Source organism: Gilliamella sp. B3127 (assembly GCF_026536935.1).
In the GTDB taxonomy this organism is placed as follows: domain Bacteria; phylum Pseudomonadota; class Gammaproteobacteria; order Enterobacterales; family Orbaceae; genus Gilliamella; species Gilliamella apicola_E.
On record NZ_JAFNNI010000001.1, the window covers coordinates 461371 to 519041 of the forward strand.

General features: G+C 35.7%; 47 protein-coding genes, 1 pseudogene and 1 riboswitch (2 of these 49 only partly in view). Of the genes and pseudogenes, 30 read left to right on the forward strand and 18 right to left on the reverse strand.

Features of this window, described 5'->3' with window-relative positions; all coding sequences use genetic code 11:
• Both J3U00_RS02060 and fdhD read right to left on the reverse strand, forming a co-directional pair.
• On the reverse strand, positions 1-196 hold the 5' portion of the coding sequence (locus tag J3U00_RS02060) for a purine-nucleoside phosphorylase (RefSeq protein ID WP_267331355.1). Its footprint begins 623 nt before the window's first position; only the first 196 of its 819 coding nucleotides appear in the window; its start codon is at positions 194-196; the stop codon falls past the left edge of the window.
• Positions 197-448: 252 nt separating this feature from the next.
• Entirely contained in the window at positions 449-1258 is an 810-nt protein-coding gene (gene fdhD, locus J3U00_RS02065) for a formate dehydrogenase accessory sulfurtransferase FdhD (RefSeq protein ID WP_267331356.1), read from the reverse strand.
• Between the two features lie 177 nt (positions 1259-1435).
• Here fdhD and J3U00_RS02070 point away from each other — a divergent pair, with 177 nt between their 5' ends.
• The gene (locus J3U00_RS02070; RefSeq protein WP_065734591.1) at positions 1436-1966 is read left to right on the forward strand and encodes a DedA family protein; all 531 of its coding nucleotides are present in this window, start codon (positions 1436-1438) and stop codon (positions 1964-1966) included.
• Here J3U00_RS02070 and mscM read toward each other — a convergent pair.
• On the reverse strand, positions 1963-4581 hold the full coding sequence (gene mscM / locus J3U00_RS02075) for a miniconductance mechanosensitive channel MscM (protein WP_267331357.1): 2619 nt from the start codon (positions 4579-4581) through the stop codon (positions 1963-1965). The two genes, J3U00_RS02070 and mscM, sit on opposite strands and share 4 nt — an antisense overlap.
• Positions 4582-4588: 7 nt before the next feature.
• A pseudogene (gene asd / locus J3U00_RS02080) lies at positions 4589-5434 on the reverse strand (archaetidylserine decarboxylase); the annotation flags it as partial.
• 210 nt (positions 5435-5644) lie between these two features.
• On the opposite strand from asd, the gene rhaB reads away from it, so the two are divergent.
• The 6 genes from rhaB to rhaM all read left to right on the forward strand — a co-directional run bounded on the left by rhaB (position 5645) and on the right by rhaM (position 11816).
• Positions 5645-7045, forward strand: a complete 1401-nt coding sequence (gene rhaB / locus J3U00_RS02085) for a rhamnulokinase (RefSeq protein ID WP_267331359.1) — start codon at positions 5645-5647, stop codon at positions 7043-7045.
• Positions 7046-7085: 40 nt separating this feature from the next.
• Positions 7086-8339: an L-rhamnose isomerase gene (locus J3U00_RS02090; protein WP_267331360.1), complete on the forward strand. Its 1254-nt coding sequence runs from the start codon at positions 7086-7088 to the stop codon at positions 8337-8339.
• 10 nt (positions 8340-8349) lie between these two features.
• Positions 8350-9174, forward strand: a complete 825-nt coding sequence (gene rhaD, locus J3U00_RS02095) for a rhamnulose-1-phosphate aldolase (protein WP_065562550.1) — start codon at positions 8350-8352, stop codon at positions 9172-9174.
• Positions 9175-9227: 53 nt separating this feature from the next.
• Entirely contained in the window at positions 9228-10262 is a 1035-nt protein-coding gene (rhaT, locus tag J3U00_RS02100; RefSeq protein WP_065562549.1) for an L-rhamnose/proton symporter RhaT, read from the forward strand.
• A gap of 12 nt (positions 10263-10274) precedes the next feature.
• Positions 10275-11429, forward strand: coding sequence for a lactaldehyde reductase (gene fucO / locus J3U00_RS02105; protein ID WP_267331361.1), 1155 nt, complete (start codon positions 10275-10277; stop codon positions 11427-11429).
• Between the two features lie 72 nt (positions 11430-11501).
• Positions 11502-11816 carry an L-rhamnose mutarotase gene (gene rhaM, locus J3U00_RS02110; RefSeq protein WP_267331362.1) on the forward strand — a complete coding sequence of 105 codons (315 nt, stop codon included), beginning with the start codon at positions 11502-11504 and terminating at the stop codon, positions 11814-11816.
• Positions 11817-11879: 63 nt separating this feature from the next.
• Here the strand turns inward: rhaM and J3U00_RS02115 are convergent, their stop codons facing one another.
• Both J3U00_RS02115 and rhaS read right to left on the reverse strand, forming a co-directional pair.
• The gene (locus J3U00_RS02115) at positions 11880-12728 is read right to left on the reverse strand and encodes a helix-turn-helix domain-containing protein (RefSeq protein WP_267331363.1); all 849 of its coding nucleotides are present in this window, start codon (positions 12726-12728) and stop codon (positions 11880-11882) included.
• Positions 12729-12757: 29 nt separating this feature from the next.
• The gene (rhaS, locus tag J3U00_RS02120) at positions 12758-13576 is read right to left on the reverse strand and encodes an HTH-type transcriptional activator RhaS (protein ID WP_081303373.1); all 819 of its coding nucleotides are present in this window, start codon (positions 13574-13576) and stop codon (positions 12758-12760) included.
• A 306-nt stretch (positions 13577-13882) separates the two neighbouring features.
• Here rhaS and J3U00_RS02125 point away from each other — a divergent pair, with 306 nt between their 5' ends.
• The gene (locus J3U00_RS02125) at positions 13883-14683 is read left to right on the forward strand and encodes a DUF1266 domain-containing protein (RefSeq protein ID WP_267331364.1); all 801 of its coding nucleotides are present in this window, start codon (positions 13883-13885) and stop codon (positions 14681-14683) included.
• 78 nt (positions 14684-14761) lie between these two features.
• Here J3U00_RS02125 and J3U00_RS02130 read toward each other — a convergent pair whose 3' ends face one another.
• Positions 14762-15568: a helix-turn-helix domain-containing protein gene (locus tag J3U00_RS02130; RefSeq protein WP_267331365.1), complete on the reverse strand. Its 807-nt coding sequence runs from the start codon at positions 15566-15568 to the stop codon at positions 14762-14764.
• A 249-nt stretch (positions 15569-15817) separates the two neighbouring features.
• Here J3U00_RS02130 and J3U00_RS02135 point away from each other — a divergent pair, with 249 nt between their 5' ends.
• The 3 genes from J3U00_RS02135 to J3U00_RS02145 are packed head-to-tail and all read left to right on the forward strand — an operon-like array spanning position 15818 to position 19975.
• Positions 15818-17386 carry a hypothetical protein gene (locus J3U00_RS02135; protein WP_267331366.1) on the forward strand — a complete coding sequence of 523 codons (1569 nt, stop codon included), beginning with the start codon at positions 15818-15820 and terminating at the stop codon, positions 17384-17386.
• Between the two features lie 25 nt (positions 17387-17411).
• The gene (locus J3U00_RS02140) at positions 17412-18767 is read left to right on the forward strand and encodes an MFS transporter (RefSeq protein ID WP_267331367.1); all 1356 of its coding nucleotides are present in this window, start codon (positions 17412-17414) and stop codon (positions 18765-18767) included.
• Positions 18768-18793: 26 nt separating this feature from the next.
• Positions 18794-19975 (forward strand): carbohydrate porin, encoded by a 1182-nt coding sequence (locus J3U00_RS02145; RefSeq protein WP_267331368.1) that lies wholly within the window; start codon positions 18794-18796, stop codon positions 19973-19975.
• Positions 19976-20050: 75 nt separating this feature from the next.
• Here J3U00_RS02145 and J3U00_RS02150 read toward each other — a convergent pair whose 3' ends face one another.
• Positions 20051-21418, reverse strand: coding sequence for a sodium:proton antiporter (locus J3U00_RS02150; RefSeq protein ID WP_267331369.1), 1368 nt, complete (start codon positions 21416-21418; stop codon positions 20051-20053).
• A gap of 247 nt (positions 21419-21665) precedes the next feature.
• On the opposite strand from J3U00_RS02150, the gene rlmF reads away from it, so the two are divergent.
• Positions 21666-22601 carry a 23S rRNA (adenine(1618)-N(6))-methyltransferase RlmF gene (gene rlmF, locus J3U00_RS02155; protein ID WP_267331370.1) on the forward strand — a complete coding sequence of 312 codons (936 nt, stop codon included), beginning with the start codon at positions 21666-21668 and terminating at the stop codon, positions 22599-22601.
• 232 nt (positions 22602-22833) lie between these two features.
• Here rlmF and argS read toward each other — a convergent pair whose 3' ends face one another.
• The gene (gene argS, locus J3U00_RS02160; protein WP_065562857.1) at positions 22834-24567 is read right to left on the reverse strand and encodes an arginine--tRNA ligase; all 1734 of its coding nucleotides are present in this window, start codon (positions 24565-24567) and stop codon (positions 22834-22836) included.
• A 517-nt stretch (positions 24568-25084) separates the two neighbouring features.
• Positions 25085-25193, forward strand: a riboswitch (TPP riboswitch).
• 40 nt (positions 25194-25233) lie between these two features.
• Between argS and thiB the strand changes: the two genes are divergently transcribed.
• The 7 genes from thiB (at position 25234) to dinB (ending at position 34245) form a co-directional block, all read left to right on the forward strand.
• Complete coding sequence (thiB, locus tag J3U00_RS02165) at positions 25234-26232, forward strand: thiamine ABC transporter substrate binding subunit (RefSeq protein ID WP_267331371.1); 999 nt, start codon at positions 25234-25236, stop codon at positions 26230-26232.
• Between the two features lie 13 nt (positions 26233-26245).
• Positions 26246-27826, forward strand: coding sequence for a thiamine/thiamine pyrophosphate ABC transporter permease (thiP, locus tag J3U00_RS02170; protein WP_267330908.1), 1581 nt, complete (start codon positions 26246-26248; stop codon positions 27824-27826).
• On the forward strand, positions 27804-28505 hold the full coding sequence (thiQ, locus tag J3U00_RS02175; RefSeq protein ID WP_065562860.1) for a thiamine ABC transporter ATP-binding protein ThiQ: 702 nt from the start codon (positions 27804-27806) through the stop codon (positions 28503-28505). Before thiP ends, thiQ begins: the two co-directional genes overlap by 23 nt.
• A 629-nt stretch (positions 28506-29134) precedes the next feature.
• Positions 29135-30415 (forward strand): hypothetical protein, encoded by a 1281-nt coding sequence (locus J3U00_RS02180; RefSeq protein WP_267331372.1) that lies wholly within the window; start codon positions 29135-29137, stop codon positions 30413-30415.
• 192 nt (positions 30416-30607) lie between these two features.
• Complete coding sequence (locus J3U00_RS02185; RefSeq protein WP_267331373.1) at positions 30608-31108, forward strand: hypothetical protein; 501 nt, start codon at positions 30608-30610, stop codon at positions 31106-31108.
• A gap of 313 nt (positions 31109-31421) precedes the next feature.
• A complete protein-coding gene (gene cptA / locus J3U00_RS02190) occupies positions 31422-33116 on the forward strand; it encodes a phosphoethanolamine transferase CptA (protein WP_267331374.1) in 1695 nt (564 codons plus the stop codon).
• A 73-nt stretch (positions 33117-33189) separates the two neighbouring features.
• Positions 33190-34245 (forward strand): DNA polymerase IV, encoded by a 1056-nt coding sequence (dinB, locus tag J3U00_RS02195; protein WP_267331375.1) that lies wholly within the window; start codon positions 33190-33192, stop codon positions 34243-34245.
• Between the two features lie 81 nt (positions 34246-34326).
• Here dinB and J3U00_RS02200 read toward each other — a convergent pair whose 3' ends face one another.
• A complete protein-coding gene (locus J3U00_RS02200; RefSeq protein ID WP_065734534.1) occupies positions 34327-35763 on the reverse strand; it encodes a 6-phospho-beta-glucosidase in 1437 nt (478 codons plus the stop codon).
• 13 nt (positions 35764-35776) lie between these two features.
• Positions 35777-37648 carry a beta-glucoside-specific PTS transporter subunit IIABC gene (locus J3U00_RS02205; protein ID WP_267331376.1) on the reverse strand — a complete coding sequence of 624 codons (1872 nt, stop codon included), beginning with the start codon at positions 37646-37648 and terminating at the stop codon, positions 35777-35779.
• A gap of 173 nt (positions 37649-37821) precedes the next feature.
• On the opposite strand from J3U00_RS02205, the gene J3U00_RS02210 reads away from it, so the two are divergent.
• Positions 37822-38526, forward strand: a complete 705-nt coding sequence (locus J3U00_RS02210) for a GntR family transcriptional regulator (protein ID WP_065734532.1) — start codon at positions 37822-37824, stop codon at positions 38524-38526.
• Positions 38527-38595: 69 nt separating this feature from the next.
• On the opposite strand, the gene J3U00_RS02215 is transcribed toward J3U00_RS02210, so the two are convergent.
• The 3 genes from J3U00_RS02215 to rph all read right to left on the reverse strand — a co-directional run bounded on the left by J3U00_RS02215 (position 38596) and on the right by rph (position 41232).
• A complete protein-coding gene (locus tag J3U00_RS02215; RefSeq protein WP_267331377.1) occupies positions 38596-39708 on the reverse strand; it encodes an SIMPL domain-containing protein in 1113 nt (370 codons plus the stop codon).
• Between the two features lie 146 nt (positions 39709-39854).
• Entirely contained in the window at positions 39855-40502 is a 648-nt protein-coding gene (gene pyrE / locus J3U00_RS02220) for an orotate phosphoribosyltransferase (protein ID WP_065561745.1), read from the reverse strand.
• A 13-nt stretch (positions 40503-40515) separates the two neighbouring features.
• A complete protein-coding gene (gene rph / locus J3U00_RS02225; protein WP_065561744.1) occupies positions 40516-41232 on the reverse strand; it encodes a ribonuclease PH in 717 nt (238 codons plus the stop codon).
• A gap of 150 nt (positions 41233-41382) precedes the next feature.
• Here rph and J3U00_RS02230 point away from each other — a divergent pair, with 150 nt between their 5' ends.
• From J3U00_RS02230 to J3U00_RS02240, 3 genes are all read left to right on the forward strand, one after another.
• On the forward strand, positions 41383-42249 hold the full coding sequence (locus J3U00_RS02230) for a YicC/YloC family endoribonuclease (RefSeq protein WP_065734530.1): 867 nt from the start codon (positions 41383-41385) through the stop codon (positions 42247-42249).
• A gap of 391 nt (positions 42250-42640) precedes the next feature.
• Positions 42641-43534: a hypothetical protein gene (locus J3U00_RS02235; RefSeq protein WP_267331378.1), complete on the forward strand. Its 894-nt coding sequence runs from the start codon at positions 42641-42643 to the stop codon at positions 43532-43534.
• A gap of 720 nt (positions 43535-44254) precedes the next feature.
• Positions 44255-46855, forward strand: a complete 2601-nt coding sequence (locus J3U00_RS02240; protein WP_267331379.1) for an autotransporter outer membrane beta-barrel domain-containing protein — start codon at positions 44255-44257, stop codon at positions 46853-46855.
• Positions 46856-47054: 199 nt separating this feature from the next.
• Here the strand turns inward: J3U00_RS02240 and J3U00_RS02245 are convergent, their stop codons facing one another.
• Positions 47055-48440 (reverse strand): MATE family efflux transporter, encoded by a 1386-nt coding sequence (locus J3U00_RS02245; RefSeq protein ID WP_267331380.1) that lies wholly within the window; start codon positions 48438-48440, stop codon positions 47055-47057.
• 178 nt (positions 48441-48618) lie between these two features.
• Here J3U00_RS02245 and yejK point away from each other — a divergent pair, with 178 nt between their 5' ends.
• The 4 genes from yejK to J3U00_RS02265 are packed head-to-tail and all read left to right on the forward strand — an operon-like array spanning position 48619 to position 52062.
• Positions 48619-49617: a nucleoid-associated protein YejK gene (gene yejK / locus J3U00_RS02250; protein WP_065734527.1), complete on the forward strand. Its 999-nt coding sequence runs from the start codon at positions 48619-48621 to the stop codon at positions 49615-49617.
• Positions 49618-49626: 9 nt separating this feature from the next.
• Positions 49627-50469: a deoxyribonuclease IV gene (gene nfo / locus J3U00_RS02255; protein ID WP_065561737.1), complete on the forward strand. Its 843-nt coding sequence runs from the start codon at positions 49627-49629 to the stop codon at positions 50467-50469.
• A gap of 5 nt (positions 50470-50474) precedes the next feature.
• Complete coding sequence (locus tag J3U00_RS02260) at positions 50475-51446, forward strand: hypothetical protein (protein WP_267331381.1); 972 nt, start codon at positions 50475-50477, stop codon at positions 51444-51446.
• 58 nt (positions 51447-51504) lie between these two features.
• Positions 51505-52062, forward strand: coding sequence for a hypothetical protein (locus J3U00_RS02265; RefSeq protein ID WP_267331382.1), 558 nt, complete (start codon positions 51505-51507; stop codon positions 52060-52062).
• Positions 52063-52088: 26 nt separating this feature from the next.
• Here J3U00_RS02265 and yccS read toward each other — a convergent pair whose 3' ends face one another.
• Positions 52089-54179, reverse strand: a complete 2091-nt coding sequence (gene yccS / locus J3U00_RS02270) for a YccS family putative transporter (RefSeq protein WP_267331383.1) — start codon at positions 54177-54179, stop codon at positions 52089-52091.
• A 335-nt stretch (positions 54180-54514) separates the two neighbouring features.
• Between yccS and J3U00_RS02275 the strand changes: the two genes are divergently transcribed.
• Genes J3U00_RS02275 through hisM form a run of 3 tightly spaced genes read left to right on the forward strand, consistent with a single transcriptional unit; the run spans position 54515 to position 56724 of the window.
• Positions 54515-55303, forward strand: a complete 789-nt coding sequence (locus tag J3U00_RS02275) for a lysine/arginine/ornithine ABC transporter substrate-binding protein (protein WP_267331384.1) — start codon at positions 54515-54517, stop codon at positions 55301-55303.
• A gap of 5 nt (positions 55304-55308) precedes the next feature.
• A complete protein-coding gene (locus J3U00_RS02280; RefSeq protein ID WP_065734523.1) occupies positions 55309-55992 on the forward strand; it encodes an ABC transporter permease in 684 nt (227 codons plus the stop codon).
• A 12-nt stretch (positions 55993-56004) separates the two neighbouring features.
• Positions 56005-56724, forward strand: coding sequence for a histidine ABC transporter permease HisM (gene hisM / locus J3U00_RS02285; protein WP_267331385.1), 720 nt, complete (start codon positions 56005-56007; stop codon positions 56722-56724).
• A gap of 78 nt (positions 56725-56802) precedes the next feature.
• Here hisM and J3U00_RS02290 read toward each other — a convergent pair whose 3' ends face one another.
• Positions 56803-57183, reverse strand: coding sequence for a hypothetical protein (locus J3U00_RS02290; protein WP_065734521.1), 381 nt, complete (start codon positions 57181-57183; stop codon positions 56803-56805).
• A 51-nt stretch (positions 57184-57234) separates the two neighbouring features.
• Positions 57235-57671 carry the 3' portion of a transcriptional repressor LexA gene (lexA, locus tag J3U00_RS02295; RefSeq protein WP_065734520.1) on the reverse strand. 190 nt of this gene lie beyond the right edge of the window, so only the last 437 of its 627 coding nucleotides appear in the window; the start codon falls outside the window, past its right edge; it ends in the stop codon at positions 57235-57237.

Genomic DNA, 57671 nt, shown 5'->3' on the forward strand with positions numbered 1-57671 from the left:
CTAATTCATTTGCATGGCCAACAGCAGCAGATTTAGCAAAGTGAGGGATATTGTCATAAGGAATATGGACGGCATCTTCAAGAGTATCGGCAAAAGGACCTAAACCTGATCCAAGTATAATCCCGATTGTTGGTTTTTTGTCTGTGTGTTGTTGAATATAGTTAACTGCTTGTTGAATATCTGCTGTTTGATGCATAACACTATCCTTTCAAATTTTAGTAGATACTTAATTGATAAAACTGTGTGATCAAAATCATAAATAGAAAAAGTTCACGTAATCTATAATAAAAACAAAGTCATTTTTATTTTTAGCGTATATTATGATGGTCTTCGACCAATAAAGAAAGACGTGGGATGAGATATCTTCGTATAAAAAAGTTAATATATTGTTTTTATTATGATAATTAATATCGATTAATTTTTAATTAATTTAAATAAAAACTGCATATTATTTGAGAATACGTTCTTTAGTCGAATAAATAACACCTTGAGTATCTCTAAAAAATCCAACTAATGTTAACTGACACTGTTTAGCTTGTTCAATCGCCATAGAAGTTGCTGCTGAAACGGCAAAAAGGATCTCGACTCCACAACGGGCTGTTTTTTGTACCATTTCATAACTTGCCCGACTTGAAACAAGAATTACCCCTTTTAAATTTTCATTATGTTTTCGTAGAAATGTGGCACGATAGCCTAATAGCTTATCTAAAGCGACATGCCTACCCACATCTTCAAATCCAACAATAAAATTACCGTTTAAATCTAACCATACCGCAGCATGAGTACAACCAGTTTGGCTGCCCACAGTTTGAACCTTCTTCAGATAATTAAGGGACTGTTCAAAATCAGAAAGATGAATTTTATCGTTTAAAGAAAGGGGGGGAATAAACTGGCAAACTTGCTCTATCTGTTCGGTACCACAAATTCCACAGCCACTTCTACCAGTTAAATTTCGACGTTTTTCTTTTAATTGCATAAAACGTCGTGAAGATAGCTCAATATGGACTTCAATGCCTTGCTTAGTATCGATGATCTCAATACCATAAATTTCATCAACAGACTCGATGATTTTTTCTGTTAATGAAAAGCCAATAGCAAAATAATTAAGATCTTTGGGTGTTGCCATCATTACCATGTGAGAAATACCGTTATAAATAAGCGCAACAGGTTTTTCAATTGCGACAGTATCTTCTTGCAATGGTTGTAATTGACCTTGTTTAAATTTATTCACATTACATTTTTCAATGCCTACTGTCATGGTATGTCTCATCATTATTAGCAATTTAATTCCAATTATAATAACTGAGGTTGATATCAATAAAAAGCCTGTCATTTAACTTATTACTTTTGTTAGCTTCTACCAATGATTAGTCGAACTATACTGCTTTTGTTGTGTTAAAATGAGTTATTCTAAAAAAATAGAAGCTAAAAAATTATGTCATTAAATGAGATTACGCATACTATTATGCAATTTATTGAGCATCATCAAATTTGGGCATTGCCAATTATTTTCATATTAGCGTTTGGCGAGTCATTAGCGATTATTTCATTGCTGGTACCTGCTACAGCAATTTTATTAGGTGCAGGAGCATTAGTGGGAACAGGGGTGATCTCGTTTGTTCCTGTTTTGATATCGGCATCATTAGGTGCCATTGTAGGTGATTTTATCTCTTATTGGTTAGGTAAACATTATCACCAACAGGTAATCTCTTCATGGCCTTTAAATAAATACCCAAAAATGATATTTCGTGCTGAACAATTTTTCCAGCGATACGGTACTTTCGGCGTGTTTATTGGTCGATTCTTTGGGCCATTGCGTGCAATCGTTCCATTAATTGCAGGAACAATGCATATGCCAGCAGCAAAATTCAATATCGCCAATATTGCTTCAGCACCAATCTGGGCATTTGTTTTATTGGCACCCGGTGCATTTGGGGTGCCATGGTTAGAAACCTTGTTTGGTTAAATGGTACCAATTGTATAACTACGACGCCCACTTTTGCGACCAAGCGCTTCTAAATTGGTTTGTAAAGGTGGGAATGGCAATGTCAAATTATGTTGGCGATAAGCTTCAAGAATCAATTTTTGTATTGAGCTACGTAATTTCATACGATGTCCCATTTCAGCTGCAAAAACACGTAGCTCAAATAATTGAATACCTTCTTGAATATCCACTAAAAAAACTTGCGGTTCAGGATCGTTAAGAACAAATTCACACTCCTCTGAAACTTGTTGTAAAAGCTTCATAACCAGTTCACTATCGGCATCAATCGTAGCGGGTATAGTTAACACAATACGAGTAATTGAGTCAGATAAAGACCAGTTGACCAATTGTTCAGTAATAAAAGCCTTATTTGGCATAACAATTTCTTTACGATCCCAATCAACAATTGTTATTGCACGAGTATTAATTTTGGTAATGTTACCTGTTAAATCACGAATAGTTACGGTATCGCCAATTCTTACCGGCTTTTCAAACAGAATAATTAAGCCAGAAATAAAGTTAGCAAAAATCTCTTGTAAACCAAATCCTAAACCAACACCTAATGCCGCTATTAACCACTGAATCTTAGACCAATCAATCCCGATAAATGAAAAAGCAATCATACAACCAACCATCAAAATAATATATTTTGATACGGTTGAAATGGCATATCCAGTGCCGGGTGCGAGGTCTAAATGTTGTAAAATGCCTAACTCAAGCAGCGCCGGTAAGTTTTTTACTAACTGAACAGTAATGGTCATAACCAAGATCGCGATACAGACAGCACCTAGGGTAATATGTTGTTCAATTTCGTTGCCATTAATAATGGTACTTGTTCCCCATAGCTTGATATTATTCATAAAGGCAAAAGCGGAATGAAGTTCAGACCAAAGTAAAATCATACTAATTAAAGCAATTAGCATAATAATTGACCTGACTAGTTGTAATGATTGGGCACTGATCACATCTAAGTCGATAATAGGTTCATCCATATTATCATTTAATGGGGTGAGATCTTCTTCAATTCCTTTAGCGCGCTGCATACGTTCTAATCGACGTTGTTTTGTACGTTCAAATTCAATTCGTCGTTTTTGTATCCACATCCAACGGCGTATCATAAAATAGACCACTAACAAGCCAAACCAGATAATGACCGAAGCTTCTAATCGTCCTAATAACACTTCAGCTGTCGATAAATAACCCAAACAAGCAGCAATAATTGCTAACCATGGTGCACTCAACAACACAAACCACAGAATATGACTTAATAAATTATCGCCAGATCCTTTTTTATCGATATAAAGTGGAACTCCGGCGCGATGAATAGAATTAGTCATAAATACGAGTGCAAAACAGAGAATAATGAATGCGGTACGACCGATAGTTGCTGCAAATTGACGATTGTTAAACTGATCAAAGCTCATTACAACCATTACTAAAGGGATAACCACCCATACCGACAGTTGATAATATTTCATAGCTTGACGGACATTTTTCTTTGACCATCCAAAATGAGTAATAAATAGCCCATTTTGAGACGCAAAATGCGCGGTGATAATAAACACCCACAAAATTGGAGCAGCTGCATTAACGCCATAGCCTAGAGCAACGGCTACAGGATAATCCCAGTTAATTTGAAGAGCATAACCTAAAGCAGCCCATAAAATAGGAACCGGCAATGCCATAATTAATGACAAAATAATCACTTCCAAAGTAAGTGAATAACTATCTTGGGTGACTTTACCAACCCGAGCCGCCGATTTATTCAAGAAAGCGTTATATTTTCCTCGCATTTTGAAATGTACAAATACAAACAATAAAGATAATACTAGGAAAAACAGTGGTTTTGGCGCACTAAGCACTTCAACACCAGCATTATATAGTTGTGACAGCGTATCAATTTGAACGGTGACATAAACTACATCTCTGGCTAAATCAAGAATAAAACTTAATGAAACGGGATTGACGTCAGCAACCCAGAAAAAGTAACGGTGTGCAGCATCATTAACCTCATCGATAGCATTGGTTAGTTGCTTATTCGATATTTTTAATTTAGTTAGTTCAAGAATCGTGGTATCAGTACCCGAAATCAACGTTTTGATGAGCTCACTTTGTTCTCTTAATAAACGGCGATATTGACTAGCTGATTTTAGATTACTCAAATTACTTGGTAACGTAGGGTAACTATCTAGCCTAGCTAAGTTATTTGAATAATTGAGTTGCTGAACTTTGGCTTCTGCGATTTCAGCATCAAGAGGTTGTGATTTAGGTTTTTCAGGTAATCGTAATAACTGTTGGCGAAGGGTTTCACCTAATGCTGTTGAAAAACTTAACCATTCGCCCTGTTCAGCAAGGGTTGCGAGCGTATTTTGAACATGGGAAATTTGGGTATTAATATTATTTTGTTCATTGATGATGCTGGTTAAATGCGCTTTTTGATACTCCATATTCTGACGAAGATCTTCATTTTTTTCATTAAGCTTAGCAATAACTTCGGTAAGCTGATCTTCATTATCAATATTGGGTATTGATTCTTCAGCAAAAGCAAAGCAAGACAGAAGGAGTAATATTCCACCCAAAAAACCACGCATCAACATAAAGTTAGATCCTTTCAGCTAGTTTTTGACCTACACGAGTAACGTCACCAAGTTTAAGATGGCTGTCAAATTCAACAGCATTTGAAGCAAACAGCGTAATAACGGTTGAACCTAATTTAAAGCAACCCATATCTTCACCCTTCGCTAATTTAATCTGACCAGAATAAGTCCAACGTTTCATTATGCCGTCACGAGGAGGCGTAATAACGCCTTCCCAATTTAATTCAATACTTCCTACAATCGTTGCCCCAACCATAATTTGTGCCATTGGTCCAAATTCAGTTTCAAATAGACAAATTACACGTTCATTTCGAGCAAAAATATTAGGAATAGTTTCTGTTGTTGCTTTATTAACTGAAAATAGTGAGCCAGGAACATAAATCATCTCACGCAATATACCATCACAAGGCATATGAAAACGATGGTAGTTTTTAGGTGATAAATAGGTAGTTGCAAAAGATCCATTTTTAAAAAACTTAATCATATCAGGATGACAAGCAAGCAGTGATTCTAAAGAATAAAAATGTCCTTTAGCTTGCAAAATAAGATTATCTTGAATGTTACCAAATTGACTAATTACCCCATCTGCTGGCATTACAATACTATTTGCCGCATCATCGATTGTTCGCGCATCTTCTTTTAGCTCACGAGCGAAAAAGTCATTGAACGTTTTGTACTCTTTAGCATCAGTCAATTTAGCTTCACTTAAATCGATTTTATATAATTTACAAAAACCGATAATCATCCATGTAGTGACTTTTCCTAAACGTCTGTTAGCTAACCAACCAAATAGGGTAGTTAATAATTGTTTTGGAAGAAGATACTGAATAATTGCTTTTAACTGATTTAACATAGATAGCTCTCAAATTATTTTCGAAATAATGCATTATATCAATATTTATTCTGAAAGTATAAATAGCACAACTTAATTCATATTTTGTGGCAAAGATCACAAGCATTTTAAAAATTTTGCCAAACTTCACTAACAATGGCAGTCAATTAAAAGTGTCTATCAAAATAGTTCTCTAGACTATCCCCATTAGCAAAATTGAGGGTAGTTATAATGGCAGATAGATATATTGCTGCAATTGATTTAGGTGCATCTAGTGGCCGAGTTATGTTGTCGAGTTATCAATCTCAAAAAATCACATTAACAGAAATCCACCGATTCAGTAATGGGTATAAAAGTGATGGTAAAAATTTTTGTTGGGATTTGAACTATTTAGAACAAGAAATCTTAAATGGATTAAACAAAATTATTCAACAAGGAATCAAACTCGATAGTATTGGTATAGATACATGGGGCGTTGATTATGTATTACTTGACAAGCAAGGCCAAATCGTCGGACCGACATACTCTTATCGCGATCATCGTACTGACAATATCATGTCAAAGGTACAAGATGAAATTGGAACAGAAAATATTTATCAAAAAACCGGAATTCAATTCTTAACCTTCAATACACTCTATCAACTCAAAGCTATGATGCTTGAATCACCATCTTGGCTGTCACAAGCATCTGATTTTGTGATGATTCCTGATTACCTAATTTATCGATTGACCGGTGTTTTAAATCGTGAATATACCAATGCCACCACAACCCAACTTGTTAATGTTGCAACTCAAACTTGGGACAAAGATCTACTTGATTATCTAGGCATACCACGTAAATGGTTTGGTGATATTTGTATGCCCGGAAACCAAGTTGGATATTGGCAAAGTGCCAAGGGAGATCGTATTCCAGTAATTGCAATTGCAAGTCATGATACTGCCAGTGCTGTTATTGCTGCGCCATTAATGGACCAACATAGTGCTTATTTATGTTCAGGTACTTGGTCACTTATGGGATTGGAATCTAAACAACCTTTCACAGGAAAAGAAGCGTTAAAAGCGAATATTACCAATGAAGGTGGTGTTGATGGTAATTATCGAGTGTTAAAAAACATCATGGGATTATGGTTATTCCAACGCGTTTGTTCTGAACACGAAGTCAAAGATATCAATCAATTAATCACATTGGCAAAACAAGAGCAACCTTTTGCTTTTCTCATTAATCCTAATGATCCAAGGTTTCTAAATCCTGATGATATGACAGAAACCATCAAACAGGTATGTTTAGAAAACATTGGTCAGGCTCCTAAAAATCTCCCTCAATTGGTGAGATGTATTTTTGACAGCCTAGCACATCTATATCGAGATGTATTAAACGAATTATCGATGCTAAGTGGTAAACCAATTAACACATTACATATTGTCGGTGGTGGTTGCCAAAATGCTTTTTTAAACCAGTTATGTGCTGACTTATGCAATGTCAATGTTACCGCAGGTCCCATTGAATCATCAGCCTTAGGCAATGTGGGTTACCAGTTAATTTCATTAGGTGAAATTGCTGATGTTAACGCATTAAGACAACTCATTTCACAGAATTTTGACACTAAATATTATCAACCCAAAAGTAATTAACCAATTATAGAAAAATTTTATATTTATTAAGGAGTATTTCATGAGCGCAATTGAAAATGCCTATCAGATCGCTAAAGCAAGATTTGCTGAAATCGGTGTGGATACAGATGCTGCTATAGCAGCAATGGCAAAATTACCGATTTCTGTACATTGCTGGCAAGGCGATGATGTTGCTGGTTTTGAAAAGCAAGAAGGTGAATTAACTGGTGGTATACAAGCGACAGGTAATTATCCGGGTAAAGCTCGTAATGCAGATGAATTAAGATCAGATTTAGATAAAGCCTTTAGCCTTATACCAGGACCAAAACGATTAAATCTACATGCTTCTTATTTAGAATCAGATCAAAAAGTCGATCGTAATGAAGTCAAACCAGAACACTTTGCCAATTGGGTCAAATGGGCTAAAAAACATCAGATTGGTCTAGATTTCAATCCAACATATTTTTCACACCCTTTAAGTAACGAAGGCACTCTTACTCATGTTAATCCAGAAATTCGTCAATTCTGGATAGATCACGGAAAAGCTTGTCGTAAGGTATCAGAATATTTTGGTAAAGAATTAGGTACACCATCAGTCATGAATATCTGGCTACCAGATGGAATGAAAGACATTACTGTCGATAAATTTGCACCAAGACAACATTTAGTTGAATCATTGGATGAAATTATTCGAGAAAAGATTGATCAAAAATATCACATTGATGCAGTCGAAAGTAAATTATTTGGTATTGGTCTTGAATCTTATACTGCTGGATCAAATGAATTCTATCTCGCTTATGCTACATCACGTAAAACTGCACTATGTTTAGATGCTGGACATTTCCATCCAACTGAAGTCATTTCAGACAAAATTTCTGCCGTAATGCCTTTTGTTGAACATCTCTTACTACATGTTAGCCGTCCAGTGCGTTGGGATAGTGATCACGTAGTGCTCTTTGATGATGAAACTCAAAATATCGCGAGCGAAATCATTCGAAACAAACTATTTGACCGAGTACATATTGGTTTAGATTTCTTTGATGCCTCTATAAACCGTATTGCCGCTTGGGTAATTGGCACTCGCAACATGAAAAAATGCTTGTTAAAAGCACTATTAGAACCTACCGAACAATTAAAAAAATATGAACACGATCGTGACTTTACTTCACGACTAGCATTACTCGAAGAACAAAAATCATTACCTTGGCAAGCAGTTTGGGATCAGTACTGTTTATTGAATGACGCATCAGTTGGTAGCCGATGGTTAGATGAAGTTCGTCAATATGAAACAACAGTTTTAACTAAACGATCATAAGGAAAACAAAATGCAACAGATTCTTTCTTCTTGGTTTGTAAAAGGGATGATCAAAGCCACTTACGATATGTGGTTAAAAGGATGGGATGAGCGTAATGGTGGTAATGTCAGCTTAAGATTACTTGAAAGTGATGTGGTCTCTTTTCAAAGTGACTTTTATAAAAATCCCCGTCACGTATCGTTAACACAAGATGTGACTAAACTTGCTAACCAGTACTTTATTGTTACAGGATCAGGTAAGTTTTTCCGCAATGTCATTTTAGATCCTGCTGATACGTTAGCCATTGTCAAAATTGATGAACAAGGCAAGGGTTATTACATCATGTGGGGATTGATAAATGGTGGATTACCGACTTCTGAGCTCGCTGCCCATCTGCAATCACATATTGTAAGAATCGAACAAAGCCAAGGAAAAGACCGCGTGATCATGCACTGTCATGCGACCAATTTAATTGCATTAACTTATGTCCTAGAACTTGATACTGCGGTAATAACGCGATTGTTGTGGGAAATGAGTACCGAATGTTTAGTTGTATTTCCAGATGGTGTTGGTGTCGTTCCTTGGATGGTTCCAGGTAAAGACGAAATTGGTTATGCCACTGCAAAACAGATGGCAAAACATAGTTTAGTGTTATGGGCTTTCCATGGTGTATTTGGAACAGGACCAACGTTAGATGAAGCTTTCGGCTTGATTGATACAGCTGAAAAATCAGCAGAAGTTCTTGTAAAAGTCCTATCAATGGGAGGAAAACGTCAAACCATATCCACGGAAGAGTTCAGATTATTAGCTGAGCGTTTTGATGTGAACCCAATGGAAGAAGCATTAAAACAGTAAAAGCTACTAATAAAAAATATCAAATTATATTTCAAAAATATAAGGATAAATATATGGGTAGTTCAATTATTTTAGGCATATTTTGGCACTTTGTTGGTGCCGCTTCTGCTGCGTGTTTTTACGCACCACTTAAAAAAGTAAAAAATTGGTCATGGGAAACCATGTGGTCAATAGCCGGACTATTTTCATGGATCATATTGCCATGGTCAATTAGTTACTTCTTATTGCCTGACTTTTGGTCTTATTACGGATCGTTTAGTTCAGATATATTAATTCCAGTTTTCTTATTTGGCGCCATGTGGGGAGTAGGTAACATTGGTTACGGATTAACAATGCGTTATTTAGGCATGTCGATGGGTATAGGTATTGCGATTGGCATAACCTTAATCGTTGGTACGCTAATGACGCCAATACTACAAGGTAAATTTGGTGAATTATTGGCTTCAACTGGCGGAAAAATGACATTATTAGGTGTCGTTGTTGCGGTTATTGGTGTCGCTATCGTAACTTATGCGGGTTTATTGAAAGAAAAAACACTCGGAGTACAAGTTGAAGATTTTAATTTAAAGAAAGGACTTCTTCTTGCCATCATGTGTGGTATCTTCTCTGCTGGTATGTCATTTGCCATGAGTGCAGCAGTACCAATGCACGAAAAAGCTGCCGAACTTGGCGTAGACCATCTATACGTAGCTCTCCCAAGCTATGTCATTATTATGGGTGGTGGTGCAATTATTAATCTAGGTTTCTGTATTAGTCGACTCTGCGCTAAAAAAGAACTTTCATTTAAAAAAGATATCTCAGTTGCCAAATCCCTACTTATTAGCAACATACTATTTGCCATTTTAGGTGGCGCAATGTGGTATTTCCAATTCTTCTTCTATGCTTGGGGTCATGCAAATATTCCAACTGAATATGGTTTCATGAGTTGGATGTTACATATGAGTTTCTATGTACTTTGTGGTGGTATTGTTGGATTAGCACTAAAAGAGTGGTTTGGTACTGGCAAAAAACCAGTACGAATACTTTGTATTGGCTGCTTAGTTATCATTGTTGCAGCGAACATTGTTGGTTTAGGCATGACGAATTAAAAGGAAAACATTATGGCTTATAGAATGATTCTAAATGAAACATCTTACTTTGGCGCTGGTTCAATCAGCCACATCGTAGATGAAGTAAAAAAACGGGGTTTTAAAAAAGCATTAGTGGTTACTGACAAAGATTTAATTAAATTCAAAGTAGCAACTAAAGTAACAAAACTATTAGATGACAATGGCTTTGCTTATCAAATATTTGATGAAGTCATGCCAAATCCAACTATTGGTATTGTTCAAAAAGGGGTTGAAGTCTTCAAACAATCGGGTGCCGACTACCTAATTGCAATTGGTGGTGGCTCACCACAAGATACCGCAAAAGCGATCGGTATTATCATCAACAATCCAGAATTTTCTGATGTTCGTAGTCTTGAAGGGGTAGCGCCAACGAAAAAACCAGCAGTACCCACAATCGCTATACCTACAACAGCAGGTACAGCAGCTGAAGTGACCATTAACTACGTCATTACCGATGAAGAGAAAAAACGTAAATTTGTCTGCGTTGACCCTCACGATATTCCAGTTGTCGCAATCATAGATTCCGATATGATGACAAGTATGCCAGCGAGTTTAAAAGCAGCAACAGGTGTTGATGCCTTAACTCACGCCATTGAAGGTTATATAACCAAAGGCGCTTGGGAACTATCAGACATGTTCCATCTTAAAGCAATAGAAGTCATATCTCGTTCATTACGTGACTCAGTAAAAGGGATTGCAAAAGGTTCTCAAGACATGGCATTAGGCCAATATATTGCTGGCATGGGCTTTTCAAATGTGGGATTAGGTTTAGTTCACGGAATGGCTCACCCACTTGGAGCATTTTATGGAACTCCTCACGGTGTAGCTAATGCGGTACTTTTACCTCATATCATGGCTTACAATGCTGAATTTACTGGTGAAAAATATCGTGATATTGCTAAAGCGATGGGAGTGGCTAAAACAGAACAAATGACGATCGAACAAGCAAGAAAAGCTGCTGTCGATGCTGTTAAACAACTTAACGTAGATGTTGGTATCCCTCCTACATTAAAAGATATTGGCGTAAAACTTGAGGATATCCCTGCGTTAGCTCAAGCTGCTTTTGGTGATGTTTGTACCGGAGGCAATCCGCGTGACACTAACGTAAAAGAAATTGAGCAACTATATCATTCTATTTACCAATAAAAATTGAATGTACACGTGATAATGAAATAGGTTAAATGCAAATTTAACCTAATTCATTAAAAAGGAGCTATTATGATAAGAAAAGCAAGCATAATGCAGGTCCATCCTGACAAACATGCTGAATATAAAAAACGGCATGACGAAATCTTTCCCGAGCTGGTAAAAGAACTAAAAGCCCATGGCGCTCACAATTACTCAATATTTTTAGACAGCAAAAGAAGTCTACTTTTTGCTTATGTTGAAATCGAATCAGAAGAGCGATGGGATGCAGTAGCTAAAACAGCAGCTTGTCAAAAATGGTGGGCGTTTATGAAAGATATCATGCCAAGCAACCCAGACAACAGCCCAATTAGTGAATCATTAGCAGAAGTCTTTTATTTAGAATAAAACATTACTCTCTTTTAAGGCATAAAAGAGAGTAAATTGAATATATTTTTAATCTACCTTCATCTAGCACTTCTTATCATTAAATTTAGCCCGGTACTCTGAAGGCGTTTGATTAGTTTGCTTTTTAAACACTGAGGAAAAATAGTTACTATCATCGTAACCACACTCAGCAGCAATCATACTAATCGAATAATTAGTATTACGAAGTAAAGACATGGCATCACATAATCGTCTTTTTTGTAAATAACCACTAATGGTCATCCCTGTTTGGCTTTTAAATAAACGACTAAGTGAACGGCTTGCAATATGATTTTCCTTGCAAAAAACATCAACATTAAATGGCGTTGCAATACTATTATGAAGTGCGGTAAACAATAAATCCAACTGATGAGTAGCAGTCGGCTCCGTTACCTTTGGTGCTTGTTTTATCCGGTCTAACAAAATAACTAATTGCAGAAAAAGTGCCTCAGATAAATGTACGGAGGCTAAATTATTTTTCTTTGATTCGATAGCTAATTTTTCGATAAGAGGAGATAAAAGTTTAAGGTATGAAGGTTGAATTCGCCAAGAACGCTCATTATGTTTGGCTGTCACTTTAGGTAAATAAGACTCGGTAGTCGATAATAAAAAAAGTGACTCTCTCAAATATAAAATATTATCCAATTTTAGATCATTAACTGACTCATAACCATGCACATCTTTGGGATTAATATATAAAATATCACCACTGGTAATTGGATAAATATAATCATTCCAATAATGCAACCCATTACCTGAACAAACAATCACAATTTCATAAAAATCGTGATCATGTAAAGGAAAAGGGTGTTGATGATCACGTTTTTCGACAGTAACAGTATTCATCTTTGAAATAAAATAATCTTGTTTATATAAACGCAAACATCTTTCCATAAACTGTTCCTGACTTACTAGTAAAACAACTAATGATAACCTTTATCTGGGTTATTACGTAATGCTTGTGGCGAAAACGTAAATTCTTGTTTAAAACAGGTAGAAAAATAAGCACTATCATTAAAACCACATTCTTGCGCAATGGTTGTAATAGATTTATTGCTATAAATTAACTGAGTATAAGCATTAGCTAACCGCAACTTTATTAAATATTTTTGAGGCGTGATGCCAATCTCATTTTTCATCTTCCTATGAAAAGAGCGCAATGACAATGAAAATTGTGCTGTTAACTGTTCCCAATCAATTTGTTCCTTAAAATTGATCTGTAACCAACGCAACAACTGCTTAACGCGATTATCAGATGATCCAGAACCTTCATTGACATAAAAATTCTTATTAAAAATAAGTAGTAATTGTAAAAATAAACTTTCCTGTACAGCACTTGATTGATTTTGCGTCAATTGCTTAATAATCGATTGAATATTTTCATCAGATTTTTTATCAAAAAAGTAATGAGAATGAATTGGATCAGGATTTGGAATTAACTGATTTATCCCATTAATAAAATGAAAATTCTCAGGATCCCTAAATAAAATATTGGTCAAATGTAGATTATTAACGTTCTCATACAAATGGCAGTCCGAAGCCTTAATATAAAACATCATACCTGGATATAAATCAAATAGTCGCCCATTTAAAATATGTTTTCCATACCCACTTGTCACAATAACGATTTCATTAAAATTATGCGTATGTTCAGGGTAGACGGGTTGAGGCGCCCGAGGCTCAACGGTGATATTTTGATCGCTAGACGAAAAAAAATCTTTATCAAGTAACATCTCAATCATTTTGAACCTCACTCCTTATAAAAACCTACAACCACATTCTAAAAAGTAAATCGAAATCTCACCTTTAAAATTTGGACAGCTAATATAATATTTTGGCAATAAATTATAGCTATACAGGAATTTTTATTAAAAATGTGCGAAGCTTCACATTTTTAAAACCACTTCATTCAAAAAATTATCAATATAACAACGAAACAGCTTAATTTTTTACAAAACTTTTCTAAAAATTTATCTTGTTAGCAGGTGTTATGTATTATTATCTCACAGCTTATTTAAATTGATTTATGTCAAAAAGAAGATGTTCATATGGAAATATTAATTGTAATTTTGATTCTTTTAGCGTCACTACTTGTACGATACAATAGAGTGATTACGATTCTCATTAAAACTTTAAAGCACAAATCTTTTCCCCAAAATTCTCAAAAAACTGAACAACTGACAGTTGACCAGCAAAATGCATTATCAGCTGGACTTATTATTGCTGAGCAGCATATGTTTTGTTGGGATAGCTTAGAAAGTGATGCCAGAAACTCTGGTAAAAAAGAACAGCGATATCGCTTAAGTACAGCTTGGGATGTAACTTCTCCGGAAAGTGCTACTGAATGTTTATCCTCTTTTGGATCAACTCACAAACTCATTGATGTAGCGATTGAAATTTATCTAAACGTACCTAAAGAGCAGTGGCAAAGTTGTATTGATGACCAAGTTCCAGAAGATTATCGTGATATTATTACAATCTATTGCTCAAGATTAGATCAAGTATCTTCAATGCTGATTGAAAACAAAGTCGCTGAAGACCAAGACGAATTGCGTCAAATTTTACTACGAGGTTCAATTGCATGGGATTTAGGACGCCTAGTTTATATTGCCAGAGCAAGCTATATAGCGGGCTATATTAGCAAAGATCAAGCATGGCAATCGATTAACTCAGTTTTACCAACGGTTAAAGAAAATTTTGCCAATTGGGAAGAATTTGGTCAAAGTTATATGCTAGGTCGTGCTATGTACCAGCCTGATGATGCTTCGCTTTCAGGTCTATTTGATATCTACACCGAAAGCACGACTTCGGAAGAAAGCCCATGGCTAAAATATCCGTTGAATAATTAAGTTAATGCTTGTGACAGTGTAAACTGTCACAAGTACTTAAATCCTTAATCGTTATTTAAAACCCAACCATATTAAAATCTAGTTAAATTTCCGCTCTTCAGATGGCGTGATACCAAACGTTTTTTTATACAGTGTAGTAAAATGAGTACTATTAACAAAACCACAAAGTAATGATATTTCGGTAATAGTCATATCACTTTCTCTAATCTTTAATCTTGCTGACATTAACCGTAATCGTCTGATGTAATTTTCAGGAGTTAGGCCGGTTGCTTGTTTAATATGCCTAAACATCGTACGCGTTGTTAAATGAAACGTTTGCGCTATATTGTTCCAATCATATTCATCAAAGCAATTTTCTTGAAGATGGTTAAGTAAAAGATGGAGTTTATAGCGGGTATTATTTTGTTGTGACTGACGTTGATATTGCTTAATGATAATAAGCAATTTAAAAAACAGATACTCACGATGCTCAATTGAATTATTTAAATTAAATAACTGATCAATAACAGAATTACACTCTTTACGAATATTAGGCGCTAACCAAATATAAGAACTTAAATCACTTGCGGAGATAGGCCTTAATAGCTCCTCCATATTCTTCAAAAAAGTAAAATTCTGATTGGGATTAATCAGGATATTAGTTAGCTTTAGCGTTCCGAGATCATCATAAAAATGGTAATCATGCCCCCTAACTAAAAAAACATCACCTTGTTGAATAAATAATGGCTTACCATTAATAACATGTAAACCATGACCGTGCTCAACAATCACTAACTCGTCGAACTCATGATTATGCTCGCAACCGTTGTCCTCAGGGTCACTCTTATAAAGCGCTAATTTATCTGATTTATGATTAAAATAAGTGTCAATTTTTAAAGTATACATATTGATCATATCCTTACAACGGTAACTTATTATCAAGGTATTCCGCTAAATAAAAGACAATTTTTATCCGTCATATAAATACAATAAAGTAATTAAACATGAGATAAAAAATAATAATCTTAAAAATGTGAACTTGCTCGGTATAAGCTTTTTAATATTGCCATTTATAAACGCAATCTGGCAGTATCTTAGTGGCTAGCTTTTGTTTTGCATAGCTATACTCCTAAATGTTTTCTATAGGAGAAGAATATGGCACAAGCAATTCAAAAAAATATTGATGCAGTTATGGTAAAAGATAATGCATTTATTCTGAAAGCAAAGCAATTACAACCAAAGATTTATCAAAAAAAGATCTCACCCCAAAAGATTATTTCGCTCATCAATGATCCAAGTGCTATTCATCATTGGTCATCAAAAATAGTGAGTGATGCAAATGATTATCTCAATCAGAGTTTTCATTCAGGTGATAGTTTTATAATTGATTTTGGTCAACACAATGTTGGTTATCTCTCTTTCTTGTGCGAATCTACTGGTAGCCCTCCTGATGCGCCTGCGCATATAAAATTAACATTTGGTGAAACACTGTGTGAAATTGCTGAACCATTCAGTCAATATCAAGGTTGGCTTAGCAAAAGCTGGTTACAACAGCATGATGAATACATTGATATTTTACCCTCTAAAATCAACTTATCTCGACGCTACTGCTTTAGATACTTAAAAATAGATGTTGTCTCACTATCGCCTAAATACCAAATTTTATTTAAAGATATAACTTTTAACACAGTCAGTTCAGCACCAGAACACTGTCTTAGCTATCAATCATCAGATCCGCTATTAGCGAAGATAGATCAAGTCTCCATTCACACGCTTCGAAATTGTATGCAAGACGTATTCGAGGATGGTCCGAAAAGAGATAGAAGACTGTGGTTAGGCGATTTACGCTTACAAGCCCTAGTGAACAACGTCACTTTTCAACAGCACGATTTAGTCCGCAGATGCTTATACCTCTTTGCTAGCCATCGTCGGGAAGATGGTCTGGTTTCATCTAATGTCTTTGTTAAACCTGACATTATTGCTGACGATACGTTCTTATTTGATTACTCACTTCTTTTTGTCGATGTCCTTTACGACTACTTTAATCAAACTAATGATCGACAAACGGTTAAAGAGCTATGGCCGATCGCATTACAGCAAATTGAAATAAATCTAAAACGTTGTGACGCGCAAGGATTAGTTCAAGATAGTGATGATTGGTGGTCATTTATTGATTGGCACGAAAAACTCAATAAACAAGGCGCTTCTCAAGGTGTTTTAATTTACTGTTTAGACAAAGCATGTCGACTTTCCCAACATTTTCAACCTGATATAACTCAGGCGCTTAACCAAAAATTAGATTTGGTTAAAAGAGCAGCACAAACATTATGGGACGAGCAAGCCGGTTTTTACACCAGCGGCGAACAAAAACAAATTAGTTTCGCCACACAAATTTGGATGGTTTTAGCTGATGTAGGCGATTTAGCTCATCAACAAAAATTATTAACTCAATTAATAACAACTCCACCAGAAATCGGCATGAACACGCCTTACTTACGACATCACTACATCTTAGCCTTGTTCAAAACAGGCATGAAACAACAAGCCATTGATGAGATTAAAGCATATTGGGGAAAAATGGTCGAATTTGGGGCAGACACATTTTGGGAATTGTTTGATCCAAACGACCTTAATTATTCACCGTATGGTAGCAAAATCATCAATAGCTACTGTCATGCTTGGAGTTGCACACCGGCTTGGTTTATTCGACAAAATAAACTTTAACTAAAAATTTATAAGGAATAAAAAAATGGTCAATTCATTATTTTCTCTTTGGCGGCAACGCATAGGTTATGGGATCGCTGACTTATCTTGTAATTTAGTATGGCAATTAATCTCATTATATCTTATGTATTTTTATACGGACGTAATGGCACTACCCGCTTATTATGTCGGTCTAATGTTTTTAGTTACCCGGCTGGTTGATGGTGTTGCTGATGTCTTAATGGGCTTAGTTATCGATAATACATCCACACGTTGGGGACGTTGTCGTCCATGGCTATTAATCGGCGCAATACCGTTTGGCATATTGTGCATTTTAGTTTTCTATGTGCCTGATTTTGGTACGACAGGTAAACTAATCTATGCCTTTATCACCTATCTTTGCCTCTCTTTTATCTATACCTTGGTCAACATACCATTTAGTGCAATGTTGCCATTTTTAACTGCAGATTCATTAGAAAGAACAACCTTATCTTCAGTAAGAATTTTATTAGGTTCCTTAGGTTCAACGATTGTTGCAGTTGCAACATTACCGCTAGTTGCGACATTGGGAAATGGTGATCAAACACATGGCTTTTTATATACCGCTATTGTTTTTGGGATTATTGCGACTTTCTTTCTGATAGTCAGTTTTAAAAATGTTGAGGAAAAAATCACTATACAACAAGAGCGAATGACCTTAACTAGAGCATGGAAAGGTTTAAAAGACAACAACCCATGGAAAATCTTTGCAACTAACATCTTTCTTATGTGGGGCGCATTCTTTTTACAAACTGGCTCCTTAGTCTATTTCTTCAACTATTACGTACAAAGCGAAAACCTTACCGCAATAATTGCGGGAATATCAACTTTCGTTCCCTTAATTGGCACACTTACCGTACCATTCTTAGCCAATCAGATGAAAAAACGACATGTCTATCTATTTTCAAGCGCTATCAACTTAATTGGTATGGGAATAATGATGTTATCGGGCGTGAATCATCTTGGTCTTATCATCGGCGCGGTTATCTTATCACTCGGTGCTGGGCAACGCCTTGCTATCTATTTTTCAATGCAGGCTGACCCGGTTGATTATGGTGTATGGAAAACCGGTATTAATACTGCCGGAATTTTGACATCAATCAATGGATTCTTTGGCAAAGTGGCGATGGCTGGTGCTGGTGCTATTACCGGTTTTTTACTCTCATCTGGTGGATATGTTGCCAATGCAGTTCAAGAACCAAGTGCGCTTTTTGCAATCAAACTCTGTTACTTATATTTACCTGCCATTTTAATTATTGCCTCGATGATTTGGATAGCTAAGTTCTACAAACTTGATGACAGTTATACTTCAATTCGAGCTGAATTAGATGCCAGAAATCTTAATGATGAACAAAAAGTTTAATCAATTTACATTAAAAGGAAATAACGATGAAATTAAAAATAATAGCTGGAGTCTGCTGTTTCTATTCTTTATCCGCATTAGCATCCATTGAATGGCAGACCGAACAAGGAACACTTAAACTTTATGGCGATGTCGAATTTAATATTGATGCTGCAAGCAAAAAAAAGCAGTTAACCTCACTTAGAACATCGGCAAACAAAGACTTTGATGCTAATGACACAGATCAGTGGGATATAAATGGCCGTATTTTATTCGGCTTGGATGGGAAAAGAGAATTAGCGAATCAGAACTATGCAGGATTCTCGGTGCAACCGCTTGCTGATATGGGAGGTAAAGTTAACCTAGATGATGCTAGTTTCTATTTTGGTAAAAAAGATGATTGGCGCCTACGAATTGGTCGCTATGAAGCTTACGACATGTTCCCACTTGGGCAAGATACCTTCATAGAATATTCTGGCAATACTGCCAACGATTTATATAGTGATGGTTTTGGTTACATCTATATGATGAAAGAGGGTAGAGGGCGTAGCAGTAACGGCGGTGCAATCGAATTAACCAAAGAGTTGGGGGATTTGAACTTGCAAGTTAATGCAATGGTAAAAGATGGTACCTCCTTATTTGATCATAGCCATTATCATGGATATAAATTGCAAAAAGATAAAAACGTCGTTTACTTACGTCCCATCATATCCTACCGAAATAATGATATATCAGCAGCTCTAGCAATGGAGCGTAATGTTGTTAATAACGCTTATGGTTATCATGATATAAACGGCAAATGGCATGATCAGTCAAAACATAATGGGTATGGCTTAACGATGAGTTGGAATAGTGCAGGTGATTTTGATAAATCATCTGAGGGATTACTGCTCAATAGCAGCATCTCCTATTTAGATGCCGAACAAGAAAAAGATTTTACCGCGGGTATCAATGGTATTTGGAAAGGTATTGGTCTTGGTTACATCTATGCTGCCAATGATATAAAAGCATTTAATACAAATTATCGAGGTGATGGTGAAATTTATGCTAAAGGTAAATATAAATTACATACTGTCAATGCCTCATACTTAATTTCAAATGTGATGGATATGGATAACTTCAATATCTATTTAGGGACTTACTTATCTAGATTAGAGCGCGATGAAAAACAAGGAGGAGGTAACGATAATCGTTATGGCGCAAGGGTCCGTTTTAAATATTTCTTTTAAATAAGACTAATTAACATTCACCCCAAGTAAAAATAATATGCACTTTACTTGGGGAATTCTGAGAAGAGTCATTTCTTAAAAAAACACAAAAAACACCAAATTATCAATAATAAAAACCGGAATCAAAATCCCGATTGACCACTTCATATAACCAAAAAAGCTAGGCATATTGATTTTTTTTTGGTCCGCAATGCTTTTAACCATAAAGTTAGGGGCATTACCAATATAACTTAAAGCGCCCATAAATACCGAGCCCATTGAAATAGCCAGTAAAGTGCTTTCAAACGTCGTCATTAAGCTACTAGCATTACCCGAAGCAAGATTGAAAAAGACCAGATAAGTTGGTGCATTATCTAAAAATCCGGATAGCAATCCTGATAACCAAAAATACATACTATTTATTGGTGCTCCTTGGCCATTAGTCACCAATGAAATGACCGAAGCCAACGCACCATCATTACCCGCACGTAAAATCGCTAGCACAGGCACAATAGTAATAAAAATCCCAATAAATAACTTAGCAACCTCTTTTATCGGCTCCCAATTAAATTCGTTGCCTGCTCGAACTTGTTTTGGGGTAATCATTATTGAAATTATCGTAATAGCAATAAAAAGACCATCACGAACTAAATTTTGTAATGCGATTTGTGAACCTAAAATAGTGAAACTTATCGATGAATGCCACACACCAGACAAAATCACGCTAGCAATAATAGCCAATAATAATACAAGATTATTTAGACCATATAACTTAACAGGCTTAGCACTAATTGGATTGCTATTCACACCATACTGCTTAACGTAATAGTAATGATCGATAAAATAATAAATAATTAGCAATAACCCTGATGTAAACACAACAGGCAACAGCATATGCTTAACTGTCCAGAAAAAATCGACACCTTTTAAAAAACCAATAAATAATGGTGGATCGCCTAAAGGCGTTAATCCACCGCCAATATTGGCAACTAAAAAGATAAAAAATATTACCGTGTGTACAGCATACTGCCGTTGACGATTAGCTCGAAGTAGTGGACGAATCATCAACATCGCAGCGCCAGTTGTTCCCATAATTGAAGCAAGCACAACGCCAATCATCAGTAAAATAACGTTGGATTTTGGTGTGCTGATTTTATCACTCTTAATCAGAATGCCACCGGAAACCGTAAACAAAGCCAAAAGTAATAATATAAAAGGAATATACTCCTGAACAATGGCGTGTACTGTTAGTTCAATTGTTGTCGTTAAACCAAATGAAACCAGCGCAAACCCCAAAAATAATAACGTCCAAACGGCAACAACTTTACCGTAGTGATAATGCCATAATCGGGCTAAAAATAGTGGACATAAAGCAATCGATAACAAAATTCCAACGAAAGGGATCACCCAAAGTAATGATAACGCCTGTCCATTAAACTCACTCGCATAGGAATCAAAAGACATAAGCATTAAACTAAAAAAAGGGAATATCAAAAACTTTTTTAGATTTTTCATTGTATTATCGGTTGGATTTAAAGTGGATGATTATAACAAATTCAAAATTAATTTTCGAATCATCCACAATCGTATAACTTAACGATTATAAAAAAAGTTGAGGAGCGGGGTTTTTGAAGCATAAAATCTCTCGCTATTTTCACAAATATGCTCAAAAACGTTATAATAGTGATTAATTCTCTATGTTGGATCATCCATGCAATCAATCAAAAAAACAGCTTTACACCACCGCAATAAACACATTAATGGTTATCCATTTGATTTACTTATCAAAACATTGAACGAGCTATCTAATTTTGTAAAGCCTAATCAATATGGACGGTTAACGATTGATTTTGCTGATCCTACTGCGGTCAAAATGCTAAATAAAGCGCTATTATTGCACTATTATCAACTTTCGTATTGGGACATTCCTGACAACTATCTATGTCCGCCAATTCCGGGGCGAGCAGATTATATACACTATCTTGCCGATCTGTTAGCGCAAGATGACCAAATTCCTACAGGTAAACAGGTTCGCATTTTAGATATTGGGGTTGGGGCGAATATTATTTATCCAATTATTGGTTGTGCAGAGTATGGTTGGTCATTTGTGGGTAGTGATATCAATCCAACATCAATAAAAGTTGCTTCATTGATAGCACAATCTAATGATCTATTAAAAAACACATTACAATGTCGCTTACAACCTGACAACGAAGCTATTTTTGAAAATATCATTCAACCTAAAGAATTTTACCTAGCCACCCTATGCAATCCACCTTTTCACGCCTCCGAACAAGAAGCACATGCAAGTGCTTACACTAAACTTAAAAAGTTGGGAAAAGTAAATTCAACGAAAGATAATCTCATCCTCAACTTTGGTGGACAACACGCTGAACTCTGGTGCAAAGGGGGAGAAAGTGCATTTATCTCTAAAATGATAAAAGAGAGTATCAAATACAAAACGCAATGCCTGTGGTTTACCTCATTGGTATCGAAAAAAGAGACGCTAAGCAAAATAAAAAAACAACTAAAAGTGGCAACTGAATATAAAATTGTCTCTATGGCTCAAGGACAAAAAATTAGCCGTTTTGTTGCGTGGACGTTTTTTGATCAAGAAGAGCGGAAAATGATAATCAAAAAAAGTTGAGGAGCGGGGTTTTGGGGGGGCTAAATCCTACTTTTTAATGTTGTTTTATATGAATAATCCAGCTTTAAGCTGTGGTGTTTAGTTGTGTTTTTATATCAAAAAGTTGAGGATTTTTTTGGGGGGATAAATTTCGTTTTATAAAACTCCCCTCAATTTTAAACGCTGAAATTTTTAAGATGTTTTTAAGTGTCGATATACCACCGATATTGAACAATATCGGTGGCTGGTTTTGTTACATTTTTTCAACCGTTTTAATACCAAGCATATCTAAACCGGTTTTAAGGGTTTTTGCTGTTAAAGATGCCAGTTTTAGACGGCTATGTTTCAAGTCTTCATTTTCGGCTGCCAAAATTGGGCAGTGCTCATAGAAGCTAGAGAATAGGGTGGCGATATCATACAAATAGGCGCACAGCACATGCGGTGTGCCTTCTGCAGCAACGGTTGAAACGGTTTCATCAAATTGAATTAATCGAATTGCTAATGTTCGCTCTTTGTCCGTGCCTAAATTGATATTACCAGTTAAGCTATCTTCGTTGATATTTGATTTTCTAAACACCGACAGTACGCGTGTATAGGCATATTGTAGATATGGTGCAGTATTGCCTTCAAATGACAACATGTTATCCCAATCAAAAACATAATCGGTGGTACGATTTTTGGATAGGTCGGCATATTTCACTGCGCCAATCGCCACAGCATCAATCACTTTGGCAAGTTCTGTTGGTGAAAGATCGGGATTTTTACTTTTAATTAGTGCTTCTGCACGCTCTGTTGCTTCGTCAAGCAGGTCGTTTAATTTTACGGTATCACCTGAGCGAGTCTTAAACGGCTTGCCGTCTTTACCTAACATCATACCAAACATGTGGTGTTCAAGTTTTAAGGATTCTGGTACATATTTCGCTTTATGCACGATATCCCAAACTTGTTCTAGATGTTGGTGTTGACGTGAATCGGTATAATATAAAATACGTTCAGCATGGAGTGTTTCGTAACGATATTTTACACAGGCAATGTCGGTTGTTGCATAAAGATAGCCACCATCACGTTTTTGGATAATAACGCCCATTGGTTCGCCTTCTTTATTTTTGTATTCATCTAAAAAGACGACGATGGCACCGTCACTTTCAACCGCTAATTTTTTCTGTTTTAGATCGGCAACAATGCCTGGTAGCATACTGTTATAGATGCTTTCGCCCATTGTATCTTCAACCGATAAGGTGACATTAAGGCGTTTATATGTGGCAATGTTTTGTGTCATGGTGATATCCACCAGTTTTCGCCACATTTCACGGCAATATTGGTCACCACCTTGGAGTTTTACGACATAATTACGGGCTTTTTCGGCAAAGGCTTCGTCTTCGTCGTAATGTTTTTTTGCTGCGCGATAGAACGATTCTAAATCTGAAAGTTCCATATCGTTGGCATGTTCGTTTTCCATTTTTTCAAGGTAGGCGATTAACATCCCAAATTGGGTTCCCCAATCACCAACATGGTTGGCACGGATAACATTATGACCAAGAAAGCTTAATACTCGGACACTAGCATCACCAATAATAGTTGAGCGTAAATGGCCGACGTGCATCTCTTTTGCTACGTTTGGTGCAGAGTAATCAACCACAATAGTTTGTGGTTTGGCTGGTAAAGTAATATTCAGTTTATCACTATTTAGCGCGACTTCGTTTTGTTCAGCAATCCAACTATCTTTTAAAAAGATATTAATAAAACCAGGACCGGCGATCTCGATTTTATCGGCAATATCATCAATATCAAGATGTTGTAAAACTTTTTCAGCTAATGCTCGTGGTGGCATTCCCAATTTTTTAGCGGTAGACATGATACCATTTGCTTGGTAGTCACCAAATTGGGCTTTAGCTGATTGCTTGATTAAAGCGTCGCAGTTTTTATCAGCACCCGCCATAATCATTGCTTGAGAAACACGTTGTGTTAATAGTTGTTGAATATTCACACTGAACCTAATCGTTTAAAATAAAATGCCCAATATAATACTGATAAATTGATAAATTGTCACTGTGGGATTAGTTAAGGACAAGTAAATAGCTGATTCTTTTATAAACGAAAATTTTTTTATTTAGATGTAATCTATCAACTCAATTATAAAATAGATAAAAAAATAAAGAGAAAACAGGTGCCGAAATTTATTTAACTACCTGATTATCAATATCCTTTTGCTCTTTTCAACTTCGGTGTTTGCTCAAGGTCATCTGCAAGAACTCAGATTCACAATTGACAAAATAGTATGATAATTATGGTGAAAATATCTTTTTGAATGAATATGCAAAACTCACTCAACCCTTAAATGAGCAAGAAATCGATTTTCCGATTACAAATGGGGCTAAGCGGAAATTTTATAAAGCTATCAGTTTGATCAAGCGCAGTTACTCTCTTCCAAAATCATAGATAAGTTTGCAGGCAACCGTTGAAGGTAACTATTTACAATTATACCTTCACCCTCTAAACTAATGTCGTTCTCAACGGGGTGCCCTAGTGGGCTGAGAGTGTCAGATTGACTGACATAACTCGTCGAACCTGAACTGGATAATGCCAGCGGAGGGATTTGAGTTATTATATCTGCTCAAACCTTTTGTCTTTTACCTATTTCTTTGGAGGCAAAATGTTTCGTAAAAACTTTTTACTACCTGTTATTTTTCTATTTTCACTTTTTAGCCCATTAGTCAATGCAGAACTGCCCACTTTGACGGTTTATAGCTATAATTCATTTATGTCACAATGGGGACCCGGTGAGGCAATCAAAAAAGGGTTTGAAGCCCAGTGCAATTGCCAACTTGAGGTTGTGACATTAGGTGATGGTGTGTCGGTTTTAAATCGTATTCGCCTTGAAGGCGATAAAACGAATGCAGATGTTATTTTAGGGTTAGATAACAATTTATTAGAGCAAGCCAAACAAGCGAATATTCTTATTCCTCATCAAATCGCTAAACCTGACAATCTTAACACCAATTGGTGGGATGATAGTTTTATGCCTTATGATTTTGGTTATTTTGCTTTTATCTACAATAATAACAAAGTCAAAAATCCACCTCATTCTTTACATGAACTGGTTGAAAATAAAGCCGGTTGGAAAATCATCTACCAAGATCCAAGAACCAGTACACCAGGACTTGGTTTACTATTTTGGGTAAAAAAAGTTTATGGTGATAAAGCAGCAGAAGCGTGGCAACAAATCGCTAAAAACACGGTGACAGTCACCAAAGGTTGGAGCGAAGCTTATGGTATGTTTTTAAAAGGCGAAGCGGATTTTGTACTTAGTTACAGTACATCGCCAGTGGCACATATCATTAATGAAAACGAGCATCACTACGAAGCAGCTATTTTTGATGAAGGGCACTATCGTCAAGTTGAAGTAGCCGGAATTATTAAATACAGTCAAGAAATTGACCTAGCGCGCCAATTTTTACGTTATTTGCTGACACCTGAAGTCCAACACCAATTTGCTGAGAAAAATGTGATGTATCCGATTATCAAAACGGATCTACCTAATGCTTTTGCGCAAATTAATTCAGTCAATAAATCGTTAGAATTTGAGCCGGCAGAGATTGAAAAACATCAAAAAGCTTGGATTCGAGAATGGCAATCGGCAATTAGTAAATAGATCCGTATCGCCAATGTTGAAATTTAAATCGTTATTACCCGGAATGAGTGCGGCGAGCTTAATACTCATCATTTTAAGCTCGGCACTTATTGCTATTTGGCGATTTGCCTTAGAGTCAGGAAATTTGACGATTTATCTTGATAGTTATGTGCTTCATATTGTTTGGATCACTTTTTATCAAGCTTTGTTATCGACAATACTTTCGCTGGCATCAGCAATATTAATGGCTAAGGCGCTCTCCTTTATTGATTTTAAAGGTAAAAAGTTACTGATAAAAATAATGCCAATTACCTTTATTTTACCCGCTTTGGTGGTTGTGACAGGGTTGTTGTCGGTATATGGGCAACAAGGTTTACTGGCTTACATTTGCCAAGTACTGCATATCCCATTTTCATTTCCCATTTATGGCTTGCAAGGTATTTTGTTGGCGCATGTTTTTTTGAATTTTCCTTATGCTTGTGTGCTCTTTTACAAAACATTAAACAGTGTTGCTATAGAACAAAGACAGTTAGCGGCACAACTTAATTTTTCAACATTTACCTATTTTAAATTACTTGAATGGCCGTTACTTCGTAGACAAATATTGCCTATGGCAGCACTTATTTTTATGCTCTGTTTTTCGAGTTTTGCCATAGTGCTTGCATTGGGTGGGGGTCCAAAATACACCACGCTGGAAGTGGCTATTTATCAAGCGGTGCGAGACTTTGATCTATTACAAGCCGCATTACTATCTTGCGTGCAATTGGTTTGCTGTATTGTTTTTATCAGCTTGATGCAGAAAATAAATAGAAATGATAGAAAGCTGAGTGTTAAATTTAGTCACTCCAACTATCAATTACCGATAACCAATTGGTTAAAAATGATTAGTATGATAATTATCGTAATAGGGGGATTATTTATATTGTCCCCGATGATTACTATACTTTTTCAAGGTTTCTATTTTTTCCAAATCTCATTACTCACATCGATGTTGCAACAAGCTTTACTCTATTCAATCCTTATTGCTATAGGTTCGGCTATGATAGCGATGTTACTTGGGTTACTTTTGCTATGGACCAATTGCCGACTATTGATTAACCAACAACGTCAATTAAGCAATCGGCTTATGATGGTTGCCTCATTGATATTAGCCATACCAAACATGGTATTAGCATCGGGATTGTTTTTATTGTTATTCGGTTTTAGTCATAACACTGTTTTTATCTGCTTATTAATTATGGTTTGTAATGGGTTAATGGCGCTACCTTTCATCCTTAAAAATTTAGCTACGCCGATGTATGATATTACGGCACGCTATTGGCAATTAACCCAAACCCTTAATATCAATGGATTAACGCATTTTTATTTGGTCGATTTTAAGGGGTTAAAAAGCCTTATGTTGATGAGTTTTGCCCTTGCTGCCATATTGTCATTGGGCGATTTTGGGGTAATAGCTCTGTTTGGCGGGCAGTCGGTGACCACGTTACCTTATTATTTATATCAACAGATATCGCATTATCATTATCAAGAAAGTATCGTGACAGCCGCGATATTATTACTTTTATCTTTTAGTTTATTGGTTGTGATGGATTATGATCGAACTTCAAAAAATTGAATATCAATATGACAACTTCAACATGCACTTTACGCTAAATATTGCTGCTAAAGAGCGGGTTGTTATTGTCGGTCCAAGTGGTGCGGGCAAAAGTACATTACTTAGCTTGATTGCGGGGTTCATCTTTCCTAAATCAGGACAAATCATTTTAAATAACCAAAATGTCACAACAACGTTACCCGGTAAACGCCCTGTATCGATGCTATTTCAACAAAATAACTTATTTAGCCATCTAACGGTTGAACAAAATATTGCTTTAGGCATTAAGCCGACATTAAAACTGAGTCGAGCTGAACAAACGACTATTAATGATATACTGGTTCGTGTCGGGCTGGAAGGCTTTAACCATCGCTATCCCGAACAGCTATCGGGTGGCCAACGGCAACGCGTGGCACTGGCTCGCTGTCTTATACAACATCGTCCTATATTATTATTAGATGAGCCATTTTCTGCTCTTGACCAAGCTCTGCGCTTTGAAATGTTGGCATTGGTTAATCAGGTTTGTAGTGAATTTAATCTGACCTTAATGATGGTATCGCATTATCTGGATGAGTCACTTAGCCATTTTTCCCGCTGTGTGGTTATTGAAAATGGAAACGTCATATTTAATGCAGAACCAAAACAGCTAGCTGAAAATCAAGAGATAGCTAAATTGTTAGGGATAAGTTATTATTCATAATTAGTGTCCTCAGTAAAAAAAGTTGAGGAACGGGGTTTTTTGAGGTTTTAAATGTCACTTAAAAATTACTAAATGATCCAAATCACTAAATTTCTAATTCAAAGCCTTAACATAAAATTTTTGAGGATCAATCGCTCTAATTTTAAAGATTTGTAATTACAATATATTTAAATAAAACAATAATTAAATAATTATAGTTTAGATCCTTTTTAGATCCCATTTACAAAAGTTAACTTAAATGAGCGAAAAAAAGTGTTGCATCGTGTTTTTCCAATCACTATACTTTTTACACGGTTTTAGCTAACAGGCTAAAATTTGACAGAAAAGTATAAAATCACAAATAAATCAAAAAATTACTTGACAAGGTAGTCTAAAATGCATTATAATTTTCAACAGGCAACAGGCAACAGGCAACCTGGCCAACCTATCTTTTAGATTCGTCTAAGTTCAACTCCCAACTTAAATTTTTCACTAAAACTTATTTTTCCACGCAATCAAGTGAAATTCTGCGAATTTTTGCGCGATCGCTTCCGCGATCCTCTTCTCGATCTTTTTTCCGATCCTTTTCCAAATTATCCCGGCAGATTGTTTTTTCCGTGGTCTTTTTCCTTCCTTTTTCGGGTCATGCATTGACATCACAGACAACTAGGAATGCGATACAGGGTAGTGCACCTTATCTGACTTTCGATGGTGGTCGTACTCGTGCGGTTGATGCTAACGGTCTGCTTGGGATTACACTATCTGATGGTACACAATATACGCCTTCAACTAATACTTCATCTTCTTCAGCGCCAATCTCATTGCCGGTTGTGGGTCAGAGTTTTGCTGATATTCGTATGTTCGTTCCTACTGATACAAATTCAGTCGCTTTGAGTTCTCTTATCGGTCCTCCTAATAATTATTGGGGTGATGATGATGGAGATTCTGGCGTTAGTGCTACAGGTTCTTTAAGTTTATCTATCGTCGATAAAAACAATCGACCTGTATCACGTAATTCCGAGCTAACAAATTGTAACGCACCTTATAGGATTAAGTTATCTAGTACTGACGGTACATTATCGACTCGTTACGGCGTTCCTAATCGTAGTACTTTCAGTGCCCGTAATGTGACTTATTACGTCAATCCTAAGGCTTCGCCAGTGGTTTGTTTTGCTAGACCAGATATGTACTATAGTACAGGTGATTATGCTGGTCCGGTTTCGATGTGGGACCCGGATAATGGTTTTATTCCTCAGTCAACTGACCTATCGCGTTACGGTTCAAACTTTCCTACAACTGGTGCTAACAAACTGTACTTTGATTTACTCATTAGTGGTGTTAGTCGGGCATTGTCTTGGTCTCCTGTCTCTCATGGAGGTATCACAGTTACAATGTCTAATCCTACAGCTACAAGCGTTCGTGTTACTTTAACTGGTCCTTACGCTACCGAATCCCAGATTAATTCATCCAGTCCTATTCCTATTTCTATTTCTAAACCTACTTTGCCTCAGACATTCGAGTTGGTTGGTCGTGATACTAATGGTACTCCTGTTGTCAGATATGGTTTTACTTTGAAGCGGTGGTTCATGAACCGTGGTTCTAAGAGGGACACTTATTCTAATACATTCTCTTGGTGTAATAGTCTTGGTTATCGAGTGCCTCGCATAAGGGATTTAACAAATTCGTCTCGAATTAGTAGTTTGGGCGCTACACCTTCCTCACCTGGTAATCATTATATGCGTCATATAGGTTCTGGTTTTTTCACTGAGTGGGGTCGTATGGACGCTTATTCAGGCGTTGGCTTCAACAACACTCCGTATTGGGTTATTGAACCGAATTTTAGTACCCATTATGCCGTGCGCACTGACAAGGGTTACGTGACTTTTTTGGACATTGTCAGAGCCACCTTCGGCCTTTGCACCTATCCTTAGTTCTTATTTCTTCGTCCTTAATCCTTAGACCGGGGGGGAAGTGATAAAAAATAGTATTAAGTGATTAAAAGTAAGCTGACTCAAGGAGTCAACGTCGTTTAGCCATAAAAAAGCGATTTTGCGGCTAAGCGGCAAAAATGCTGGGCACCGAGGTGGTGGTTAAAAATATAGATATTAAAGAAGTAATATAAAATGAATATTGAAGACAAAATCGCGTTAAGTAAAAGGCCGGTTCAGTTTATTGCTGAAGGTAATTTTTTAAAGCTTTATAATCAATCATTATATGTGGTTCAGCAATTATTGGGTTTTAATTTAAAGGCAACGGCAAAGTATATAAAAAAAATTGATGAAATTATTATTTGCGGTGGATTTCCTACCCGTTCTATTACTAAACGCTATCCTAATGCCAGCCCTAATTTAACGGGTTATGAGTTATTGGGTAATTATGATTTAAGTGGGTATGAATTATGGTACCAAAAGCATTGCCAAATACCGAAGCAAAAAACACCACAATCCCTTCTCACAGCATTCCAAGAGATAAACGAACAGTTAAACGAATTTCGAGATATGAATAAACCGTTAACGGTTCAGCATCTATTATTTTTACAATCATGGCAGGCAAATAAATATCCTGCCATGGTAGATAGTGCATTTATTCAGGAGTTGAAGAATTATTTTAGTGAATTGCATTAATAGCAGAGTGATGTTGAAAATAAATCATCCGTTTCAACTAGGGTGATTTTTTAAGTTTTTTATCGAAAAAAAAGTTGAGGAGTGGGGGTTTTGGGGTTTAAAATTCTGCAATGTTGTCTAAAATAAATAATTCGGCCTTAAACTGTGGCTTTTTTTAGTAGCCGTTTTTTGCATCAAAAAAGTTGAGGAACGGGGTTTTTGAATCCCTTTCATCATAATCAATAAATAATCTTTATTAGTTCCATCTTAAGGTTTTGTTAATCTGTTTTTGTTAGTTTAGTTGCACTTTTATTTGTAATTATTGGAGCAAAATTTGGATAGAAATTTTAGTTGGCGCTCGTTGGTTTATGCTATTTTGTATTTCTGTTACTTTTCTTGTGCATTACAACTTTACATTGCATTGTCAGGACATGCTAATTTTATTGGGCTTCGTGACTCGATAATTTATAGTATGATTTGGCTGGTGCCTATTCTCTTTTTTCCTAATATTACCAAAAAATTTGCTACCGTTTATGGCATTATTGTTGGCGGGTTGTCACTAATTTCGATTGGTTATTTTACGATATATCGACAGGAGTTTTCGCAGAGTGTTTTTTTTGTGATGGCGGAGTCGAATTATAATGAGTCACATGAATTTATTTCCCAGTACCTTAGTATTAAACTCGTCGCCGTGCTGTTGATTTATATTTTGGTTGGGGTGTTTTTGTGGTTTAAGGTTAAACCGGTTTATGTAAAAAATATGACTAAATGGTTAGTGTCGATAATCATTGTGGTTTATGCGTTGATGCCATTGTTTATTAGTGTGGCGATTAAGAAGACTTCGTTTGAGCGCGCTACCCAGCATCTGTTAAGTCGGATGGAAACGACGGTTCCATGGCAATTGCTCAGTAGTTATATTGCTTATCGTTCTCAGCTTTCTAATATGGACAAAATCTTAAATCATCTCGAAACCTTGCCTAAATTCGAAAATTTAACTGATGCCAATGGAAATACTCCAAGAACGTTAGTGCTGGTGATTGGTGAGTCAACGACTCGTAGCCGTATGGGCATTTATGGTTATGGTCGTGATACGACGCCGTTAATCGAGCAATTTAAAAAAGATAACCCTGATTTTCTTGCTTTTAATGATGTTGTTTCATCAAGACCTTATACGATTGAGATTTTGCAACAAGCGCTAACTTTGGCCGATGAGCAACATCCTGATTTATATCTTTCTAAGCCATCATTAATTCATTTGATGAAACAGGCCGGCTATAAGACTTTTTGGATTACCAATCAACAAACGATGACCAAGCGCAATACGATGTTGACGATGTTCTCTAAGCAAGCTGATGAGCAGTTTTATATGAATAATGATCGTAATCAGAGTTCCAGACAATATGATTCGTCGGTTTTTGAGCCGTTTAAGAATGTGCTAAATGATCCTGCTGAAAAGAAATTTATTGTTATTCATCTGCTCGGTACGCATATGAAATATGAGCTGCGCTATCCGGAAGGTGAGGAGTATCAGCGTTTTAAAGATAAGACTGGCGTAAATTTTGATTTGGATAATGATAAGTTAAAAGTTTATAACAGTTATGATAATGCGGTCGCGTTTAATGATTTTGTTACCACTGAGCTGTTTAAGCTATTTAAGAATAGTGATCCAAATGGTTTTATTTTGTATTTTTCCGATCATGGTGAGGAAGTTTATCAAACGGCTCCACATGATGTTTTAGGGCGTAATGAGAAGGCACCAACTAGGGCTATGTATACGGTTCCTTTTATGCTTTGGCAATCGCCTAAGTGGTTAGTGAGTCATCCTAATAATCATTTTGAGTCTTATGTGAATCGAAAATTTAGTACTCAGGATTTGATTCATACTTGGTCTGATTTGGCTGGGTTAAGCTTCGATGATTATCAACCCGAAAAAAGTGTTGTGAATGAAAAATTTGCACAGCCAACTCGATGGATTGGTGATCCTCATGGTAAAGAGGGGTTAACCGATTTCGATCAGCTCGCTAAATAGTGATTTACAGATAAAGTAAAGGTATGGTATTGTATATTTATACAGTTATTTTCTATATACTAATACCTTCATTATGCGAAAAATTATTCATGTCGATATGGATTGTTTTTATGCAGCTGTCGAAATGCGAGATAATCCACTTTATCGCAATGTGCCGATCGCCGTAGGTGGCGATCCACGTAAGCGTGGTGTGGTGGCAACTGCGAATTATATTGCTCGTCAATATGGTGTGCATAGTGCGATGTCAATGGCACAGGCAATTAAGCTGTGCCCTAATATCAAGGTCATTCCAGGTCGTCATGCTGTCTATAAAGAGGTTTCCAATCAAATCCATCAAATATTTAAGCGTTATACTCAAGCCATTGAGACGCTTTCGCTTGATGAGGCTTATTTGGATGTGACGGATTGTAAGCTCTGTCATGGCTCTGCTACGTTAATCGCCCAAGATATTCGACAAGCAATCTATAAGGAGCTAGAGTTAACCGCGTCAGCAGGTGTGGCACCACTTAAGTTTTTAGCTAAAATCGCCTCTGATATGAATAAGCCAAATGGGCAATATGTGATTACACCCGATCAGGTTGAGGGATTTATTGAGCAACTTCCACTGAAGAAGATCCCCGGTGTGGGTAAAGTGACCGAGAAGAAGCTAGCAGAGTTGGGGCTTTATACCTGTAAAGATGTGGTTAATTATGATTTGACTAAGTTACTTAATCAGTTTGGTAAGTTTGGACGTATTTTATATGAGCGTTGCCAAGGGATTGATGAACGCGAAGTCTGTAATGATAGGCAACGCAAGTCAGTTGGGGTAGAGCGCACGTTGGTTGATGATATTCACAGTTGGGATGAGTGTTTAGCGCAATTTGATCCGCTATTTGAGGAGTTGGAGAAGCGTTTAAGCAAAGTTCGCTCGGATCTCTCTATTGCTCGCCAAGGTGTGAAATTTAAGTTTGATGATTTTCAGCTTACGACTCAAGAGCATGTTTGGTCTAAGTTGGATAAAGCTGATTTGATTGAACAAGCTCATAAAGTTTGGCTAGAAAGGCGCAATGATCGGGGTGTTAGGTTAATTGGTTTTCATGTGACGTTGATTGATCCACAAGTTGAAAAGCAACTTATTTTTAAGTTTTGATTGATGATGTGTTGATTAGATGAGATGGGTTAAAGGATCTGATTTTAATTCGCAAATCAGATCCTTTATATTATTAAATGATTATTTTAAGTTTTGACCATTGGTCTTAATCACATTTTTATACCATTCGAATGACTCTTTTTTATAGCGTTTCATGCTACCGTTACCTTCGTTGTCACGATCAACATAAATTACGCCATAACGTTTTTTCATTTCGCCAGTGGTGAATGAAACGACGTCGATAATCCCCCAAGCGGTATAACCAATCACATCAACACCGTCGTAATCCATCGCTTTTTGCATCGCTTTAATATGCGCGCCGAGGTATTCGATTCGTGGTTTATCGTGAATTTGGTTGTCGTGCTCAAGTTCATCAATCGCCCCAAAACCATTTTCAACAATAAATAGTGGTAGTTGATAACGATCGTATAAGCGATTAAGTGTGTAACGTAATCCTTCTGGGTCGATCGGCCAACCCCAGTCACTGCTTTTAATGTATGGATTTTCAACTGCATTTGGTAATGCACCATTGACGATGTTGTCACGGTTGTCGTTTTTAACATCCGCTTTTACGACCGTTGACATGTAGTAACTAAAGCCGATGTAATCAACCGTACCTTGTTTTAAACAAGCTAAGTCTTCTTCTGTAATATCAAGTTTGTAGCCTTCGCGTTCAAACTCTTTTAATGCGTATGATGGATAATATCCACGAACATGTACATCAGGGAAGAAGAAGCGTTGATGCATAGCAATTTCTGATGCCATCATGTCTTCAGGGTTACATGAGTATGGGTAAATTGGCACGTGAGAAATCATACAACCAATTTCAAAGTTAGGATTGATTTTTTTACCAGCAATAACCGCTTTAGCACTGGCTAATAATTCGTAATGCGCAACTTGGTAAAGCACTTCTTGTGGATTTTCACCAGGTTTAACTTGTACACCTGAGTTGGTCCAGAAGAAGATTGGGTTACTGGTGTCCATTTGGTTGTTGATTTCGTTAAAAGTCATCCAATATTTAACTTTGTTTTTATAACGTTCAAAACAACTTATAGCAAAACGTTCAAAAAACTCTACGGTTTTACGATTACGAAAACCACCATATTGGCGAGCAATGTGTAATGGGATTTCAAAATGTGAAAGGGTAATAACCGGTTCAATTCCATTTGCAATGAGTTCATCAAATACGTCATCGTAAAATTGTAGGCCTGCTTCATTTGGCTCTAGCTCATCGCCTTTAGGGAAAATTCGAGTCCAAGCAATTGAAGTACGGAGGCATTTTAGTCCAAGTTCAGCAAATAATTTGATGTCTTCTTTATAATGATGATAGAAATCAATTGCTGTATGATTTGGGTAAAATTTGCCTGCTTCGATATCTTGAGTGATTTGTCTTGCAACACCATGTGCGCCAGCGGTCATGACATCAACCACGCTTGGTCCTTTGCCCCCTTCATTCCAGCCGCCTTCGAATTGGTGAGCGGCTAATGCACCGCCCCATAAAAATGGTTTTTTAGTCATTTTTGATTCCTTGTTATTGCTTAATTTCGAATATGATATCGTCAAGATTCACGTCTTTATTTTCAGTTAATGTGATCAATTGGTATTGATCTGTATTAACAATAATAATTGGTGTAATTAATGGATAACCTGCTTGTTTGACCGCTTGTGGATCAAAGCTGATTAGCAAATCACCTTTTTTAACTTGTTGCCCCATACTGATGTGATAACTAAATTCGTTATTAGTTAAATTAACGGTATCTATTCCAACGTGAATTAATAATTCTACACCGTTATCTAGGACTAAGCCGATAGCATGTTTTGAACTTTCAAATACCGCACTAACGACGCCATCAAATGGTGCGTAAACATGATTATCTGTTGGTTCGATAGCAATACCTTCACCCATTAATTTTTGTGCAAAAGCGGGATCTGGCACTTCGCTTAGAGGTAATGCTTTACCGATCATTGGGCTGGTAATGTTGATTTTATCAAGAACGACTTTTGGGGTGTCGTTTTCAATTTTTTCTTCACTTTGTGCTTTTTCATTAGTACCAAAAATTTGCATTAAGATCACTGGCCCAAATAGTGCTATTGCTGAACCCAGTGCTACGCCGATGATTGATCCATAATGTTCTGGGTTAATTGCATTAACAATAGTTAGTGGTCCAGGTAATGCTGCATAGGTGTAGTAGTAAGGCGTAAAGATACCAGCGACCATTCCACCAATTGCAGCACAAATACAGCCATAAATAAATGGTGTTTTAAAGCGTAAGTTAACCCCATAAATAGCTGGCTCTGTGATACCAAATAGACCCGTAATAAAGGCTGAGATTGATACACCTTTCATCTCTTTTGAGCGAGTTTTGATATAGAATCCTAATGCTGCACCGACTTGACCAATTACCGCGATAGTTTGGTAGGCTTGGAAAGAGTCTTTACCATATTGGTTAATGTTTTCGATAATAACTGGTGTAATACCCCAATGCACACCAAATATAACCAGAACTTGCCAAAATGCCCCGATAATTGCACCCGCGACCCATGGCGCAAGGTTTACAATCCAGTTGTATCCGCTTGCAAGGTAGTGCGCTGCACCAGCTGTAATAGGTCCAATTACTAATAAGGTTAATGGAACCATAATCACTAAGCAGATTAATGGCATGACTAATGGTTTAATAATGCTGTGTAAGCGAGGTTCTAAGAAACGCTCTAAATAAGAGAGTAACCATACTAAAAATAGTGGTGGCAATACGGTTGACATATAGGTGGTTTCAGATAGCGGTAAACCAAATAAGTCAAATGTTCCCCCATTTTTTATTGATGTTGCAATTTCTGCCCATGTTGGTGATAGTAGCGCTGCACAACATGCAACTGCAATATAGATGTTGCAACGGAAATGTTGCGATGCAGTAATGGCAATAAAGATAGGTAAAAAGGTAAATGGCGCCCATGAGATAAAGCTAAATACTTGGCAAGTGCCAGTTTGTTCAAATTCTGGATAGGCAAGCTTAATTAAAATTAAGATCCCTTGTAATATCCCCGCACTAGCTAAAACATAAACGAATGGGGCAAAAACAGCTGACATTGTTGCGATAATACGATTTAACATACTACTTTTGCTATTTACATCAATTTTATTGTTTCCACTCATCAATTGAGTAAATGCATTATAGACTTTGTCAACATTGGTGCCGATAACAACTTGAATTTGTCCACCTTTTTCAACCACGGTGATAACACCAGGTAAACTGGCGATTTTCTCTTTCGCTTCTGCTGGGGTGGTTTGAGTAACGACACGCAAACGAGTTGCACAACGCGCGACAGAAACAATATTATTTTCGCCGCCTAACTCATTTAATATATCAACTGCTAATTTATTATAATCTCTAATTTTAGATGACATCAATTAAGCTCCTTTTAACAGGTAAGAGAGCATATATTATCCTTAAATTGAAAATTGTTAATGACCAATTTTATTGTTTGTGATCTAGATCGCGTTTTCAAGCAATTTTGATTTATTTAATTAACGATAAGTATAGAATGTCAGTCATTTATACCAATATCAAAGAACGACTAATGTTAAAATACCAAGATGTGGCAAAGAAAATTCAACAGTCGATTTATCAACAAAATCTGCCTAAAGATACACAATTGCCTAATATCGAAGGGTTAATTCAACAATATCAAGTTAGTCGTACCACCATTATCAAAGCACTTAATCGCCTTGAAAGGCACGGTGTGATCTATCAAATTCAAGGCAGTGGAATTTTTGTTAGGCAACCCAAAAAACGGGGTTATCTGAATTTTTTAGAGAGTCATGGTTTTAGTGTTGACCTAAATGATTTACCCGGCGCTTCACAAGTATTTAATGTTGACGTTATTCAGCCTAATGCCAAAGTAAAAGAGAACTTACAGTGTGAAGATGGTGAAGAAGTCTATTATATAAAACGATTACGTTTGGTTGAAGGCAAGGTTTATGGTTTTGAGCAATCTTATTATCGTAAAAAGATCATCTCTTACCTTAATCGGGAAATTGCCGAAAACTCAATTTTTAGTTACGTTAAAGAGATTTGTAAAATCAATATTGGTTTTTCTGATAAATATTTCAAAGCGATAAAATTAGATGAGGAGATCGCCCCTTATTTAGGATTAAAACCTGGCGATCCCGCTTTATGTGTTGAAGAGATTTTTTATACTACAGCAGGCGAACCTTTCGATTTTTCAAGAATTATTTATCATTACGACAATGCAAAATTCTATGTACAAAGTCATTCAAAATAGTCGAAGGTATTTCATTTAGTTAATAAAATAAATTACTAACTAAATGAAATTTTATCAATTTAACAGCTACTACTTTTGTTCAACTTTTTTAAGTGTTTCGAATGTACCTGATAAAGTTAATGTGACTTCATATTCTGGTGGGGTATTGATATCTACATCCATAGCATCATCAACACTTCTATCCATACCTAGATAACGTTTTTGACTTTTGGCGTTGTTAAATGATGAATATGATGTATCAAAATCTCTTGAGTCGAGTGATAGTGTAATTGGTGCGCCTAGTACATACTGTTTATCCAGTAATCGTTCAACTTTAGCGCTTAATTTGTTTAGTAAAAGGGTTTCATGCTCGTTTAGTGCAGCTTGAATTGCTTCAGGCGAAACACTATAAGAGATGTTATTGTTGACTTGCATCTTTAATTCTTGCGCTTTAGCAATAATTTTACCAATAAGATCTAATTTATTTATTTTTATTTTTAGTGTGTTATTGACGAAATAGTGTTTTTCTTCAATTTCTTTAGCCTCCATTTCGCGTACCATATATTTTTTAATTGATACGTTCGTTAAGCCTATCTTTTTTAATTCGTTAGCGATATTGTTAAAGTCTTTGTACAGATCATCCTTTGCTCTACTTTCTCTATTACTGGTTGTAGCAATGGAGAATTCATAGTAGTTAGTCAAATTTTTATCGTCAATCTGATAAATGTTGTTTATACCATATTTATCAAGTATTTTATTAAGATTGATGAAGCTATCATTATTATCAATCGTTAATACAACATTAAGAATAGCTGCATAAGTGGTATTGTTTTTACTATCTGGTTTCGTCACAGTTCTAACACTGTTTTTGTAGTCGGTGGTAACTAAATTATCGTCGGTAATATTAAGTGTATTTAAATAAGTTTTTAACTTCTTCATTGTTTCGACATTAAGATTAGAAGCTTCCGTTGGTGTTTCACCCTCTGTTTCTAAGGTTACATAAAATTCAACTGTATCGGGTTTTAATATAATGTTATCAGTAATTTTGGAGGTGATTTCTCCAACAGGGATAAGGTTCTTTCCATATTTTAATTGCTGTAGTTCTAAATAATTATTGCTAACGTTTAACGCATTATTTTGGGCGTGAGATGGAAAGATGGTACTCATATTCATTAATAGGATTAATAATAAGGTTTTTTTCATTTTATTTCCTTTATTCAGTCTAGTGAAATGGGCTAGTAAAGTAGGTTCAATGTAGAAAGATAAGATGATTATAATTAATATAATTGGAAAGTTGTAAAAAAATTGTAAAACTTTATGAATATAAAAAAGCGTCTTACGACGCTTTATTATTTTATTCCATATTCAGCACGATAGGCTTCGACTTGGGTGACTTGGTCTTTTCGTGATGGATCTTGGTAGAGGTATTGGATCAAATCATCTAAAGTAATAATTGAAATTACATCACAATGATAAGTCTGTTTGATTTCTTGAATAGCAGATAAATCACCTCGGCCTTTTTCTTGACGATCTAAGCAAATCAATACGCCAGCAAGTTTAGATTGATTGTCTTCCAAAATTCGCATTGATTCACGAATTGCTGTACCAGCGGTAATTACATCATCAACTAACATAACGCGTTGTTGATATATTGAACTACCTACAAGATTACCACCTTCGCCATGGTCTTTCGCTTCCTTTCGGTTAAAGCAGTAAGGAACATCAACATTGTGGTGTTCAGATAGGGCAACCACTGTTGATGAAACGATTGGAATGCCTTTGTAGGCTGGACCAAAGATAACATCATATTGTAAATCTGCATCGATCAATGCAGCGGCATAAAAACGACCTAATAACGCTAAATCTTTACCGGTATTAAATAGTCCTGCATTAAAAAAGTAAGGGCTTTTTCGACCTGATTTTAAAGTAAACTCGCCAAATTTTAATGCTTGCCTATCTAAAGCAAATTCTATAAATTCACTTTTATATGATTTCATCGATCCTCTCCAATTAATCTTTTAAAGCTTGTTTTTGTGCTTCTGTAATAGTTTTTATGCCATTTTTTGCTAGTTCTAATAGGGTTAATAATTCTTCATGACTAAATGGTTCACCCTCGGCAGTGCCTTGAACCTCTATGATACGACCATCATCTGTCATAACGACATTCATATCGGTTTCAGCATTAGAATCTTCAATGTATTCTAAGTCGCATAGAGCTTCACCGTTTACAATGCCTACCGATACGGCAGCCACTAAAGATTTAATTGGATTTTCTTTGATTTTGCCATTAGAAATTAATGTGTTTATTGCATCAACGAGTGCAACACAAGCTCCGGTAATCGATGCAGTTCTTGTGCCACCATCGGCTTGAATAACGTCACAATCTAAGGTAATGGTGTACTCACCTAATAATTCAAGGTCAACCATCGCGCGCAGTGAACGGGCAATTAGGCGTTGGATTTCCATTGTTCGGCCAGTTTGTTTGCCTTTTGCAGCTTCTCGTTGTGTTCTTGAATTTGTTGCGCGAGGTAACATGCCATATTCAGCAGTGATCCAACCTTGATTTTGACCTTTTAAAAAGCGGGGTACAGATTCATCAATTGTTGCATTACAAAGTACTTTTGTTTCACCAAATTCGACTAATACAGAACCTTCTGCATGCTTAGTGTAATGACGGGTTATTTTGATTGGGCGGACTTGTTCCGCAGATCGACCAGACGGGCGCATGCAATTCTCCAGCAGTTTATTTTATCTTCGAATTAATTTTTTAGGGGGACATCAACAAGAAAGCGTCGATGTTTAGCCTAAGCTAAGGGCACATTATACAGAATTTGTGTTACAATGCACACTAAGTTTTTATAAATTTAGGAACCTATTATGATTTCTAGTATGACCGCGTATGCGAGAAAAGAGTTGAACCAATCATGGGGTAATGCGTCTTGGGAGTTGCGTTCGGTCAATCAACGCTACTTAGAAACCTATATTCGTTTACCAGAACAATTCCGCTCACTTGAGCCGATCGTTCGTGAGCGTCTTCGTGCTCGATTAACTCGCGGAAAGATTGAATGTAACTTACGCTTCGAACTTGATCCCGCTACTCAGAACCAAGAGTTATCATTAAATATTGAGCTGGCTAAACAGATATTAAATGCAGGTGATTGGATTAAACGTGAATACCAAACCGGTCCAATCAATCCGCTTGATGTGTTACGTTGGCCGGGAGTGATGTCGAGTAAAGAACAAAATTTAGATGCAATTTCGCAAGAAATTTTAGCTTTACTTGAAAAGACAATCGATGAATTTATCACTGTTCGTGAACGTGAAGGTAAAGCCTTAAGCGAATTAATTACTCAACGCTTAGACGCAATAACTCTCGAAGTTAATAAAATTCGAGATTGGATGCCACAAATCTTAGATTGGCAGAAAGAGCGTTTAAAAAGCAAACTAGACGAAGCCAATATTGAACTAGATAGCTCACGTCTTGAACAAGAAATTGTGATGGTTGCACAAAAAATTGATGTGGCTGAAGAGTTAGATCGATTAATGACTCATGTCAAAGAAACTTATGCAATCTTAAAGAAAAACGAAGCAGTAGGGCGCCGACTTGATTTTATGATGCAAGAATTTAATCGTGAATCAAATACCATCGCTTCAAAATCAATTAATGCGGATGTAACTGCAAGTGCGATTGAACTTAAAGTATTGATTGAGCAGATTCGAGAGCAAGTACAAAATATCGAGTAATTTAATGAGCAAGTATTTTGTCATCGGCAAAGTACTTCACTCAATATAGTCTTAAATGTTTATATCGATTAACAGACTGATTTATTATTTACTCTAAAAAACAATCAATGTAGATTAAATTAACAATAGGGGCGCTATGCCCCTTTTTTATGTCAAGATATTATGAATTGCTTTTTCAAAGATTATTTTTAATTAAAAAGAAAAATCTTTACTTTTATCTAGTCTAATAAACTTTACTTTTCTTAGGGCATGTTTAAAATGGACCAGTCAAATTAATAACTCAGTCCTAGTTATTGGAAAAAATAACAAAAATTGACAATTATCATTTAAACATAGCTAGAAGTTTTTTTATTAGTATTATATTTTTTAAGGAATAATAAGGAATAAAACAATGAGCTCTACAGTTAGTCATTATCAGTTGTCACAAAAATTTAATCCGCTTTTAACCATTATCTTTACTATAATAGGTATTTTTGTCGCAATTGCTTTGGGCATTATCTATTCAATCATCTCTTATTATTCTCCGTTTGTCATAATTGATATTGGTTTAGTCGTTGTAATGGGATTGACGTTAGCCTATCTTGCTTCATTTCTTGCAAAAGCAGCAAAAGTAAGAAATACCATGGTTAATTTTTTTATGGCATTCTTTATCTGTTTATTTGCTTACTACTCAAGTGTATGTGGATTTGAAGTAGGTCTTTTTTCGGGTGATTTTACAGATTATATTAAACTATTTTTTTCACCATTCACTGTCGTTGACATCATGTTTGATGAAATTCTTCCATACCGTGAAATATCCATCACCAGAAAATCGAATACAAGTCACATTTCTGGTTTAATGTTGGGTGTTGTTTATTTAATTGAATTACTTGTTTTCTTTTATCCATTAATCGTTTCATTTCATATTGATGATTATTATTGTGAAGATTGCCAAGTATGGTACAAAAAATATCAATTCTTTTCATCAAGTAATGAAAGCCTAGAAACTAAACTTTCTGCTAATTTAACTGGTAGTTATGCCGATGTATTATCGCAAACAACTTTTTATACTGATACAAAAGGAATACTTAACCAAGTCGATCAATCAGCAGGAAATATCGATGTATTAGAATATCAATATTGCCAATGCCCAAAATGTCGTCAGAAAAGCATTCTTACCATAGAGAAGAAATTATTGAAAAAAGACAAAAAAGAGTATGAATTAAAAGGTGTTAGTGATGGATTTATAGTCCAAGATGCCTATATTGATAACAAAACCGATGCATTATTTGAAAAAGAAATATAAATTGGTAAGAAAGATAAAAAGGGACAGATGTCCCTTTTTTATTGGATGAAATAAAACTGCTGAGACTTTTTTGTAACAAAAAATAGAATTCTGTAAATTATTCCTTCATAAACTTAAAATGGATCATCTATTTTTCCCTCAAAACTAAAAGATTAATCTTATCCTTGAATATGTATCCGAGTAAGATCTAAAAAAGATCATTTTTAAAATGATCTTTCATAAACTTAAAATGGATCATCTATTTTTCCCTCAAAACTAAAAGATTAATCTTATCCTTGAATATGTATCCGAGTAAGATCTAAAAAGGATCATTTTTAAAATGATCTTTCATAAACTTAAAATGGATCATCTATTTCTCCCTCAAAACTAAAAGATTAATCTTATATTTGAATATGTATCTGAGTAAGATCTAAAAAGGATCATTTTTAAAATGATCCTTTTCTTCTAAATTGTAAATAAAAGTAAGAGAAAAATAATAAATTAATAATATTTTTATAAATATTTAACAAAATTTAACAAGAAGAAAATCTCTTAATTTTCATTATATTAACTTATTTTTAACAATTCATATCGATTATTTTAATTAATTTAAACATTTTTTAATAGAAATTTTCGAATGATTAAATATTGATTGATCGTTTATTTCGATCAATAATATTTAAGACATCGCTAATTAATTATAAGCAATGTTTAATGTTGTAAAATAAGGAAAATTAACAAATGAACAAAATTTACAAAGTTTTAAAAAATAGTAAAGGAATAAGCTTGGCGGTTTCAGAACTAGCCAAGGGAAGAGGGAAAAAAACGAAATCAATATTAATTAGTGCTACTGTAGCCAGTGCTTTATCTGTATTAATGGCAGGTAATGCATCTGCGGTTCGAGTTAATATAGATACAAATCAAACTATCAAAGGAGATAACACAGGAACAATAGCGAGTGGACAAGAGACTAAAGATGAATATTTTATTGGTCAAAATGGACATTTAACAATCAGTGATAATGGTAAGTTATCAATGGGCCGAGTCATGGTGGGACATGTTGATGGAAGCACAGGTGAATTAACACTTGATAACGGCCATCTTATTAATACTTTTGGCGATCCTTATTTTGGTGCTGAAGGTAACGCGAATGTTCTTATTACCAATGGTGGTACTTTTACTAATGCTGGTTGGGCGTCGCTGCGCGTGGCTTCTGGTGTTAATTCAAATGTAAATCTAACTGTAACCGGTAAAGGTAGTGCGTTAAATCAAGTTAAATCACAAGATATGCATATTGCAGCTAATGGTAACGCAGTTATTAACGTATTAGATGGCGGTGTTATCAATTCTACTAGAGGTACATTTGTTGGTCATGAAAACGGCAAGGGTATTATTAATATTAGTGGAAAAGGTTCAGCTTTTAATACCGGTGGTATGAGAGTTGGAGCGCTTTCTGCGGATAAAACTGGCTATGGTGAAATCAATATAACTAATGGCGGAGCCATGAATGTTTCTGATGGTGACTGGGGTCTATACAACAAGTTAGCAATCAGAAATGGTAAAGTATTAGTTGACGGTAAAGATTCTAAATTGAATGTAATGACTGAACTTGTTGTCAATCAAGGCGGTAATCATTCTTCAAGTTTAACTGTTTCAAATGATGGTGTGGTTAAAACTCAAAAAGGTGACCAATCAGGTGAAGATTTAGGTATAACAATTGATAAGAATGGTGTCGTCAATATCGGTGGAGAAGCTGGAAAAGCAGCTGAAAAAGCCGGTATTATTGATACATCAAAAGTTGGATTAAACGATGGTGGTAAATTAAATATTAATCATACTAACACCGATTACGATATAACATGGGATATAGCTGGAAAAGGTGATGTGAATGTAACTTCTGGTGATAACTTAATTAGTGGGCATCACTCTTATGACGGAAAAACTAATATAACTGGCGGGTCATGGACTGCAAAAGGTGAAAATGTCTTTAGTCCTAACTCTGATTACAATATTGGTAAAGGTGGTTCACTTAATTTAAATGATCATAACCAAACTATTGGGAATGTAGTTAATGGGGGTACTATTGATTTAGGTAAAAACTCACCTGATACCACACTAACAGTCAATGGCGATTACCACGGAGATAACGGTAAACTAAATATTTATATGGATACCGAAAATGGTAAGACAGATAAAATGGTTGTCACTGGTAATATCACTGGTACAACTAACATCGATATAAATGAAATTGGTAATGGTAAAGCTAATAACGGAACCATTAATGTTATTGAGGTTGGTGGTACAGATAGCGGTAAATGGAATGTAGTCGAAAAAGCTGACAGTGAATTTGATTACACCATTGGACGAGATAAAGATGGTAAATTAACTATTGAATATACTAATGTTTTATCAAGTGTAACTAATTCTCCAGTCGTTGCTTCTATATTTGGTAATCAGCTAGCTGCATTAAATATGTTCCGTCATAGTGCCCACGATCGAGATACTTCGATTTATGTTCCAGATTCTAATGTTTGGATGCGTTATAACTATGACCGAACCAAAACCGATTTGTTTAATGGCAAACAGTCATTAGACATGAAAACATCAATGATTGAAATGGGTGTAGATGTATTGAATGTAGACCAATTCAAAGCTGGGGTTTATGGCGGATACGGTCACAGTACAATCGATACTAAACAAAAACATTCTCGACGTAAAGGTGATGGCAGTGTTACAGGGTATAACTTAGGTGTATACGGTAATTGGAATGCACAAACCGATGGCGAAGGTCTTTATGTTGATACCTGGGCACAATATAGTTGGTTCAAACACAAAAGCTCGGTTCATTTATCAAATTTAAGAAACTATTCAAGTAAATATGACGGCGATGCAGTAAGTTTATCTGCTGAAGTAGGATATGGAATGGTTGTGCTTGAAGGTGATGAAAGAAATTGGTTAATTGAACCTCATGCCCAAGTTGGATATACCTGGTTAGACAGCGATAAATTTACTTTTGGCCGTGCAGGTGATGTGGATAACATCAGTGCTGATGGTGCACAAGTACGCTTAGGTGCTCGTTACTACGGTCAAAGCACTAAATCAGGATATGGTGTATTACCATTTATTGAAGCAAACTGGCTTTACGATTCATCATCACCAGAAGCTAAAGTGAAAGGTAAAAATGTTGAATCTGATCTAGGCAAAAATTTTGCAGAGGTCAAAGTGGGTGTGAATGGTAATTTCACAAATTCACTTAGTGGTTATGCTCAACTCGATAGCAGATTTGGTTCTAATAAATATTCACGTATAGGAGGACAACTAGGTATAAATTATTCATTCTAATAAATTTTAAAATAACTTCCTAAATAAGCAGCAGTACTAAATGTACTGCTTTTTATAGGCAAGAGTATCTTTATATTGACACAAAACAATTATCTTATTAGGAAATAGTAATTTTTTAACTGAGTTTTTACTTTTATTTAATGCTTTTATTGTTTATAACCATATTATTATTTCCTAACTTATTTTATTTGAAAAAAATCTACCGCTTTCGTGGACAATCTCTATTTTTGATCGATCTAAAATAGCAATAAAGTACGATATAAGCCGTTCCTGTCGATAACAAATCAGCAGTTGGTGATGCTGCCCATACACCATCTAAATCAAAGAATAATGGAAGAATATAAAGTGTTGGTAACAAGATTAAAATTTGTCTTGAAAGACTTAACAAAATAGAAACTTTTGCCATACCAATACATTGGAAGAAACTGGTAGTTACCATTTGGAAGCCGACAAACGCAAAAGAAAACGTAGTATAACGCAGTGCAATTGCAGATATTGCTACTAAATCAACATCAGAACTAAATGCTCTAACCAGCACATCAGGAATAAAACAACCTAATATAAAACCAACGCTAGTAATGACGGTGGCAATTTTAACCGCATAAATAAACGTTTCCTTAACCCGAGCATAATTTTTGGAACCGTAGTTATAACCAATAATCGGTTGCATACCTTGGTTTACGCCAATAACAATCATAATAATCAGTGTAATTAATCGGTTAGCGTTAGAATAGCCGGCAATTGCATCATCACTTGAAACATGTGATATTGGTGCATAATGGGTTAACTGCCAGTTGATAAATACCACAACAACCGACGCAGCCACCTGCATAGCAAACGGTGACATACCAATCGATAAAATAGATTTAACATAAGTAAAATCGAGCTTGAAGTTGCGACGATATAATTTAATATTGCTGTTTTTGCTGATAAAGTGTTGCATTACAAACAAAAAGCTAATAAACATCGATAACGTAGTTGCAAACGCTGCGCCACGCATTCCCCAACCTAAAGCAATAATGAAAATTGGTGCGAGAATAATATTAGCAATCACACTGATAAACATCGTTACCATGGCTTTGAAAGGATAACCACTGGCGCGCATCATGTTGTTGTAATTAAATGTTAGTGTGATAAAAATACTACCCGGTAAAAATACCTCTAAAAATTCCCGTGCATAAATATGATTAGTGGGGCTTGAACCGATAAAGTGTAAAACCGGATCAATAAAATAAAGTAATAATGCTAAAGTAATACCGCTTAGCACGGCAGTTAACATAAACGATGTGCCTGCTACTCTTTCGGCTTTATCAATCTCGCCTCGACCCAAAAATATCGAAATACGGCTTGCCGAACCAATACCAACCAACATACCAATGCCGGCAGCAAGATTCATCACAGGCAAAATAATACCAGCGCCACTTAACGCTTCGCGACCGATCCAATGACCAATAAAAATTCCATCAATAATATTGTAAAGCGTATTTACTGTTGTCCCAATAATTGATGGTAGCGCATATTGCCAAAATATTAGGCTAATTTTTTTATGTTTAAAATCATCATAAATATCGCGTGAGTTTGTCATTTTTATTCACATTGAAAAAAAGTTAAAGTTGCTAAGAATTTTAGAATATACGTAAAAGTATAAAATTGACTTGAATAATCATAACTAGTTTAACAGAGATAAAAATTGATGATAGCACTTTTTTAGTGCTTTGATAAAATAGTCGATTATCAAATCGTCTAGCGTAATAGGAATTTTCATGAGTGTACAAATAGAAAACGTTGTTTTACATAAATTAATAAGAAAAAGCGATACGGAAATCGAATTACAACTTCGTGACTCACTACTGAACAATGAACAAGCGGTAACCAACTTGATTGAAGATATAAACCGCGTTTATAACAACAAAAGTAAAGCTTATGGACTATTTAATAGTGAAAGCCTTTTTGAACAGTCGCTTAAAGAATTACGTTTAGGTAATCAAGACTTCCTCAATTTTAGCCAAGAATCTACCAAACAATTACGTAATGAACTGGCCAAATATCCATTTGCTGAAGGTGGCACCGTTATTTTTTGCCATTATCGATATCTAGCTGTTGAGTACCTTATTATTGCTGTATTAAATAGCTGTTTAAGTATGTTAGTCAACGAACAACTCAATATATCAGAAACCCAGTATTTAGATATTGACCATGCCGACATCATTGCTCGTATAGATATAACCGAATGGGAAACGGCTCCTGACTCAAAACGTTACCTAACTTTCCTAAAAGGACGAGTAGGGCGTAAGGTTTCTGACTTCTTTATGGATTATTTAGGTGCGAGTGAAGGATTAGATGCTAAAGCGCAAAATAAAACACTTGTTAAAGCGGTTGATGACTATTGCCAAGAAATGCAATTTGACAACAAGAATAATGCGCGTGAAAATGTTTATAATTATTGCCAAGCGCAATTACAAGCAGGTGAAGAGATTGAACTGAAAAATCTTGCTAACGAATTGCCAGCGACTGACGAGAATAATTTTATGGAATTTGTCAAAAATAGTGAATATGATCTGGAGGACACTTTCCCCGTTGATCGTAGTGCACTACGCCAACTTAAAAAATTCTCTGGTAGCGGAGGTGGATTAACCTTAAGCTTTGATTCTGATCTATTAGGTGAACGAATCAAATGGGACCCACAAACTGACTCACTTGTGATTAAAGGTGTTCCACCTAATTTACGTGACCAACTTCAACGAAACAGTGGCTCAAACTAGGAAAAAATTATGAAATATATTGGTGCTCATGTGAGTGCTTCTGGTGGTGTCGATAATGCTCCAATTAATGCTTATCAAATTGGTGCAACGGCTTTTGCATTATTTACTAAAAATCAGCGCCAGTGGCATGCAAAACCGCTTGAATCAGCAGTGATTGATAGTTTCAAAAAACGCTGTGAACGATATGGATTTACTAGTAAACAAATCCTACCGCATGATAGTTACCTTATCAATTTAGGTAGCCCTGATAGTGAGCAACTCGATAAATCCCGAACAGCTTTTTTAGACGAAATGCAACGCTGTGAACAGCTAGGGTTAACTTTACTCAACTTTCATCCTGGTAGTCACCTACAAAAAATTTCGGTGGATGAATGTTTGGCGCGTATTTCCGAATCGATAAATATCACTTTAGATAAAACTAAAAATGTTGTCGCAGTGATAGAAAACACCGCAGGGCAAGGGTCTAATCTCGGTTATAAATTTGAACATCTTGCACAAATTATTGACAAAATAGAAGATAAAAGTCGTGTTGGAGTCTGTATAGATACCTGTCATGCCTTTGCTGCCGGTTATGACTTACGCACTGAAAAAGCCTGCAAAGAGACCTTTGACGAATTTGAAAAAATTGTTGGCTTTAAATACTTACGAGGTATGCACTTAAACGATGCTAAAAGTGAATTGGCAAGCCATGTTGATCGTCATGATAGCTTAGGCAAAGGAACCATCGGCGAAACGGCATTTAAATTTATCATGCAAGACTCGCGAATCGATGAAATCCCTCTCATTCTCGAAACTGTCGATCCGGATCTTTGGAAACAAGAAATAGCTTGGTTAAAAGAGCAAGAAAAGTGAAAACAATGAAAATAAAGTTATTAATATTATTATTACTGAGTTGTTTTGTAAATGCTAACGAGGAAATACAAAATCATTCAGATAAAACTCTAAATAAGTTAGATATTTTTACCGTTGAGGAAAAAGATAAACCAATTTTCTATTTTACTTCAGTATCAGAAAAAATTAACTTTGACCCAAATGATGAAAATGGAAAGGTACGAATTATTCCAAACTTAATTCCAGATGAAATAGGTAATTATAAGAAAGATAGCTATAAATTAACAAAAATCTATCGACAACGTTTTTTGAAAGAAGCTGGAATATCTGAAGACGATAATTTCTATCTTTATGATTACGAACATAATCGACTAATTACTTATCCTATTCGCAAATTAGAAGCTTTTGCAATCATAAATATTTATAGTATTGGTGAGTCTCCACATCATGATCAGCATAATTATCAATTTGGTTTTAAACTGAACCCTAAGCAATTATCCAATTTAAACCCTCATAATACATTTGTTTATATCGGTAAGAAAAATCCGTTTACTATGCAACAACTAACACGATTAGACTGGCGAAGAATTGACAATGAAGATTTTCCAAATGTCTCGAAAAATAACGATAAATCTGTTCAAAATAGCATTACTCTAAGCTATTTAGCTAAAGCGAAAGGATTAAATTACTATGTTCAAGACGAAATAATTAAGCATGAAAACTTTATTGAGCCCTATCATAGACAATTGTTAATACTTGATAATAAAAAAAACATTTTAACTAATATGGAATTCACTAATAGTGAAAGTTCTAGTATAGCAAATTTAACTGACACAGATTTTAATGAAATTTATAAAGACCAATGGGCTGGCGAATTGTTTAAAAATCAACCTTCAGTGATATTTGGATTTGAATCAATAACATTTATGTGTCCATATATTGATTATATTGATCCATCATATAAAAGTTTAATGATAAAATGTGATAATCGACATTAAGATTATAGAACAAGATAAAATTCAGCTTGAGAATATGTACTTAAGGAGTAGGTAAACAATGAAAAAAATACTAATTGTATCTATTATTTCTTTACTAAGCTTTGGTGCTTATTCTCAAACATCAGTGCATCCAAAAACAGTGAATCATTCACCATCAACTGAAAAAGTAAATCTTCATCAACTAACGTTTATTGATTATATAAAAGATAAAAAGCGATTTGCATTCGTTTCTGTGACAGATGATTTACTTGCTCATGGCGATAAATCAATTGAGGCTTTCTTTTTGATACCAGATGAAGAACGAACTCACTCAGATCCTGTCAATGCGCAATATTCAAAACCCTATTATTCAATTGACGGCAGATACCACGACATTTTTCTTGGCAAAATAGGTTTACCAAATTCGTCAATATTTATTTATGACAAAGCCACTAAGCAATCAGTATCATTTGATATTAAAGATCTCAAAATATCAGCGGTGATTAAACCGAATCAAAACCAAGGTCCATATTTCGAATCAGATTATTTATATGGTTTTGAAATTGATGCAGATAAAGTTAACAACTTCGAACAACCCTTAGTCTACATTGGTGAACAAAACCCATTTATCAAATAACGAAGTTAAATTAATAAGCATGCTGGTCAATTAGATTTTTCTTCAATTGAGGTAATTAAATCGATGATTTCCGGAAGAATATCCAAAATCAAAGCTAACTGTTGCATGACCAGCAAATCATTATCTTTATCATCATCGGACACAATCTCAAGATGATCATCCACCATTTTCTTTAAAGGAAGATATTCAGAGTCGATCTTCTTATTGCTCAAAATGGTAATAATATAAAGCGAAACATCATCAAATAGTTCAAGCGTGTGGGGCGAGATGTTTTTATCACGATGCGCCCCTAAGGTTGATAAGTAACTGATAAATGTATGATTAAGTGTCAATAATCGGAAACCTTGCTCAATCAGATCGGGTTTTACATGAGGCTCTTTGGTCATTAAGCTGATAAGTGAAGATAAATCGGCGTTACTATCATGTGCAGCTCGCCGTGCAACACGGTATTTAGGATCATTAGTTTTACCTGATACGTATTGACTACCAATTAGCGCCAAATAGTGACTATCATCATGACAGACTCGATCAAGTAATTTAGGTAAGTTTCTAAACTTCCAATCAGGCCAGATAAAACTGACCGCAAACCATGCAATAAAGCATCCAATTAACGTTGCTATAATACGTGATATTGCCACCGAAATACTACTTTCACCGATCAAGCTAAAACTAAAAAATACTAATAAAGTAATGAAAGCAGTCGCATAGGCATATTGCGAATTCTTAAATAGAAAAAATAACCAGCCGGTCAAAATAATCAACACTAATTGTGCTTCAATACTTGGAAATAAATAGGTTAACGGAATCCCGATGATGATCCCTAAAATTGTCCCGATTACTCGCAATTTTAAGCGGTATTTAGTGGTGGAATAGTTAGGTTGGCAAACAAATAAACTGGTTAAAATAATCCAATAGCCATGTGAAAGATGAGAAAAGAAAATCACCATATAACCCACAAAAAGCACTAGACTCATACGAATAGCATGACGAAATAATGATGATTTCAAAGTTAAATTTTGCTTAATTCGTGAAAATATATCATGAAAGCGAGTTAGTTCCTCATCAATCAACTGATTATCTTCTTGTATCTTAGATAAGTGTTGCTCGGTATCAATATTGGCCAATAATAAATCGATGGCTTGCAAATTTTGATAGAGATTTTGCAACGATTTAATAAATAACATATTGGCATTAGGATGCTGTTGATATTGGACGATTGCCTCTTCTAAATAAGCAAAATAACGAGCAAACAGCGGATCATGGTGATAAGTTTGATTTAATTTAATCGATACCGCCAATTTGGCACAAGCTTTAGCTTGTAAATTCAAAATTCTTGCAAAACGAAATAACAGATCGCTATGCTTAAAGTGTTCACTGAGTGCTTGATAATCACCATGAGAGGAGCTTGCTCGTTCGTGAATATCTTGGGCAACAAAATAATAACTAAGCATCTTTCTAATATAAGATTGCCCACGAAAGCCTTTTAAACGATTAAATAGCGAACGCTTGGTATCATTAAACGCATTAATCACTTGAGTGTTGCATTCTGTTAATTCAAGCGTTTGTCGTCTAAAGCCATCAGTTTCATCAGGATCAAACATCGCTGCTTTGGCATCAAGATAAAGTGATAATTTCAAGAAGCAATTTGCTAATGTCTGTTGAGTTGTACGAATCGGTTGTACTATAGATTCAATTAATGAAACAATGTTATACCAAAGTGCACCCAATAGTAGAAAGCAAGGCAGAGTATAGTTATCATCAAACAGATTGTGGCCCAGCATGGTATACGCAGCAATCAATAACGAACCAAAAGCAATCACGCCATATCGTTGTCCAAGCGTACCAAGCATAATAAACATAAACGTCGAGCTAACTAATCCAACAATAAATAACAAAGGAAAATTAAACAACAACTCGACCGAAAACGTTGCAATCGCAAAACAAACTAACGTAAGTAAAATATTAATACAGCGACTGAGCAACCGGGTATCAATCTCTGTCAGGCCTGCGGCAACCACGCCTAAAGTGAGTGGAATCACCAACGAAACTGAACCAAAATACCAAGGCACGAGCGTAGAGCCAGTTAAACTAACCAGCATACGAATACTAAATAGCAAATTACTGCTATAAAAAACTTTACGCAAAGATAAGATAAAAGAATGCACGTTATTTAGTGTTTGAAATGAGTTAACATCATAATGCAAAGCATACTATATAATTAGCGAAAGTAAATTTATTAATATCAAATCAGACTTAAAAGTATTGAATGGCATACTTTTTAAGCCAAAAAAAGTTGAGGAACGGGGTTTTTGAGGCCTAAAAATTCGCCTTTTAACAATGTTAATTATAACTTTTACTCAATTTTCACCCGCATGTTGATAATTTTTTTTTATTATTAATTCATTTAATAACACGCTATATTATGCGTTCAAAAATTTTATAGGATTAAATCATGAAGCGTCTATTTAAAATTGCCTCGATAGCGATGTTGTTAAGTTGTGCTTGGACAATTCAAGCCAAAGTGCCTGAATCGATTAAAATTGGGTCGGATACATCCTACGCGCCGTTTGATTTTATTGATAAAAATGGTGAAATCAGTGGCTTTAATATCGAAATCACCAAAGCACTTTGTGAAAAAGCCAAGATCAAATGTGAGTTTCAAACTACTGATTTTGATGCGTTAATTCCCTCTTTATTGTCACGCAAAATCGACATGATATCTTCTTCATTGATGATGACGGAAAAACGTAAAAAACAGATAGCTTTTTCCGACGAAATTTTTATTACTAATTCTCGCTTAATCGCAAAAAAAGGCTCTGATTTGTTACCAACCATTGAGTCATTAAAAGGTAAGCGGGTTGGCGTTGAGCAGGGGACTTCTCAAGAGCATTTTGCTAATGATAAGTGGCGCCCAAATGGTGTAGTGATTGTGCCATATCAAAATCAGTTACAAGTGTTTTCGGATTTAGCAGCGGGGCGTTTAGATGCGGCATTGCAAGATGAGATTACTGGTAGATACGCCTTTTTAAAACAGCCTCAAGGTAAAGACTTTGCGTTCGCTGGTGATGTACTTAGTGATAAAGGCTATTTTGATGTTGGTGTTGGGCTAGGATTCCGTAAAAAGGATGATGAGCTTCGTGAAGCGTTTAATCAGGCACTTGTTGAAATTTTAAATGATGGCACCTATAAGAAAATCAATGATAAGTATTTTGATTTTAGCGTTTATGGCAATAAAAAATAAATTATATGCAAGGCTATAGTTCATTAATATTACAAGGTGCACTAGTTACAATTGAATTAGCGATTTGTTCGCTAATTCTTGCCATAATGATGGGGGTAGTTTGTGCTCTTGGCAAATTATCTCAAAAGCCTATTTTGCAACTACTTTGTCAGGCTTATACCTCATTAATTCGCGGTGTGCCTGATTTAGTGTTGATGATGCTGATCTTTTTCGGTTTGCAATTTTTGTTAAACAGCATTACTGATTTTTTTGAAGCTGATATGATCGAAATCAATCCTTTTGTGGCAGGTATTATAACCTTAGGATTTATCTACGGTGCTTATTTTACCGAAACCTTCCGCGGTGCTTTTCAATCGGTTCCCAAAACATTAATTGATGCTGCTACTGCATTAGGCTTAAACAAGCGTCAAGTTTTTATCTATGTGCGATTCCCATTGATGATGCGTTATGCTCTTCCCGGAGTTGCTAATAATTGGTTAGTCATTTTAAAAGCCACGGCACTTGTATCATTATTAGGATTGTTCGATCTAGTAAAAGCAACCAAAACCGCTGGCGAGGCAACCTATCAACCGCTATTTTTTGCCTTACTAGCCGGAGCGTTTTATCTATTTTTTACTTCTATATCTAATGTTGTTTTATGGTGGCTTGAGAAACATTATTCCGCCGGTGTCACTAAAGCAAAATTATAATCGAGCCATATTATGTTAGAAATCATTCAAGATTATTGGAAAGCTCTATTATGGTCGGATGGCTACCATATTACAGGTCTGGCAATGACGCTTTGGATCTTGATTCTGTCCGTATCATTAGGTGGGATTTTAGCGTTAGTGTTAGCGGTGGGGCGAAATGCTAACCATGTCTTCATTAAATGGCCGATTTATTTGTTTACTTATGTTTTTCGTGGGACGCCACTTTATGTGCAGTTATTGATTATCTATACCGGCATATATACATTAAGTTTTGTTAGCGAACATAAGTATTTAAGTGACTTTTTCCAAAGTGGATTAAATTGTACTATTTTAGCTTTTACACTCAATACTTGCGCGTACACTACTGAGGTTTTTGCTGGTGCGATTCGTAATGTACCAAGTGGTGAAATTCAGGCCGCTACCGCACTTGGTTTTAATCGCTGGCAATTGTATCGCTATATTATTTTACCAAGAGCTTTTCGAATTGCATTGCCTGCTTATAGCAATGAAGTGATTTTTATGTTGCACTCAACCGCATTAGCTTTTACTGTGACGGTTCAAGATGTGATGAAGATTGCCCGTGATATTTATGCTGAAACCTATCAACCATTTCATGCCTTTGGGATTACAGCGGTGATCTATTTGTGTGTGAGTTTTGTTCTGATTTTTGGCTTTAAACAACTTGAAAAACATTGCTTAGCTTACATGCGGGTTAATGAAAAAGTGATATAAAAAAGCCAATCAAATAGAATTTTACCAAATAAAAAAACAGGCAACGTTTTGCATTGCCTGTTTTTAGAATCAACCAATTTAATTGATGATTAAATCATCAGCAGGCACTCCGTCACCATGACTATCACCACCATCTTTGGCACCAGGCAGTGCTCGGGTGCGGTCAATTGGTAAAAAGTTACCGTTTGAAGTTTCGATTTGACACTCACTCCAAAAGATAGAATATTTGGTGTTAGCGTGCATACTTTCACCACGGAAATAACATTTTGCAGCGCTGTATAAATCATTTCGACAAATGAGTGCTATTAGTAACCAAACACAAACTACGGCAATCGAAATCCATTTTAAATTGTGCCACAAAAAAGACCAAAAACCTTGTTTACGAATACGACAGTAAGCGAAGACTAATAATATAACGCCAACAAATCCTAAAAATTCATATACCCAAAATAACCACATATTGTTATCCCCTAAGCAACAATTATTGGATATTTTATACTAACTTTAAGATTACATCCATGAACCATTACGAATAATACCAACCGCGATACCTTCAATGGCAAAATTTTGTTGCTCTAAATCAACATCGATTGGCGCAAATTCAGGATTTTCCGCAAGAAGTTTTACATGCCTTCCTTTTTGCGATAATCGTTTTACGGTGACTTCGTCATCAATGCGCGCAACAACCACTTGGCCGTTTTTTACATCTTGAGTTTTGTGAACGGCAAGTAAATCACCATCTAAAATACCAATATCCTTCATTGACATGCCTTGTACTCTTAATAAAAAGTCAGCTTGTGGTTTGAATAATGCTGGTGACATTTGATAATGGCTTTCGATATGTTCTTGTGCCAAAATTGGTGAGCCAGCGGCTACTTTACCAATTAAAGGGATGCCTTCAAAGTCGGATGCGTCATCAGGTTGTTCAAGTAATAAACGAATTCCGC

Bases quoted from the DNA above. Each gene is read 5' to 3' on its own strand.
- fdhD (WP_267331356.1), bottom strand. From the start codon at position 1,258: ATGACAGTAGGCATTGAAAAATGTAATGTGAATAAATTTAAACAAGGT.
- J3U00_RS02070 (WP_065734591.1), top strand. From the start codon at position 1,436: ATGTCATTAAATGAGATTACGCATACTATTATGCAATTTATTGAGCAT.
- mscM (WP_267331357.1), bottom strand. From the start codon at position 4,581: ATGTTGATGCGTGGTTTTTTGGGTGGAATATTACTCCTTCTGTCTTGC.
- rhaB (WP_267331359.1), top strand. From the start codon at position 5,645: ATGGCAGATAGATATATTGCTGCAATTGATTTAGGTGCATCTAGTGGC.
- J3U00_RS02090 (WP_267331360.1), top strand. From the start codon at position 7,086: ATGAGCGCAATTGAAAATGCCTATCAGATCGCTAAAGCAAGATTTGCT.
- rhaD (WP_065562550.1), top strand. From the start codon at position 8,350: ATGCAACAGATTCTTTCTTCTTGGTTTGTAAAAGGGATGATCAAAGCC.
- rhaT (WP_065562549.1), top strand. From the start codon at position 9,228: ATGGGTAGTTCAATTATTTTAGGCATATTTTGGCACTTTGTTGGTGCC.
- fucO (WP_267331361.1), top strand. From the start codon at position 10,275: ATGGCTTATAGAATGATTCTAAATGAAACATCTTACTTTGGCGCTGGT.
- rhaM (WP_267331362.1), top strand. From the start codon at position 11,502: ATGATAAGAAAAGCAAGCATAATGCAGGTCCATCCTGACAAACATGCT.
- J3U00_RS02115 (WP_267331363.1), bottom strand. From the start codon at position 12,728: ATGGAAAGATGTTTGCGTTTATATAAACAAGATTATTTTATTTCAAAG.
- rhaS (WP_081303373.1), bottom strand. From the start codon at position 13,576: ATGATTGAGATGTTACTTGATAAAGATTTTTTTTCGTCTAGCGATCAA.
- J3U00_RS02125 (WP_267331364.1), top strand. From the start codon at position 13,883: ATGGAAATATTAATTGTAATTTTGATTCTTTTAGCGTCACTACTTGTA.
- J3U00_RS02130 (WP_267331365.1), bottom strand. From the start codon at position 15,568: ATGTATACTTTAAAAATTGACACTTATTTTAATCATAAATCAGATAAA.
- J3U00_RS02135 (WP_267331366.1), top strand. From the start codon at position 15,818: ATGGCACAAGCAATTCAAAAAAATATTGATGCAGTTATGGTAAAAGAT.
- J3U00_RS02140 (WP_267331367.1), top strand. From the start codon at position 17,412: ATGGTCAATTCATTATTTTCTCTTTGGCGGCAACGCATAGGTTATGGG.
- J3U00_RS02145 (WP_267331368.1), top strand. From the start codon at position 18,794: ATGAAATTAAAAATAATAGCTGGAGTCTGCTGTTTCTATTCTTTATCC.
- J3U00_RS02150 (WP_267331369.1), bottom strand. From the start codon at position 21,418: ATGTCTTTTGATTCCTATGCGAGTGAGTTTAATGGACAGGCGTTATCA.
- rlmF (WP_267331370.1), top strand. From the start codon at position 21,666: ATGCAATCAATCAAAAAAACAGCTTTACACCACCGCAATAAACACATT.
- thiB (WP_267331371.1), top strand. From the start codon at position 25,234: ATGTTTCGTAAAAACTTTTTACTACCTGTTATTTTTCTATTTTCACTT.
- thiP (WP_267330908.1), top strand. From the start codon at position 26,246: ATGTTGAAATTTAAATCGTTATTACCCGGAATGAGTGCGGCGAGCTTA.
- thiQ (WP_065562860.1), top strand. From the start codon at position 27,804: ATGATCGAACTTCAAAAAATTGAATATCAATATGACAACTTCAACATG.
- J3U00_RS02185 (WP_267331373.1), top strand. From the start codon at position 30,608: ATGAATATTGAAGACAAAATCGCGTTAAGTAAAAGGCCGGTTCAGTTT.
- dinB (WP_267331375.1), top strand. From the start codon at position 33,190: ATGCGAAAAATTATTCATGTCGATATGGATTGTTTTTATGCAGCTGTC.
- J3U00_RS02200 (WP_065734534.1), bottom strand. From the start codon at position 35,763: ATGACTAAAAAACCATTTTTATGGGGCGGTGCATTAGCCGCTCACCAA.
- J3U00_RS02205 (WP_267331376.1), bottom strand. From the start codon at position 37,648: ATGTCATCTAAAATTAGAGATTATAATAAATTAGCAGTTGATATATTA.
- J3U00_RS02210 (WP_065734532.1), top strand. From the start codon at position 37,822: ATGTTAAAATACCAAGATGTGGCAAAGAAAATTCAACAGTCGATTTAT.
- J3U00_RS02215 (WP_267331377.1), bottom strand. From the start codon at position 39,708: ATGAAAAAAACCTTATTATTAATCCTATTAATGAATATGAGTACCATC.
- pyrE (WP_065561745.1), bottom strand. From the start codon at position 40,502: ATGAAATCATATAAAAGTGAATTTATAGAATTTGCTTTAGATAGGCAA.
- rph (WP_065561744.1), bottom strand. From the start codon at position 41,232: ATGCGCCCGTCTGGTCGATCTGCGGAACAAGTCCGCCCAATCAAAATA.
- J3U00_RS02230 (WP_065734530.1), top strand. From the start codon at position 41,383: ATGATTTCTAGTATGACCGCGTATGCGAGAAAAGAGTTGAACCAATCA.
- J3U00_RS02235 (WP_267331378.1), top strand. From the start codon at position 42,641: ATGAGCTCTACAGTTAGTCATTATCAGTTGTCACAAAAATTTAATCCG.
- J3U00_RS02240 (WP_267331379.1), top strand. From the start codon at position 44,255: ATGAACAAAATTTACAAAGTTTTAAAAAATAGTAAAGGAATAAGCTTG.
- J3U00_RS02245 (WP_267331380.1), bottom strand. From the start codon at position 48,440: ATGACAAACTCACGCGATATTTATGATGATTTTAAACATAAAAAAATT.
- yejK (WP_065734527.1), top strand. From the start codon at position 48,619: ATGAGTGTACAAATAGAAAACGTTGTTTTACATAAATTAATAAGAAAA.
- nfo (WP_065561737.1), top strand. From the start codon at position 49,627: ATGAAATATATTGGTGCTCATGTGAGTGCTTCTGGTGGTGTCGATAAT.
- J3U00_RS02260 (WP_267331381.1), top strand. From the start codon at position 50,475: ATGAAAATAAAGTTATTAATATTATTATTACTGAGTTGTTTTGTAAAT.
- J3U00_RS02265 (WP_267331382.1), top strand. From the start codon at position 51,505: ATGAAAAAAATACTAATTGTATCTATTATTTCTTTACTAAGCTTTGGT.
- J3U00_RS02275 (WP_267331384.1), top strand. From the start codon at position 54,515: ATGAAGCGTCTATTTAAAATTGCCTCGATAGCGATGTTGTTAAGTTGT.
- J3U00_RS02280 (WP_065734523.1), top strand. From the start codon at position 55,309: ATGCAAGGCTATAGTTCATTAATATTACAAGGTGCACTAGTTACAATT.
- hisM (WP_267331385.1), top strand. From the start codon at position 56,005: ATGTTAGAAATCATTCAAGATTATTGGAAAGCTCTATTATGGTCGGAT.
- J3U00_RS02290 (WP_065734521.1), bottom strand. From the start codon at position 57,183: ATGTGGTTATTTTGGGTATATGAATTTTTAGGATTTGTTGGCGTTATA.